Raw genomic sequence first — 57,256 nt, 5'->3', positions numbered from 1 at the left:
ACCGCGTACTGCTCGGGCGCGATGCCCAGGGAGGCGTGTTTGTGGGCGATGCGGGCGAGCATCGCGTCGGGGCGGTCGGCGTGGCGGTCGTCCGCGTGCTGCGCGAGGTGTGTGGCGAAGGCCGCGAAGGAGCCCGCCAGAGCCTGGCGCTGGGTGCCGGCCGCCTGGTTGCCGCGGTTGAAGAGGTCGCGCAGGAGGTCGGGGTGGGCCGTGAACAGGCGGCTGTAGAAGCGCTCCGTGATCGTGTCGAGGCGCGCGGCGACGGCGGGGAGGGTGGCGCGGACGGTGGCTGCGGACCGCTCGGACAGCATCAGGGCTCCTCGGGGCTCGTTCGTCGGGACGCCGCGGCTCGGCGTTCGACTGTCCGGCACGGTAGTTAAACTGGTATCTGAGATGCAAATTAAGCGAGTCGGCGGGCGTGAGGGGGGGTCGGGCATTACGGATGTCGGTCCGAGCAGGCAAGATGGGCGTGAGGGTCGTACGCCGACCGGACGTGAGGCGTTCAGGCCGAGGTCGCCGTGGCGATCATGGTGCGCAACGCGCATGAAATGGTGTTGTGGTGGGATGCTCAGGTGCCCGACCGCCTCCCGAGGTCTGGGACAGGCGGCCTGACCAGCAAGGATGGGGAAGCGGAAGATGGACAAGCAGCAGGAGTTCGTGCTCCGGACATTGGAGGAGCGCGACATCCGGTTCGTACGCCTGTGGTTCACGGACGTGCTGGGCTTCCTCAAGTCCGTCGCCGTGGCCCCGGCCGAACTCGAACAGGCATTCGATGAGGGCATCGGTTTCGACGGCTCCGCGATCGAGGGCTTCGCCCGGGTCTACGAGTCGGACATGATCGCCAAGCCGGACCCCTCCACCTTCCAGGTCCTGCCCTGGCGCGCGGAGGCCCCCGGCACCGCCCGCATGTTCTGCGACATCCTCATGCCGGACGGCTCGCCGTCCTTCGCCGACCCGCGGTACGTGCTGAAGCGCGCCCTCGCCCGCGCCTCCGACCTGGGCTTCACCTTCTACACCCACCCGGAGATCGAGTTCTTCCTCCTGAAGGACAAGCCGGTCGACGGCTCCCGCCCGACCCCCGCCGACAACTCCGGCTACTTCGACCACACCCCGCAGAACGTGGGCATGGACTTCCGCCGCCAGGCGATCACCATGCTGGAGTCGATGGGCATCTCGGTCGAGTTCTCCCACCACGAGGGCGCCCCCGGCCAGCAGGAGATCGACCTGCGGTACGCCGACGCGCTCTCCACGGCCGACAACATCATGACGTTCCGCCTGGTCATGAAGCAGGTCGCGCTGGAGCAGGGCGTCCAGGCGACCTTCATGCCGAAGCCGTTCTCCGAGCACCCGGGCTCCGGCATGCACACGCACCTGTCCCTCTTCGAGGGCGACCGCAACGCGTTCTACGAGTCGGGCTCCGAGTACCAGCTCTCCAAGGTCGGCCGCTCCTTCATCGCGGGCCTGCTGAAGCACGCGGCGGAGATCTCGGCCGTCACCAACCAGTGGGTCAACTCCTACAAGCGCATCTGGGGCGGCTCCGAGCGCACCGCGGGCGCCGGCGGCGAGGCCCCCTCGTACATCTGCTGGGGTCACAACAACCGCTCCGCGCTCGTCCGCGTCCCGATGTACAAGCCCGGCAAGACGGGCTCGGCCCGCATCGAGGTCCGCTCCCTCGACTCCGGCGCGAACCCCTACCTGGCGTACGCGATGCTGCTGGCCGCCGGCCTCAAGGGCGTGGAGGAGGGCTACGAGCTTCCGCCCGGCGCCGAGGACGACGTCTGGGCCCTCTCCGACGCCGAGCGCCGCGCGATGGGCATCGAGCCCCTCCCGCAGAACCTCGGCGAGGCCCTCAGCCTGATGGAACGCAGCGACCTCGTCGCCGAGACCCTCGGCGAGCACGTCTTCGACTTCTTCCTGCGCAACAAGCGCCAGGAGTGGGAGGAGTACCGGAGCGAGGTCACGGCCTTCGAGCTGCGGAAGAACCTGCCGGTGCTGTAGGGGGAGGTCGGGGCGGGTTTCCCGCTGTAACGGCGTGTGGGGCCGACGGTCGTGGACCGTCGGCCCCTCCGCGTGCTCGGCGATCGCCTCAGGGGAAGTACAGAGCCGCCTTCTCCAGGACGTGACGCGTGAACATTCCGCCCCAGGCGACCCCACCCCGGTACATGGTGACCCGGGTGACCCCCGAGGCCGATGTCTCCACCGTGAGGGGGCGGCCGATCAGGGACGTCCCGAGGATCCGGGCGTCCTTGGCGGCCCAGTCCCTCGCGGAGTGCTGGACGCTGCCGCTGACCAGGGCGGGCAGGACCATCACCGCGTTGCGGGCGCCGGGCAGACCGCTGCGGAGGTTCTTCGCGTAGCTCAGGGCCCACCCGGTGAAATCGGCCAGCGAGGCGTTGTCGACCTCGGGGACGGCGGCGGCGAAGACGAACAGCTCCGTCTTGGTGCCGAACCACCGCACCTTGCGGTCCGATCGGCTGCCGATCACCACCGGGCGGTCGCGCCAGCTGGTCGCGGTCACCCTGGTTCCGTCGGCCGTCAGCCGCTCCCGGAGCGCCTCCAGATAGGCGTCGGCCGCCTCGGCGGACGGCGCGCCATCGGTTCGTTGCTGAGTCATGCGTGGATCCTCCACCACCGACGCCGTACGGGGAAGGTCTCCCCAAGTGCGTGCCGGACTACGTGATTTCACGGATGTGCCGTGGCCCGGGGGCGCGTCAAGATCGTTCCGAGGTGTGCGGCGTGAGGGGTGAACGGGAGGGGAGGCGACATGGAATCGGCGGGCAGTGTGCTCGTGGCGATCCGGCACGTTCTGCGCGACGAGTTGAAGGGCGTGGTGGTCACCACCCGCACGATCACCTGGTCCGAGGCCACGGTGCGGATACCGCGCCCGCGGACGGGCAGGCGGACGGTGGAACTGGAGTGCCCCCGTTGTTCGGCCTCCCTGCTGGCGCAGGTGCGGGACGAGCGAGGGGCCCGGCGGGTCGCCGTCGTGTGGTACGCCCTCGCGCTGGTGTGCCTGGTCCTGTTCGTCTGCGCGTTCGCCTACGCCGTCCATGAGGGCGGGAAGACCTTGCCGGAGGGGCAGTCGCTTCCGGTGCTGTTCCCGATCAGCGTCATCGGCGTCTTCGTGACCTTCGTGGCCGGTCCGACGCTCTACGTCCTCGGCAGGCGCTCCAACGGCGTGACCCTGCTCGACGCCCCCAAGCCCCGCCGACAGCACCAGCTCAGGCAGGGCCGGTGAGCGGGTTCTGGCAGGCGGTGGTGTGGCTGGATCGGGGAACCGGCGACACGCTGGGCTGTGGTGACAGAGCGGAGTCGGTTGTGCGTCCCGCAGCGGGCTACTGGTCGGCGGTTCACCGGTCGACGACGTACGCGGGGGAGACGGCCGCCGTGCTGATGCGCCGCGGCTTTCCCGTGCCGTCGGCCGGGATCTCGTACAGGTCCGCGCCGTAGTCGCCGGGGAGGGCGTACACCAGGGTGTGATCGTTCCTCCAGACCGCCTGGTCGTCGACGCTGCGGGATTCGGCGAGAGGGGTCTCGCGCAGGGTGCCGAGGTCCAGGACGTAGAGCTGCCAGGGGGCGTCCTTCGGGAGGCCCTTCACGCGTTTCTTGAAGGCGATCCGCGTGCCGTCCGCGGAGAGGGAGGGGCATTCGACGTTGGTGTGGAGGGTCGTGACCGTGCGGGTGCGCAGGTCGCCGCGGACCAGGTAGGTGCTGCCCTTCGTCGCCAGGGTCGCGTAGAACGTGCGGTCGTCCGGTGCGAACGTGACGCCCCAGAAGTTGACGTCCGGGGCCTTGTAGACGTGGCCGTCCCTGAGGATCTCGAAGGTCTCCAGGGTCGGGGTCAGCCGGCCGGTGCGGGTGTCCACGATCGCCGTACGGGTGGAGAAGTCGGTGCCCGCGTAGGAGTCGCCGCCGACGAACGCCGTCCAGGCGGCGTAGCGGCCGGTGGGGGAGACCCGGGCGCGGGAGGGGATGCCGGGGACGTCGTAGCGGGCCTTCTCCTTCAGGCGGGCGTCGAGGACGAGCGCGCGGTAGGTGTCCGTGACCGCGCCGTGCACCGCCTGGAGGCAGACTCCCGTGCCCGAAGCGGCGTAGAAGCGGAGGCATTTGACGTCCGAGGCGGTGCGTGGGCCTGAGGGGTCCGACGCCGGGACCGTCGTCAGCTCGTCGCGGTGCGGGCCCCAGGCCAGGTTGCGGAACACCATGCGGCCGGTGGTCGTGAGGCTGATCGGCCCCGCCGTGACCTCCGGGCCGCCCGCCTGGGTCTGGTTCCTGCGCTCCGCCCGCGCCTGAGCGTGCAGCACCGACGCCGTCGCCACCGCGGCGAGGACGGCCACGGCCGTGAGAAACACCAGGATGCGGTTGCGCAGGGTCATGAGACGGTCTCCCGGACCGGGCGGAGCGTCAGCGAGAACAGCGCGCCCACCGCGAGCGCCACCGCCGACGCCATGAGCGCCGTACGGTCGCCCCACAGCGTCCAGGCCGCCCCGAAGCCCAGCGAGCAGACGAACCGCGCCGTCGCCTGGCCCGTCTGCACCAGCGCGAGACCGGACGAGCGCAGCTCCCGCGGCACGCTGTCCGAGGCCGCCGCCATCAGCACCCCGTCGGTCGCCGCGTAGAAGCCGCCGTGCAGAAACAGGACGGCGTACGGCAGGACCGTGTACGGCAGGAGTGTCCCGTGCCGGGGTGCGAGGAGGAGGGCGTACACGGTCAGCAGTGCTCCGTGGCCCGCCAGGAAGATCCGCCAGCGGCCCACCCGGTCCGCCAGCCGGCCCAGCGGGACCGCCAGCAGCAGGAACGCCGCCGCCGTGCCCAGCGGGAGCAGGGCGAACCAGCGGTCGGGGACGCCGAGGCGGCGCTGGAGCAGCAGATAGACGAACGAGTCGCTGACCGTGGCCAGGCCCAGCAGCAGGGCGCAGAGCGCGATACGGCGCAGGTCGCGGCGGCGGAGCAGGCCGAGGGCGGCGCGCAGGGAGGTTTTCGCGGTCGGGGTGTGCGTCGTCGTAGGGGCGCGTCCGCCCGGGACGAACAGGACCAGCACCAGCACGCCCAGCACCGCCACGCAGAAGCTCACCGTGAACACCGCGTCGTAGCCGTCCACCGTCTCCCGCAGGATCAGGAACGCCGCCAGCGGGCCGAGCAGCGCGCCCGTCGTGTCCATCGCGCGGTGCACTCCGAAGGCGCGCCCTCGGGTCTCGGGTGTGGCGGACAAGGAGATCAGCGCGTCCCGCGGGGCCGTGCGCAGCCCCTTGCCCGTGCGGTCCGCGGCCAGGACCAGGCCGATGGGCGTCAGCGTGTGCGCGAGGAGAAGCAGGGGCTTGCACAGCGCGGAGAGCGCGTAGCCCGCCCCCGCCACCCACTTGTGCCGGCCCCCGCCCCGGTCGGCGAGATGGCCGCCGGCCAGGCGTACGACCGCCGAGAAACCGTTGTAGACGCCGTCCAGCAGGCCGAAGCCCAGCGGGGACAGGCCGAGGCCCGCCACCAGGTACAGCGGCAGCACCGCGGTCACCATCTCCGACGACACGTCGGTGATCAGGCTGACCGCGCCGAGGGCCAGGACGGTGGGGGCGACCGGGGGGCGGTGGTGCGTGCGGGCGCGGTGCAGGTCGGCTGCTGCCCCGGCCGCGGGCGAGGTGCTCGCGCGGCTGTCGGCTACGTACACGTCAGGACGCCCAGACGCCCGTGATGTCCTTCGCGGTGGCCGCGTTGCCGGCGTGGGTGGTCAGGCCCTGGCCGTCCTCCAGGGTGCGCAGCAGGTCGTAGTGGTTGTACGTGGTCGAGGTGGTCGCGCCCGCCGTCACCTGCTGGCCGTACAGGACCGTCGGGATGCGGTTGCCGCTGAGCCGGTTGTCCTCGTCGAAGGTCACGACGAGGAGGCTGTTGTGGGTCTTGGCCCAGGTCGCGTACGCGCCCAGGTTGTTCTTGAGCCAGGTGTCGCCGGTCGCCACCGAGCAGTCGTGCATGTCGCTGCACAGGTTGGGGACGACGAAGGACACGTGGGGGAGCGTCGCGTAGTCGGTCGGGAACTGTGCGAAGGTCTTCGCCGTCGACGTCGGCACGTTGCTGAAACCGAACCACGGGTTGTGCTTGCGGGCGTAGTCGCCGCTGCTGCACGTCGTCGAGCCCTGGCTGGGCAGCGTCTCGTTGTAGCTGGCCCAGGTGCGGCCGGCCGCGAGCAGCTCCGAGGCGAGGTTGGCCGCGGAGGAGAAGCCGGGCGTGTAGCAGCTGTCGTCGGTGACGCCCTGGGTGGAGCCGGAGAACAGCGCGAAGTAGTTGGGCTGGCTGGGGTGGGTCTCTGCGTAGGACTGGGTGAGGTTGGCGCCGCCGGTCCGCAGCGAGTTGATGTACGGGGCGCTGGAGGAGCTGATGACCTGGCTGTAGGCGTGGTTCTCGAAGACCACGACGACCACGTGGTCCGGCGTCGGCACGCCGGCGGCGGCCCGCGCGGGCGAGGAGCCGCCGAGGCCGGTCCACAGGCCGACGGCGGCCACGGTGAAGGCGAGCGCGGACGCGACGACGGCGCGACTGCGGCGGGACAGGGAGCTGTCGGACACGTCAACCTCCGGTGGGGGAAGGGCGGGGGCGGTGCAGACAGAGCATGCACACGCCAAAATGCCCGCTCCCCACGTCGTCCAACCCGAAGGATGAAGACAGAGTGAACTAATCCCGCTCGCCGGACAGCGCCGCCAGCACCTGGTGCAGCGGCTCGGTCGCCCGGCGGCGGTACTCCTGGATCGCCCAGCCTCCCCCACTCTCGAACTCCGCTCGAGCGGGGGGACCCCCATCGTCCGGGTCCTTGAAGTACATGAACGTCGCGCCGTCCTGCGGGGCGAACTGCACCGGCTCGCTGACCTCCAGCCCGCGCGCGGTCAGCTCCTCGTACGCCGCCTTGGCGTCCGCCCCGCACAGCTGCATGCCGTGGTACGTCCCCGGCCGCGGGGTTCCCGTCGGCACGTGGAGGCCGTCGACCAGGGCGATCGAACAGCCCGAGCCGGGCGGGGTGAGCTGCACGATCCGTACGCCCTCCATCACCTCGCCGTCGAGGTCGACGTGGAAGCCGACCCTGTCCCGGAGAACTCCTTGGCCCGGTCCACGTCGGACACCGGCAGCAGGATCACTTCCAGGGTCATGTCCATGGCTCGGCTCCTGGGCTCGACTCCTTCGTCGCTTCTCCACACAGAACCCGAAACCGGGCCGGAGCGCCACCGATGAACGCGGGTTACGCTCGACTCCGTACGACCTTGATCGGATGCGATCGCCGATCGCCGATCGCACGAGGAGGCCGGGGATGATGGCGCCGGGGCGCAGGAGCAGTACCTTCACACGGCTGCTGCGGCACGGTTTCACCGACCCGTCCGCCGCCGAGCGGCTCCTCGACGGGCCCGAGCTGTCCCAGGTGCGCGACGACCCCTTTCTCCTGGAGGCCCTCGGCGCCACCGCCGACCCCGACCTCGCGCTGCACGGTCTCGTACGGCTGCTGGAGGCGCAGGGCGTCGGGTCCGCCCGCCGGGAGCTGCTCGACACGCTGATAGCGGCCAAGCCCCTGCGCGACCGGCTGCTCGGGGTGCTGGGGGCCTCCGCCGCGCTCGCCGACCATCTCGCCCGGCATCCACGGGACTGGGAGGCGCTGGTCACCTACGAGCCGCGGGATCTGCATCCCGGGGTGGAGGAGTTCGAACGGGGGCTCGCCGAGGCGGCCGATCCCGTGTCGCTGCGCGTCGCCTACCGGCGGTGCCTGCTGTCCATCGCCGCGCGGGACGTGTGCGGCACGACCGACCTCGCCGAGACCGCCGCCGAGCTCGCCGACCTGGCCACCGCCACGCTGCGCGCCGCCCTCGGCATCGCCCGCGCCGCCGCACCCGACGACGCCGCGTCCTGCCGGCTCGCCGTGATCGCCATGGGCAAGTGCGGCGGACACGAGCTGAACTACGTCTCCGACGTCGACGTCATCTTCGTCGGCGAGGCCGTCGGCGAGAACGACGAGGGCAAGGCGCTGCGGGCCGCGACCAAGCTCGCCTCCCACATGATGCGGATCTGCTCCGAGACGACCGTGGAAGGCTCCATCTGGCCCGTCGACGCCAATCTGCGGCCCGAGGGCAGGAACGGCCCCCTCGTACGCACCCTGTCCAGCCATCTCGCCTACTACCAGCGGTGGGCCAAGACCTGGGAGTTCCAGGCGCTGCTCAAGGCCCGGCCGGTGGCGGGCGACCCGGCGCTGGGCGAGGCCTACGTCGCCGCCCTCGAACCCATGGTGTGGAAGGCCGCCGAGCGGGAGAACTTCGTCACCGACGTGCAGAAGATGCGGCGGCGCGTCGTCGAGAACATTCCGGTCGCCGAGGTCGAGCGCGAGCTGAAGCTCGGGCCGGGCGGGTTGCGGGACGTCGAATTCGCCGTGCAGCTGCTTCAGTTGGTGCATGGGCGGGCAGACGCCTCTCTTCGGAGCGGGACCACGCTCGACGCCCTGCAGGCGCTGGCCGCCGGCGGATACGTCGGGCGCGCGGACGCCGTGCAGCTCGACGAGGCCTACCGCTTTCTGCGCTCCATGGAACACCGCATCCAGCTCTATCGGCTGCGCCGCACCCACCTCGTCCCCGAAGGCGAGGCCGAACTGCGCCGCCTCGGCCGCTCCCTCGGGCTGCGCGTCGACCCGGTCGCCGACCTGAGCCGCGAATGGAAACGGCACACCACCGTCGTACGACGGCTGCACGAGAAGCTGTTCTATCGGCCGCTGCTCGACGCCGTCGCCCAACTCGCGCCTGGCGAAACCAGGCTGAGCGCCAAGGCGGCGCGGGAGCGGCTGGTCGCGCTCGGGTACGCCGATCCTGCCGCCGCGCTGCGGCATCTGGAGGCGCTGGCCTCCGGCGTCACCCGCAAGGCCGCGATCCAGCGCACTCTGCTGCCCGTGCTGCTGGGTTGGTTCGCCGACTCCGCCGACCCGGACGCCGGGCTGCTCAACTTCCGCAAGGTGTCCGATGCGTTGGGCAAGACACCCTGGTATCTGCGGCTGCTGAGGGACGAGGGCGCGGTCGCGGAGAACCTCGCGCGGGTGCTGTCCGCCGGGCGGCTCGCGCCCGATCTGCTGATGCGTGCGCCGGAGGCGGTGGCGTTGCTCGGCGGCGACGGCGACGGCGGTGGTGGGGGCGGCGGCGGTGGCGTGGGCAGTGGCGGCGGGCTCGAGCCGCGGGGGCGGGGGCAGTTGGAGCAGGAGATCCTCGCCGCGGTCGGGCGGGCGGAGGGCGCCGTGCAGGGCGTCACCGCCGCTCGTGGCGTCCGGCGGCGGGAGCTCTTTCGGACGACCGCCGCGGACATCGTCCGGTCCTACGGGACCGAGGCGCAGCCGGTCCAGGCCGATCAGGGCGCCCTGGTGGACCTCGTGGGCGGGGCCGTCTCGGATCTGACGGCCGCGACTGTCGCCGGGACCTTGCGTGCCGTCGTCCGTGACGGCTGGGGCGACACCTTGCCCACGCGCTTCGCCGTCATAGGGATGGGGCGCTTCGGCGGGCACGAGCTGGGCTACGGCTCCGACGCGGACGTTCTCTTCGTGCACGAGCCGCGGGACGGGGTCGACGAGCGGGAGGCCGGCGATGCCGCCAACCGGGTCGTCGCCGAGATGCGGCGGCTGTTGCAGCTCCCCAGCGCGGATCCGCCGCTGCTCGTCGACGCCGACCTGCGGCCCGAGGGCAAGTCCGGGCCGCTCGTACGGACGTTGAACTCGTACGAGGCCTACTACCGGCGGTGGTCGCTGGTGTGGGAGTCACAGGCGTTGCTGCGGGCGGAACCGGTCGCCGGGGACGAGGAGTTGGGGCGGCGGTTCATCGAGCTGATCGATCCCCTGCGGTATCCGGCGAGCGGGCTCGGGGAGGACGCCGTACGGGAGATCCGGCGGCTGAAGGCCCGGATGGAGTCCGAGCGGCTGCCTCGCGGGGCGGATCCCAAGCTGCACACCAAGCTGGGGCCCGGGGGGTTGTCCGACGTGGAGTGGACGGTGCAGTTGCTGCAGATGCGGCATGGCTCTGAGCTGCCGGGGCTGCGGACCACTCGGACGCGTGAGGCGCTCTTGGCCGCGTGTGCGGCGGGGCTCATCTCGGGTGAGGACGCGGAGATCCTGGACGAGGCCTGGGTGTTGGCCAGTCGGGTGCGCAACGCGGTGATGTTGGTGCGGGGACGGGCGGGGGACACGTTTCCGTCCGATGCTCGTGAACTTGTCGCTGTGGGGCGGTACTTGGGGTATGGGGCCGGGCGGGTGGGGGACATGCTCGATGACTATCGGCGGACTGGGCGGCGGGCTCGGGGGGTTGTCGAGGAGCTGTTCTACGGGGGGTAGGCGTTCGGTGGTGGGTGGTGGGTGGCTGACGGTCTGTCGTGGGTCGGGGCCGTGGTGCGTCGAGCCCGTCGCGTGTTGGGCGTACTGCTGTCTGCTGCCACAGCGGAACTCGGCTGTGACGGGCTAAGCGACGGGCTGCGACGCACCGCCACGGCCCGCTCCCGTTGTCGGTCGGGTGCCGCCGGCCCCAGCCCCAGCATCGGCGTCGCTCTCCGTCGGTTTCTTGGTCGTGCGGGTCAGGGCCACTGCCAGGAGGACTACCGCCATGCCTGTGAGGACTCTGGGGCCCGTGTGCTCGTTGAGGAACAGGGTGCCCAGGGCTATCGACACCACGGGGAGCAGGTAGCCGACCGTGGCTGCTGTGGTGGGGCCCTCTTCCGCTATCAGGCGGTAGTTGAGGTAGAAGGTGACGCCTGTGCCGAGTATGCCCAGGGCCGTCACCGCCAGGAGGGCGGTCACGTCGGGGTGGAGGGCGGTCGCCGTGGGGAGGGCGAGGGCGGTCCAGGCTGTGGCCGCCAGGAGTTGGGCCGCCGACATGGCCAGCGGGGCGTCCCGGGTCGTCAGGTTGCGGGCCATGTAGGCGAAGGCCACCGCGTAGCTGGCCGCGGCGGCCAGGAGGGCCAGGGCCGGCCAGCTGAGCAGGCCCGAGCGCTGCCAGGGGGCGAAGATCAGCAGCGTGCCGGCGAAGCCGAGGAGGAGGCCGGTCAGGCGTAGGGGGTGCAGTGCGCGTTCCGTGCCCAGCAGGACGCCGATGAGGAGGGACCAGAGGGGGGTGGTGGCGTTGAGGACGCCCGCGATGCCGGAGTCGACGTGCTGCTCTCCGACGGCGAAGAGGGCGAAGGGCAGGGCGTTGCAGAACAGGGCGGCCACGAACAGATGACGCCAGACCGTGCGTGAGCGGGGCAGGCGTTGACCTGCGCGGCGGGCCAGGAGCAGGAGTACGGCCGTGCCGAGGGCGCAGCGGGCGAGGGTGATCTGCGCCGGGGTCAGGCCGTGGGTGAGCGCCAGCTTGATCCAGAGGAAGCCGGAGCCCCAGAGGAGTGCCAGGGCGGCCATGCGGAGGGTCGAGGACAGGGGCAGGGGGCGGGGACGGAGGCGGGGGAGGGGCATGAGGACAACGGTTGCCTCTTCTTTCTGGAAGGACAAGTGAAATGTTCTGCATGTACTGTTAAGCCCAGCTGCATTATGGTGGTTCCATGCTTGATGTGCGGCGGATGCAGGTGTTGCGGGCAGTCGTGGGGAGCGGGTCCGTCACGGGGGCGGCGGCTGTGCTGGGGTACACGCCGTCCGCCGTCAGTCAGCAGGTCGCGGCCCTGGAGCGGGAGGCGGGCGTCGTACTGCTGGAGCGGGTCGGGCGCGGGGTGCGGCCCACCGCCGCCGGACTGCTGCTCACCGGGTACGCGGACGCAATCGGGCGGCAGCTCGCCGAGGCGGAGGCCGCCCTGGGCGACCTGCTCGCGGGGCGTACGGGGCGGCTGTCGGTGCGGTACTTCGCCACGGCGGGGGCCGGGCTCGTCGCCCCTGCGGTGGCGCGGGTGCGGGAGAGTCATCCGGGCGTCCAGATCGAGCTGAAGCTGGTGACCGGGCCCGGGGACGCGCTGCCGGACGTCAAGGAGGGGCGGGCCGATCTGGCCCTGTTGGTGGGGTCGGCGGGGGACGACCGCCATGGCGTACGGAGTGTGTGGTTGCTGGATGATCCCTATCTCGTCGTGCTGCCTCTCGGGCATCGGCTGGCCGGGCGGCCCGATGTGCGGCTGGGGGAGCTGGCCGAGGAGCCGTTCGTCGGGAGCGAGTGGGCCGGGCCCTGTCGTGACGCCCAGGTCGACGCGTGCGCGGCTGCCGGGTTTCGGCCGCGGGTCGTCGTCGAGAGCGAGGACTATGCGACCGCGCAGGGGTTCGTCGCCGCGGGGCTCGGTGTGAGTCTCGTGCCGCGTCTGGGGCTGGGCAGCCGGCATCCGGGGGTGGTCGTCCGCGAGGTGCGCGATCCGGTGCCGGTGCGCACCATCCACGCGGTGGTGAGGGACAGCGCTTCGCCTCAGCAGCCCGCGCTGGCGGCCTTCATCGAGGCCCTGCGGGAGGCTGCGCGGGCCTCGGAGACAACCGCTCCGGCGCCTTCTTCCTCGGCGGCACCGTCCTGGGCAGGTGGTACGGCAGCGCGCCGTACCAGATGCGGGCCACCGTGAAGCCGAAGGTCAGGCAGAGGATGCCGCCCACCGCGTCCAGCCAGAAGTGGTTGGCCGTGGCGACGATGACCAGCAGGGTGGCCGCCGGGTACAGGAGGCCCAGGATCCGTACCCAGGGCACGGAGGCCAGGGCGAAGATCGTCAGGCCGCACCACAGGGACCAGCCGATGTGCATGGACGGCATCGCGGCGTACTGGTTCGACATGTGCTTCAGGTCGCCGGAGGCCATCGAGCCCCAGGTCCGGTGGACCACGACCGTGTCGATGAAGTCGCCGCCCGGCATCAGGCGCGGGGGCGCCAGGGGGTAGAAGTAGTAGCCGATCAGGGCCACGGCGGTGGTGGCGAAGAGGACGAGGCGGGTCGCCGCGTAGCGGCCGGGGTGGCTGCGGTAGAGCCAGACCAGGACGCCCAGGGTGATGACGAAGTGCAGCGTCGCGTAGTAGTAGTTCATGCCGATGATCAGCCAGGTCACCGAGTTCACCGCGTGGTTGACGGACTCCTCCACGGCGATGCTCAGATGGTTCTCGACCGACCAGATCCAGTCCGCGTTGCGCAGCGCGGCGCCGCGCTGCTCCGGGACCGCGTTGCGGATCAGGGAGTACGTCCAGTAGCTCACCGCGATGAGCAGGACCTCGAACCAGAGGCGGGGGCGGCGGGGGGTGCGCAGGCGGTCCATGGGGCGCTGCCGGACCCCGGCCGTGACAGGCTGCGGAAGGGCCTGATCACGGCCTTCCAGTGGCGTCACGGTCGATTCACCCATGGACATAAAGTCTGCCAGAAAAGCCCTGTCGCCCCGATCATCCCGCGGTCGGGTTCGACCCGCATGTTCTACGTCAGGGAGAGTGCGCGGTCTCCTCCGGGCGCAGTGGGTGAAAACCCCGAGTTCTCCGCCTTACGGACGATTCCGGTCCCCGGGGGCCGAAGCGGTCGAACCGCGTACCACCAGCTCCGGCATGAACACGAACTCGCTGTGCGGCGCCGGCGTCCCGCCGATCTCCTCCAGCAGGGTGCGGACCGCGGCCTGGCCCATCGCGGGGACCGGCTTGCGGACGGTCGTCAGGGGCGGGTCGGTGAAGGCGATCAGGGGCGAGTCGTCGAAACCGACCACGGAGACGTCCTGGGGGACCGCGAGGCCGCGTTGCCGGGCCGCTCGTATCGCGCCCAGGGCCATCATGTCGCTGGCGCACACGATCGCCGTACAGCCCCGGTCGATCAGCGCGTTCGTCGCCGCCTGGCCGCCCTCCAGGGTGTAGAGGGAGTGCTGGACCAGCTCCGACTCGATCGTCTGCGCGCTCAGGCCCAGCTGGTCCTGCATCGTGCGGACGAACCCCTCGATCTTGCGCTGCACCGGCACGAAGCGCTTCGGGCCCAGGGCCAGGCCGACCCGGGTGTGGCCGAGCGAGACGAGGTGGGTGACCGCCAGAGTCATCGCGGCGCGGTCGTCGGGGGAGATGAAGGGGGCCTGGACCTTCGGGGAGAAGCCGTCCACCAGGACGAAGGGGACGCCCTGGGCGCGCAGCTGCTCATAGCGCTGGGTGTCGGCCGTGGTGTCCGCGTGCAGGCCGGAGACGTAGATGATGCCGGCGACCCCGCGGTCCACCAGCATCTCGGTCAGCTCGTCCTCCGTGGAGCCGCCCGGGGTCTGGGTGGCGAGGACCGGGGTGTAACCCTGCCGGGTCAGCGCCTGGCCGATGACCTGGGCCAGGGCCGGGAATATCGGGTTCTCCAGCTCGGGCGTGATGAGGCCGACGAGGCCCGCGCTGCGCTGGCGCAGACGGACCGGGCGCTCGTAGCCCAGGACGTCCAGCGCGGCGAGCACGGACTGGCGGGTGGTGGCGGCGACGCCAGGCTTGCCGTTGAGGACGCGGCTGACGGTCGCTTCGCTCACCCCCGCCTGCGCGGCGATGTCGGCAAGCCGTGTGGTCACAGGGGTGGACTGTACCGGCCGGACCTCACCTTGCACACCAATCGGACGCCGTGGGCGACCTGTCGACCGGCTCCGCCCGGACTGCTGCGTCATCGCGCTCCCTCATGAAAGTGATGGCAAGAGCTTGCAGAGTCTTGCACAAGCCGCCCCAACTGCTCGACGGGCGTAAACAAGCGTCTCATGGCGATCGCTTCCAGGTCACGCACGGATAACTTCGAAGGTCTCTTGCACTTTTTTGCTGCAAGACCTTTCGTCGCGCTTACATGGCTGTTACGTTCCCGGTGCTCGGCCGCGGCAAAGGCGCAGTCGGCAAGTCGACAGGGGCGGCGGACGGGGCCGTGACCTGTAGCACTCGAGCCTTCACTCTCAAGGAGAACTCATGCGGCGTGGCATAGCGGCCACCGCGCTGGTGGCGTCCCTCGCCCTGGCGGCGACGGCCTGCGGCGGAGACGACAGCGGCAGCGACGACTCGTCCGGCCCGGTCACCATCACCTGGTGGGACACCTCCAACGCGACCAACGAGGCGCCGACGTACCAGGCCTTGGTCAAGGAGTTCGAGGCCGCCAACAAGGACGTCAAGGTCAAGTACGTCAACGTGCCCTTCGACCAGGCGCAGAACAAGTTCGACACGGCCGCCGGCGCGTCCGGCGCCCCGGACGTGCTGCGCTCCGAGGTCGGCTGGACCCCCGCCTTCGCCAAGAAGGGCTTCTTCCTGCCGCTGGACGGCACCGAGGCCCTCGCCGACCAGGCGAAGTTCAAGTCGAACCTGGTCGAGCAGGCCAAGTACGAGGGCAAGACGTACGGCGTTCCGCTGGTCACCGACACGCTCGCGCTGGTCTACAACAAGCAGCTCTTCGAGAAGGCCGGCATCACCGAGGCCCCGAAGACCTGGGACGACCTGAAGACCGCCGCCGCCACCGTCAAGGCGAAGACCGGCGTCGACGGCTACTGGGGCTCCACCCAGGCCTACTACGCCCAGTCCTTCCTCTACGGCGAGGGCACCGACACCGTCGACGCCGACGCCAAGAAGATCACCGTGAACTCGGCCGCCGCCAAGAAGGCCTACGGCACCTGGCTGGGCCTGTTCGACGGCAAGGGGCTGCACAAGGCCGACACCACCGCCGACGCCTACGCCCACATCCAGGACGCGTTCGTCAACGGCAAGGTCGCCGCGATCGTGCAGGGCCCCTGGGAGATCACGAACTTCTACAAGGGCGCGGCGTTCAAGGACAAGGCCAACCTCGGCATCGCCACCGTCCCGGCCGGCTCCACCGGCAAGGCGGGCGCCCCGACCGGCGGCCACAACCTGTCCGTGTACGCCGGCTCGGACGCGGCGCACCAGAAGGCGGCCCTGAAGTTCGTCAACTTCATGACCTCCGCGAAGTCCCAGGCGACCATCGCGCTGAAGAACTCCACGCTGCCGACGCGCGACGACGCCTACACCACCGCGGTCAAGGCCGACCCGGGCATCGCCGGCTACCAGACGGTCCTGGGCGCCGCCCAGCCGCGCCCGGCGCTGCCGGAGTACAGCTCCCTGTGGGGTCCGCTCGACACCGAACTGCCGAAGATCGCCGGCGGCAAGGAGTCCCTCGACAAGGGCCTGAGCAACGCCGAGCTCGCGATCCAGAAGCTGGTTCCGGACTTCAGCAAGTAGACGCCGAGTGACCGCCGGAGCGCCCACAGCACGGGGGGAGCGATCCGGCGGTCACCGGCTCTTCCCGCACGCCTGGGAGCCGTACACCCTTACGCCGTACACCTTTACGCCGTAGACCCGTTGAGCCGTACACCCCCTTGAACTTCCAGAAGGTGTCGAACCATGACAGTCGCCATCGACCGCGCGACCGGCAAGCGCCGCGGTGAGCGCGCGCCCCGGCCCGGGCCGGCGCAGCGCCTGAAGCAGGGCTACCAGAAGCACTGGTACGCGTACGCGATGATCGCCCCGGTCGTGATCGTCCTCGGCGTCCTCGTGCTCTATCCCCTGGTGTACGGCCTCTATCTGACGCTCACCGACGCCGACAGCCTCAACAGCGCGCGCACGATCGGCGTCAACCACATCGACGCCACCTACAAGTTCATCGGCCTGGACAACTACGCCGACATCCTGTGGGGCCCGACGGCGTACGACCGCTTCTGGTCGCACTTCATCTGGACGATCGTGTGGACGGCCGCCTGCGTCACACTGCACTACACCATCGGCCTCGGCCTCGCGCTGCTGCTCAACCAGAAGCTGCGCGGCCGGACCCTGTACCGGATGATCCTGGTGCTGCCGTGGGCCGTGCCCACCTTCGTCACCGTCTTCGGCTGGCGGTTCATGCTCGCGGACGGCGGCATCCTCAACTCCGCGCTCGACGCACTGCATCTGCCGTCGCCGCTGTGGCTGGAGGACACCTTCTGGCAGCGGTTCGCCGCCATCATGGTCAACACCTGGTGCGGAGTGCCGTTCATGATGATCTCGCTGCTCGGCGGCCTCCAGTCCATCGACGGATCGCTGTACGAGGCTGCCGAGATGGACGGCGCCAGCGCCTGGCAGCGCTTCCGGTACGTCACCCTGCCGGGTCTGCGGTCCGTCAGCTCCACCGTCGTCCTGCTCGGCGTGATCTGGACCTTCAACCAGTTCGCCGTGATCTTCCTGCTGTTCGGCAAGACCGCCCCCGACGCGCAGATCCTCGTCACCTGGGCGTACTTCCTCGGCTTCGGACAGCAGCCACGCGAATTCGCCCAGTCCGCCGCCTACGGCATCCTGCTGCTGGCCATCCTGATCGTCTTCACCTCGTTCTACCGCCGCTGGCTGAACCGCAACGAGCAGCAGCTCGCGATCTGAGGCAGGAGTTCCCATGAGTACGACGACGACTACGACGACCGCGGTCGCCAGTCGGCCCGACCGGCCCCGGCGTCGCGGCGAGAACAGCCTGGCCGGCTCCCTCGTCTCGCACGGCATCCTGATCGTCGCGAGCCTGATCGCGCTCTTCCCGATCGGCTGGCTGGTCTATCTGTCCCTCGGCCCGGACAAGGACGACTACCTGCACCCCGGCGGCATCTGGGACAAGATGACGTTCGACAACTACTCGTTCGTCCTTCAGCACACCAAGTTCTTCGACTGGCTGACGAGTTCGCTCATCGTCACGCTGGGCACCACGGCCATCGGCGTGCTGATCGCCGCCACCACCGGCTACGCGGTCTCCCGCATGCGCTTCCCCGGCTACCGGAAGTTCATGTGGGTGCTGCTGGTCACCCAGATGTTCCCGGTCGCCGTGCTGATGGTGCCGATGTACCAGATCCTCTCGGACCTGAAGCTCATCGACAACTACTTCGGCCTCATCCTGGTCTACTGCACCACGGTCGTGCCGTACAGCGCCTGGCTGCTCAAGGGGTACTTCGACACCATCCCCTTCGAGATCGACGAGGCGGGACGCGTCGACGGGCTCACCCCGTTCGGCACCTTCTTCCGGCTGATCCTCCCGCTCGCCAAGCCCGGCCTCGCGGTAGCCGCCTTCTACAACTTCCTCACCGCCTTCAGCGAGGTCGCCTTCGCCTCGACGTTCATGCTCAGCGACGACAAGTACACGCTCGCCGTCGGCCTGCAGACCTTCGTCAGCGAACACGACTCCCAGCGCAACCTGATGGCCGCCACCGCGGTGCTGATCGCGATACCCGCCGCCGCGTTCTTCTACCTCGTGCAGAAGAACCTGGTGGCCGGCCTCACCGCGGGCGGCACGAAAGGCTGAGCACATCCCATGCCAGCAACCCAGTTACGTTCCGACACGCTCCCACACGTTCCAAGGACGCCATGAGCCAGCAGCACTCCGCAGCCCCGGCCCCCACCACACGGTCCGCAGCGGCCGTCGCCACCGTCGCCAAGCGGCGCGACTGGTGGCGGGACGCGGTGATCTACCAGGTGTACCCGCGCAGCTTCGCCGACAGCAACGGCGACGGCATGGGCGACCTGGAAGGCGTACGCTCCCGCCTCCCGTATCTGCGCGACCTCGGCGTGGACGCCGTGTGGCTCAGCCCCTACTACGCCTCCCCGCAGGCCGACGCCGGCTACGACGTCGCCGACTACCGCGCCGTCGACCCCATGTTCGGCAACCTCCTCGACGCCGACGCGCTGATCCGCGACGCCCGTGACCTCGGGCTGAGGATCATCGTCGACCTGGTCCCGAACCATTCCTCCGACCAACACGAGTGGTTCAAGCGGGCGTTGCGCGAAGGTCCCGGCTCGTCCCTGCGCGACCGCTACCACTTCCGTCCCGGCAAGGGCGCGAGCGGCGAACTCCCGCCCAACGACTGGGAGTCCATCTTCGGCGGCCCGGCCTGGACGCGGGTCACCGAGCCCGACGGCGCCCCGGGCGAGTGGTACCTCCACCTCTTCGCGCCCGAGCAGCCCGACTTCAACTGGGAACACCCGGCCGTCGGCGACGAGTTCCGCTCCATCCTCCGCTTCTGGCTGGACATGGGCGTCGACGGCTTCCGCATCGACGTGGCCCACGGTCTGGTGAAGGCGCACGGCCTGCCCGACCTCGGCTCCCACGACCAGCTCAAGCTGCTGGGCAACGATGTCATGCCGTTCTTCGACCAGGACGGCGTGCACGAGATCTACCGCCAGTGGCGTCTCATCCTCGACGAGTACTCGGGCGAGCGCATCTTCGTCGCCGAGGCGTGGACGCCGACCGTGGAGCGCACCGCGAACTACGTCCGTCCCGACGAGCTGCACCAGGCCTTCAACTTCCAGTACCTGGCCACCGAGTGGGACGCGCGGGAGCTGCGGGAGGTCGTCGACCGCACCCTGGAGGCGATGCGCCCGGTCGGCGCGCCCGCCACCTGGGTCCTGTCCAACCACGACGTCACCCGCCACGCCACCCGCTTCGCCAACCCGCCCGGCCTCGGCACCCAGATCCGCACCGCCGGCGACCGCGAGCTGGGCCTGCGCCGCGCACGAGCGGCCACGCTGCTGATGCTGGCGCTGCCCGGCTCGGCGTACGTCTACCAGGGCGAGGAACTCGGCCTCCCGGACGTCGTCGACCTGCCCGACGAGGTGCGCCAGGACCCGGCGTACTTCCGCGGCGCAGGCCAGGACGGCTTCCGTGACGGCTGCCGGGTCCCGATCCCGTGGACCCGGGCGGGCGCCTCGTACGGCTTCGGCAGCGGCGGCAGCTGGCTGCCCCAGCCGTCGAGCTGGGCGGAGTTGAGCGTCGAGGCGCAGGAAGGCGTCCCCGACTCGACCCTGGAGCTGTACCGCGAGGCGCTCCGCATCCGTCGCGCCCGGCCCGACCTGGGCGCGGGCGACTCGGTGGAGTGGCTGAAGGCCCCGGAGGGCGTACTCGCCTTCCGTCGCGGGGAGTTCGTGTGCGTCGCGAACACCGGCGAGGAGTCGGTGACGACCCCGGCGTACGGGCGGGTGCTGCTCGCGAGCGGAGAGGTGAGCGAGACGGACGGCGGCGAGGCGAAGGTGCCGGCGGACACGACGGTCTGGTTCGCCACCGCCTGACCGGACCCGTCTTGACGGGCCGCCTTGACCGGGCCCGTCTGATCGGACCCTCCTGAAACTTCTTTCATCAACTTCCTCCGGCCCGCTGCCTTTTCAGGCAGCGGGCCTTTAACATCTGCGCAACCGCAAGTTTTCATAAAACTTGCAGCAAGAACCTTCAACGGAGAAGGAACCCCCCCATGGCCAGAACCAGAGCCCTCTCGGGCGCCCTCGCCCTCGCCGCGGCGACCGTCCTCACGGCCCCCGCCACCGCCGCCCACGCCTCCCCGCCGGGCGTCAAGGACGTCACCGCCGTGCTCTTCGAGTGGAACTTCGCCTCGGTCGCCAAGGAGTGCACGAACACCCTCGGCCCGGCCGGCTACGGCTACGTCCAGGTCTCCCCGCCCGCCGAGCACATACAGGGCTCGCAGTGGTGGACGTCGTACCAGCCGGTCAGCTACAAGATCGCCGGGCGGCTGGGGGACCGTACGGCCTTCCGGAGCATGGTGGACACGTGTCACGCGGCCGGAGTGAAGGTCGTCGTCGACACCGTCGTCAACCACATGGCGGCGGGCAGCGGCACCGGCACCGGCGGCTCGTCGTACACGAAGTACGACTACCCGGGCCTGTACTCCTCCTACGACTTCGACGACTGCACCTCCTGGGTCACGAACTACAGCGACCGCTGGAACGTCCAGCACTGCGAACTGGTCGGCCTCGCCGACCTGGACACGAACGAGAGCTACGTCCGCTCCGCGATCGCCGGCTACATGAACGACCTGCTCACCCTCGGCGTCGACGGCTTCCGCATCGACGCGGCCAAGCACATCGACACGGCCGACCTGGCGAACATCAAGTCGCGGCTGACGAGCCCGAGCGCGTACTGGAAGCAGGAGGTCATCTACGGCAGCGGAGAGGCCGTCCAGCCGACCGAGTACACGGGCAACGGCGACGTCCAGGAGTTCCGTTACGCCTATGACCTCAAGCGGGTCTTCAACAACGAGAACCTCGCCTACCTGAAGAACTACGGCGAGGGCTGGGGGTATCTGAGCAGCTCGGTCGCCGGCGTCTTCGTCGACAACCACGACACCGAGCGCAACGGCTCCACGCTCAACTACAAGGACGGCGCGAGCTACACCCTCGCCAACGTCTTCATGCTCGCCCATCCGTACGGCGCACCCGACGTCAACTCCGGTTACGAGTGGTCGGACACGGATGCCGGACCTCCCAACAGCGGTGCCGTGAGCGCTTGTTGGCAGGACGGATGGAAGTGCCAGCACGCCTGGCCGGAGATCAGGTCCATGGTCGCCTTCCGCAACGCCACCCGGGGCGAGTCGATGACGAACTGGTGGGACGACGGGGGCGACGCGATCGCCTTCGGGCGGGGCGCGAAGGGCTTTGTGGCGATCAACCACGAGACCGGCAGCCTGAGCAGGACCTACCAGACCTCCCTGCCCGCCGGGACGTACTGCAACGTGCAGAACAGCACGACGGTGACGGTGAACTCCAGCGGGCAGTTCACCGCCACCTTGGGGGCCGATACGGCGCTGGCGATCTACGCGGGCAAGTCGAGCTGCTGAGCCGCCGCTACTTCCAGGTGTCGGCCGTGACGTAGCCGGAGGAAGTGCCCGTCGTGTACGAGCGGTTCGTGCCCGACTCCCATGTCACGTTTCCGGAGCCGTCCTTCTTGATGAACTTGTACTCGAAGGACGTGCTCCGGGGGACGATGGCGAGCTTGCTCCAGGTCGGGTAGGCGGCCGAGGAGAGCGGGATCGCGTCGGCCGTGTTCCAGGAGCCGAGGGAGGCGAGGGAGCCGACGACGTAGACATCGGTGCCCAGGGTCGTCGTGGCGGTGACGTTGAAGGTGACGTCGGTGGCGCTCGCGCTCGCCACGTTCCAGGAGTTGTTCAGGGTGAGCGCCGAAGTCGTGCTCGTGGCCGACCTGTTGGCGTTGGACTCCCAGGTCACGTTCCCGGCCGAGTCCTTCTTGATGTACTTGTACTCGAACGACGTGTTGATCGGCACGTTCACCGACCCCGACCAGATCGGATAGCCGGCGGACGACAGCTGGACGGCCTTGGACGCGTCCCAGCCGCCCAGCGCCGCGATCGAGCCGACGACGTAGACGTTCGTGCCGCTCGTCGTCGACGCGTACTCGCCGAAGGTCGCGCTCACCGTGGACGTCGACCCGCCGTCGTCGGGCTCGCAGGCCGTGCACGGGGTGAACGCGCCGTCGTAGAAGGCGATCGCGCTCTTCGCCGGGACGGTGAGGGTGGCGTTGCCGCCGGAGACCGTCACGGTCGTCGTGCCGTTGTCGACGACGTTGGCGTACGTGCCGTCGGCCATTCCGGTGGCGAAGGTGTGAGTCGCCGCGGACGAACCGTTGTTGAGGGCGATGTAGCCGCCCGTGCCGCGGCCGAAGCCGATGACGTTCGAGGACTTCGTGGACCAGTTGGTCACCGCCGCCGAGCCGACCGCGTTGTGCCACTTCACCATGCCTGCGATGGCGGTGTCGCGTTGCAGGCAGTACCAGCCGCTGGAGCAGTTCGTGTCCGTCACGAAGCCGCTGGAGTTCGGCGGGGCCTGGTCGGAGGAGGACCACTCGAAGCCCGAGTAGATCGTGGGGGTCGCCCACTTGTAGGCCAGCTCGAAGACGTTGGCGAGCCGGTAGGCGTCGCCGTCCTTGTAGCTCATGTGCAGGCCGTTGCGCTCGGTGTCGTGGTTCGTCACGAAGGACACCGAGTTGGCGGCCGGGAGGATGCCGCTGCTCTCCAGGGAGGACAGATCGCTCACGTTCCCCTGGAACGCCGACTTCAGCCTGCTCGCGTAGGTGAAGTCCAGGACGTCGCCCGAGGCGTAGTAGTCGGAGGCGGCCGGCGTCGAACCCGGGTACACCTCCTGGAAGATGTACGGCGCGGAGCCCGACGTCGTGGTGTTCAGCCTGGCCCAGATCGCGTTGAGGTCCGTGACCGGGATGTGCTTGGCCGCGTCGATGCGGAAGCCGTCGACGCCCAGGGCGATCTGCTTGTTGAGGAAGGCCGCGATGCCCGAGCGGACGTTGTCGTCCTCGGTCTCCAGGTCGGGCAGGCCCAGCAGTTCGCAGTTCTGGATCTCGCTGAGGTTGGACCAGTCGTCGATGATCAGGTCGGAGTCGTTGCACTCCGCGGACGTGTGGTAGTCGCCCGGGTCCCAGTTCGGGGTGTCGTACTTGTTGGTGATCGTCGTGCCGTTGTAGCCGGTGCCGGTCTGGGCGGCGGTGTGGTTGATCACCGCGTCCGTGTAGACCTTGACGCCCGCGGTGTGGCAGGCGGTGACCATCGACGCGAACTGGGCCGCGGTCCCGAAGCGGCCGGTCAGGTCGTAGGAGTACGGCTGGTAGACGTCCCACCAGTAGAAGTTGGACTGCTTGAGGGACTCGGCGGGCGGGGCGACCCAGACCGCGCCGTAGCCGCCCGGTCCGAGCACGTCCGTGCACTCGGAGGCGACCGAGTTCCAGTTGTACTCCCACAGGTTGGCGATCACGTCGCCGGAGGTCGTGGCGTCGGCGTGGGCCGGTGCGGCGGGCAGGGCGATCACGCCTGCCAGGGCCAGTGCGGCGGCGGCCGCGGCGGTCGCGGTGCGCTGGAGAACGCTCGGGGGGCGGGGTCCGATGGTCATGGCGGCTCCGAAAGGAAGGATCTGGATTCAACAACCGGTGAGCGTGGGCCAGTTGGGGAGAGCCGTCAAGGTCCGCCGTGAAAGTTCTTTCCATGAGTTTCAAGACTCTTGCTGTAAACCTTTCGTTAGCGATACGGTCGCGCCGGGTCGGACCCAACTGAGCCGCAATCGCAAGGAGTCCCCGCCTGTGACACCGAGATGGCCGGCGCCCCCGAGTCGCCGCACCGCCCCTGCCGGACGGGTCGCGACCGTCACCGTCGTCGCGCTCGCCGCAGCGCTCGTGCACCCCCTCGCGGCCCGGGCGGACGCCCCGCCCCCGCCCCCCTCCGACGCGAGGCTCGCCGCCGCGCCCGCCCGGCACGACGACACCCGCGAGCAGTTCTACTTCGTCATGCCGGACCGGTTCGCAGACGGCGACACCCGCAACGACGAGGGCGGGCTCACCGGTTCACGGCTCACCACCGGCTACGACCCCACCGACAAGGGCTTCTACCAGGGCGGCGACCTCAAGGGCCTGACCAGGAAGCTCGACTACATCAAGGGGCTCGGCACCACCGCCATCTGGATGGCCCCGATCTTCAAGAACCAGCCCGTGCAGGGGACGGGGAGTGGGGGTACCTCCCAGGCGTTTAGCACGGGGGGAGCCTCCGCCGGCTACCACGGGTACTGGATCACCGACTTCACCCAGGTCGACCCGCACTTCGGCACCAACAAGGACCTCGAGACCCTCATCTCCAAGGCGCACGCCAAGGGGATGAAGGTCTTCTTCGACGTCATCACCAACCACACCGCCGACGTCGTCGACTACGAGGAGAAGTCCTACGACTACCTCGCCAAGGGCGCTTTCCCCTACCTGACCAAGGACGGCGAGCCCTTCGACGACGCCGACTACGCGGAGGGGAAGACGAGGTTCCCCGCCGTCGACGCCGACTCCTTCCCCCGGACGCCGACGGTCGCCGCCGCGAAGAACAACGCCAAGGTCCCGTCCTGGCTCAACGACCCGACGATGTACCACAACCGCGGCGACTCGACGTATGCCGGCGAGTCGACGACGTACGGCGACTTCTCCGGGCTCGACGACCTGTGGACCGAACGTCCCGAGGTCGTCGGCGGGATGGAGAAGATCTACCAGCGGTGGGTGCGGGACTTCGACATCGACGGCTTCCGGATCGACACCGTGAAGCACGTGAACATGGAGTTCTGGACGCAGTGGGCCACCGCCCTCGACGCGTACGCCGAGAAGCAGGGCCGCGACGACTTCTTCATGTTCGGCGAGGTGTACTCCGCCGACACGGGCATCACCTCCCCGTACGTCACCCAGGGCCGCCTCGACGCCACCCTCGACTTCCCCTTCCAGGAGGCGGCCCGCCAGTACGCCTCGCAGGGCGGCAGCGCGCAGCGGCTCGCCTCCGTCTTCGGCGACGACTACAAGTACACGACCGACAAGGCCAACGCCTACGAGCAGGTCACCTTCCTCGGCAACCACGACATGGGCCGCATCGGGTACTTCCTGAACCAGGACAACCCGAAGGCCACCGACGCCGAGCTGCTCGCCAAGGACCGGCTCGCCAACGAGCTGATGTTCCTCAGCCGCGGCAACCCCGTCGTCTACTACGGCGACGAGCAGGGCTTCACCGGCTCCGGCGGCGACAAGGACGCCCGCCAGACGATGTTCGCCTCGAAGGTCGCCGACTACCTCGACGACGACGAGATCGGCACCACCCGCACCCACGCGAGCGACGCCTACGACCCGGCCGCCCCGCTCTACCGCCAGATCGCCGCACTCGCCAAGCTCCGCAAGGCCAACCCCGCCCTCACCGACGGCGTCCAGACCGAGCGCTACGCGGCCGACGGCCCCGGCGTCTACGCGTTCTCCCGCACGGGCGACGGCAGGGTCGACGGCAGGGGCGACACGACGGAGTACGTCGTCGCCTTCAACAACGCCGACACGGCGAGGACGGCGACCTTCGCGACCGGGTCGCCGGACATGGCATACCGGGGGATCTACGGAACGTCGAGCACGGTGACGAGCGACGCCGACAACAAGGTCACCGTCACCGTCCCCGCGGGTTCCGCGGTCGTCCTCAAGGCGTCCGGCGCCCTCGCCAACCCGACGACCCACCCCACGATCGCCCTCGAGGCCCCCGACGCCGGCGCCACCGGCACCGTCGAGCTCAGCGCCGACGTCGCGGGCGGCCGGCTCAACCGGGTCGTCTTCGCCGCCCAGACCGGCAACGGCACATGGCAGACGCTGGGCTCCGCCGACCACGCCCCGTACAAGGTCACGCAGACCATCGGCAAGGACGTACCGGCCGCAACCGCCCTGCGCTACAAGGCGGTGGTGATCGACTCGGCCGGGCACACGGCGAGCGCGACGGCCGCCTCCACCTCCGGCGCCCCGCCCGCCGAAGAGGTCCCCACGGCCTCCTCCCGTGACTACGCGATCGTCCACTACAAGCGCACCGACGGCGACTACGACGACTGGGGCCTGTACGCCTGGGGCGACCTCGCCGACGGAGAGTCGACGACCTGGCCCGCGAGCCACCCGTTCGTCGGCCGGGACGCGTACGGCGCTTTCGCCTACGTCAAGCTGAAGGCCGGCGCCTCGAACGTCGGTTTCCTCGTCATCGACAAGGACGGGAACAAGGACGTCTCCGCCGACCGCTCGATCGACCTCACCAAGACGGGAGAGGTCTGGATCGAGCAGGGCAAGGAGACCGTACAGACGGAACGCCCGGACTACCCGGCGCAGGACACCGCCAAGGCGGTCATCCACTACCACCGCGCCGACGGCGACCACACCGGCTGGGGCCTGCACGTCTGGACGGGAGCCGCGAGTCCCACGGACTGGTCGAGCCCGTTGCAGCCGGTGAGGACCGACGCCTATGGCGCGGTCTTCGAGGTGCCGCTCAACGCCGGTGCGACCAGCCTCAGTTACATCATCCACAAGGGCGACGAGAAGGACCTCGCCGCCGACCAGTCCCTGGACCTCAAGTCCGACGGCTACGAGGTCTGGCTCCTGGACGGCCAGGAGAAGCACCTCCTGCCGCAGCCCGCGGGCAGCGCGGCCGCCCTCGACCTGACCACCTCCAAGGCGGTCTGGATCGACCGGGACACAGTCGCCTGGAACGGCTCCGACGCGGCCGCCTCGACCCAGCTCGTGTACTCCCGAGACGGTTCGATCGCCGTCAAGGACTCCACGCTGACCAGCGACGACGAGCGGTGGCTGCGCCTGTCGAAGACCGCGCTCACGGATGCCCAGAAGGCGAAGTTCCCCTATCTGAAGGACTACACGGCCTGGTCCGTCGACCCACGTGACCGAGATCGCATACGAGAGGCCTTGAACGGGCAGCTGGTCGCTTCCCAACGGGCCGTAAACGGCGCTGTGTCGGCCGCGACCGGAGTCCAGATCGCGGGCGTACTCGACGACGTGTACGACGCGACCAAGGCCGACCTCGGCCCCATCTTCCGCAACGGCCGTCCCACACTGGCCGTGTGGGCCCCGACCGCACAGAGCGTGTCGCTGGATCTCGACGGGTCGCCGAAGAAGATGAGCCGTGACGCCGCCACCGGCGTCTGGTCCGTCACCGGCCCGGCCTCCTGGAAGAACAAGCCGTACCGGTACGTCGTGAAGGTGTGGGCGCCGACCGTACGGAAGATCGTCGCCAACGAGGTCACCGACCCCTACTCGGTCGCCCTCACCGCCGACTCCGAGCGCAGCCTCCTGGTCGACCTCGCCGACAAGTCCCTTGCCCCGAACGGCTGGTCGAGCCTGAAGAAGCCCAAGGCGGTGGCGCTGAAGGACGCGGAGATCCAGGAGCTGCACATCCGGGACTTCTCCGTCGCGGACGACACGGTCCCCACCAAGGACCAGGGCGCCTACCTCGCCTTCACCGACAAGAACAGCGACGGCTCGAAGCATCTGCGCGAGCTGGCCAAGTCCGGTACGTCGTACGTGCATCTGCTGCCCGCCTTCGACATCGCCACCATCCCCGAGAAGACCTCCGGGCAGTCGGCCACCGACTGCGACCTCGCCTCCTACGCGGCCGACTCCGAGAAGCAGCAGGAATGCGTGGCGGCCGTCGCCGCGAAGGACGCCTACAACTGGGGCTACGACCCGTACCACTTCACGGTCCCCGAAGGGTCGTACGCCGGCGACCCGGACGGCGCCGGTCGCACCGTCGAGTTCCGCAAGATGGTCAAGTCGCTGAACGAGGACGGTCTCAGGGTCGTCATGGACGTGGTCTACAACCACACGGCGGCCAGCGGACAGGCGGACCACTCGGTCCTGGACAAGATCGTGCCCGGCTACTACCAGCGGCTTCTCGCCGACGGCAGCGTGGCGACCTCCACATGCTGTGCGAACACGGCGACCGAGAACGCCATGATGGGCAAGCTGGTCGTCGACTCGATCGTCACCTGGGCCAAGGAGTACAAGGTCGACGGCTTCCGCTTCGACCTCATGGGCCACCAGCCGAAGGCCAACATCCTCGCCGTACGCAAGGCGCTGGACGCACTGACCCCGGCGAAGGACGGCGTCGACGGCAAGAAGATCATCATGTACGGCGAGGGCTGGAACTTCGGCGAGGTCGCCGACGACGCCCGCTTCGTGCAGGCCACGCAGAAGAACATGGCCGGCACCGGCATCGCGACCTTCTCCGACCGGGCCCGTGACGCCGTGCGCGGCGGCAGCCCGTTCGACTCCGACCCCGGCGTACAGGGCTTCGCGTCCGGGCTGTACACCGACCCCAACGCGTCCACGGCGAACGGCACTTCGGCCGAGCAGAAGGCCCGCCTCCTGCACTACCAGGACCTCATCAAGGTCGGCCTCTCCGGAAATCTGGCGGGCTACCGTTTCACGGACGTCGACGGCGATTCGGTCACCGGCAGCGAGGTCGACTACAACGGCCAGCCCGCCGGATACGCGGACGCGCCCGGCGACGCCCTCGCCTACGTCGACGCCCACGACAACGAGTCGCTGTTCGACGCGCTGACCTACAAGCTGCCCGCCTCCACGAGCGCGTCCGACCGGGCCCGGATGCAGGTCCTCGCCATGGCCACGGCCGCCCTCTCCCAGGGCCCCGCGCTCTCCCAGGCGGGCTCCGACCTGCTGCGCTCCAAGTCCCTGGACCGCAACTCCTACGACAGCGGCGACTGGTTCAACGCGATCCACTGGAACTGCGCGGACGGCAACGGCTTCGGGCGCGGGCTGCCTCCGGCCGTCGACAACGCCTCCAAGTGGCCCTACGCCAAACCCCTGTTGACGTCCGTCAAGGTCGGATGCCCCCAGATCGAGGACGCCTCCGCCGCCTACCGGGACCTGCTGAGGATCCGTACGACGGAGCAGGCGTTCTCCCTCGGCACGGCCGCACGGGTGCAGTCGGCGCTCTCCTTCCCGCTGTCCGGGACGGACGAGACGCCCGGGGTGATCACCATGGAGCTGGGCGACCTGGTCGTCGTGTTCAACGCGACGCCGACCGCACAGCGGCAGACCGTCGGCGCACTCGCCGGAACCGGCTACCGGCTGCATCCGGTGCAGGCGGCGGGCGCGGACCCGGTGGTGAAGGCGGCACGGTTCGAGCGGGCCTCGGGCGCCTTCACGGCGCCCGCGCGTACGGTCGCGGTGTTCTCGCGCCTGCCCTGACCGGGGGAGCCGGTTAAGGTGAGCGCACCGACCTCGAACAGGAGAGCTCATGCCGCAGATCACCGTCGACTACTCGGCCGCGATGGACCCCGGCTTCGACCGGGCCGCCTTCGCGCGGGCCCTGCACACCTCGGTGGTCGAGATCGCAGCCGCCAAGCCGGAGGCCTGCAAGACCCTGTTCCGCCGGGCCGACGACACCGCGTTCGGCTACGAGGAGGACGGCCACGCCGTCGTCCACGTCACGCTCGGTCTGCTGGCCGGCCGCACGGACGAGACCAAGGTGAAGCTGACCGAGGCCGTCCTGGGGCTGCTGCGTGAGCATGTGGCGGACGGCGGGTTCACGCTGCACGCCTCCGCCGAGGTGCGTGACCTGGACCCGTCGTACCGCAAGTTCGAGGGCTGAGAAGACCGCTCAGGACGCCAGTGCGATGAGCCGGCTGACCAGGTCCCCGAAGGGGCCGTCGGCCGGCTCGCCACCCAGCATGGGGTGCAGCAGCGCGCGCAGCTCGTCGTCGTAGGCCGCCGTCACGGCGGTCAGCGCGGCGAAGTCGTGCACGAGCTTGACCTCCAGCTCCTCGCGCGGGATGCGCCGCCCGTCCAGCCAGATCAGCGCGGTCGACTCGGCGAGCGAGATCCAGGACCGGACGAGCAGCTCCAGGCGCGGGGGCGGATCGGTGATGCCCAGATGCGACAGGATCTGTTCGTAGGCGACCTGGCGCACGGAGTCGATGAGCGCGTTCGTGGCCGAAGAGCCCACGGCCGGGCCGCCGCGCATGAGGGCCGAGAAACCGGGGCCGTGCTGGTCGACGAAGTCGAAGAACCGGCGCATCACCCGCAGCAGCCGGGCCCCCAGCGGCCCCTCGTGCGGTTCGACGAACCGCTGCGCCAGGTCTTCCGACGCCCGCTTCAACGCGGCTTCGTACAGGCTGAGTTTGCCGGGGAAGTAGTGGTAGACGAGGGGGCGGGAGATGCCGGCGGCCGCGGCTATCTCGTCGATGGAGACGTCGTCGGGCGAACGCTGGGCGAACAGTTCGAGGGCGACGCCGATCAACTGCTGCCGACGCTCCTCGACTCCCATTCTGCGACGAACCCCGGTAGTCATACGAACACCCTACCGATCGGATCCGGACGCGAACGGACCGGATCGGCCCAGGTGTTCACCCGACTCACTCACATGTCCAGCACCAGTCGCCCACTTCGCGCACGCGAGACGCAGATCAGCATCGAGTCACCGCGTTCCGCGTCCGTCAGCAGCTCGTCCCGGTGGTCCACCTCGCCCTCCAGCACCCGCTGTCGGCAGGTTCCGCAGAAACCCTGTGCGCAGGAGTAGACGGTGTCCGGCAGCTCGGCGCGTACCGCGGCCAGTACGGACGTGTCGGCGGGGACCGTCAACACCCTTCCGCTGCGCCGCAGTTCCACCTCGAAGGCCTCGCCGCCACGCAGGGCGTGCGCCGCGAACCGCTCCAGCCGAACCCCCGGCGCCCGCTCCTGCACCGCAGCCATGAGCCCCTCCGGCCCACAGCAGTAGACGGCCGATCCCTCGGGCGGATCAGCCAGCGAAGCGTCGAGATCCGGCCGCCCCTCCACCACCGTCACGCGGCCCCCGCCGAGCTTCTCGATCTCCTCGAGGAACGGCATCGAGGCCCGCGTGCGCCCGGCGTACAGCAGCCGCCAGTCGGCGTCGTCGGGCAGGGCCCGCAGCATGGCCAGGATCGGCGTGATGCCGATGCCCCCGGCGACGAAGACGTACGAGGACGCCGTGACGAGCGGGAAGCGGTTGCGCGGCCCCCGCACCTCGACCTCCGTCCCCTCCCGCAGTTGCTCGTGCACCTCGCGCGAACCACCCCGCCCGTCCGGCACCAGCCGGGCGGCGACCGTGTAGGAGGAGGCGTCCGCCGGGTCCCCGCACAGCGAGTACTGGCGCACCAGCCCCGACGGCAGCACCACATCGACATGCGCCCCCGGCTCCCAGCCCGGCAACCGCCCACCCTCCGGCCGCCCACCCTCCGGCCGCACCCCCTCCAGCCGCAGTCGCACGACCCCTTCGGCGACCGTCTCGCGCGAGGTCACCGTCAGCCGCAGCGCCCGCGACCGGGGCCGCCCGGAGACCGGCTCCTCCAGGGCGGGCATCGGCCACAGCGGCGAGGCCTGGATCCGACGTCGCATCGCCCGCCGGGCGAGCAGCGCGGCTCCGGCGAGGGCGGCCAGGGCGAGCGGTTTCGGCAGTTTCGGCAGGTTCGGCAGGTTCGGCATCAGAGCGTGCCCTTCTCCGCGGCGAGCGCGGCCAGCGCGGCGGGGGAGGAGGCGAGATAGGCGACGGCCTGCTCGGTGGAGCCCTCCTGCGAGGGGTGGTAACCGCGGCTCAGATAGCGGGGAACGGACTTCAGCAGAGCGCCGGTGGCGGGCAGCGTGCCGCGTCTGCCGCGGACGTAGAAGGCCCGGAAGGAGGCGCGGCCGTCGACGAGCGTCGGGTCGTTCTCCATGAAGAAGCGCGCCCCGCGCTGCCACAGGAACACCAGGGTCGCGAACGCGGTCGCCCAGGTGCGCACCCGCCGCCGGTAGCCGCCGTCGACGTGCATGAAGAGGTCGAAGGCGACGGACCGGTGCTCCACCTCCTCCGCGCCGTGCCAGCGCAGCAGGTCCAGCATGGTCGGATCCGCGCCCCGCCGGTCCAGGGCGTCGGCGTTGAGGACCCAGTCGCCGAGGAACGCGGTGTAGTGCTCGATGGCCGCTATCAGCGCCACCCGCTCCATCAGCCACCACTTCCGGGCCCGCCCCGGCGGGAGGGTGCGGTCGCCGAGCAGCTTCTCGAAGAGCCAGTCGACCTGCGCGGTGTACGGCGTCGGGTCGAGCCCCTGCTCCTTCAGATGCGGCAGTACCTCGTCATGGGCTTGGGAGTGCATGGCCTCCTGGCCGATGAACCCGATGACGTCCTCGCGCAGCCGCTCGTCCCGTATGTACGGCAGCACCTGCCGGTAGACGTGCACGAACCAGCGTTCGCCGGCCGGCAGCAGCAGGTGCAGCACGTTGACGGTGTGCGTGGTGAAGGGGTCTCCCGGCACCCAGTGCAGGGGAGTGTCCTCCCAGGAGAAGGACACCTTCCGCGCTGTGAGCGGGACGCGCTCGCCCTGCTTGGCAGACCCTGGCTCGCCAGACCCCGGCTTGTTGGACCCCGGCTTGTTAGACATGACGTCAATGTACTGATGGGTAGGGCGAGGGTGAAGCCCCTTGGCCGGATCAGTGCAGCCCGGTGACCGAACGCCCGTTCTTCAGCGTGCCCTTGAGGCCCGCCTGCGCCCCCTGCCGCGTGCGCACCGCCAGCAGACTGCCCTCGGCCGAGCCCTTCACCGCGCCCGTCGTGCGGATCGACCCGGTGTTCTTGTCGCCGGCCGCGAGGAGATACCAGGAACCGCCTTCCGACTTCCACAGCACGCCGGCCAGCACCTGCGGATCGCGCGGCCCGCACGCCGGCACGTCCCCGGCCTTCGCCGCGACCGCCCCGAACAGCCCGCCCGGGGTGTGGAACTGGGCCAGCACCCGGCTCCCGTCGCCCCGCCAGGTCTCGGCCCGCGTGCACACCCACTGCGCCGAGCCGCTCGCGTCGGGCAGCGACTGACGTGCGTACGCCCACGCGTTGACCGTCCGCACACCCTGCCCGCGCACATCGGCCAGGGAGCAGGCGAACGGCGCCCAGGTGCGCAGCGCCGCCGCGCCCGTCGCCTCCTTCGGCGCGGTCGGCCGGCCCGCGGTGAGCCGGGCGGGGACGAGCTCGCCGAGGTCGCTCAGCAGGTGGGCGCCGGAGGCGTCGGTGAGCTGGAGCACGTTCCACGTCGTGCAGGTCCCGGTCCGGGTGGCGGGGCTGGCCAGCGGCGAGGTGATGCCGTCGGTCAGCGTCAGGTCCATCACTCCGGCGCCCGGCTTCGACAGGTCCCGCTCGGCCGCCTCGGTCACCCAGGGGGCCGTCAGATAGCGGACGTTGCCGTCGGCCCGGTTCAGCACCAGCGCGCCGGACTCGGCGCCGCTCGCGCCGTCGACGCGCGCGAAGTCGAGCGCGGCCCCGGCCGTGCCGTCCTTCGGTTCGGCGTACCGGGCGATGCGTAGACCGTCGTAGAGGATCACCACGCGCGCGTTGTCGGCGGCGCCCGCGTAGAGGAGCTGGGGCGGGCCCGCGGGGCCGCCGGAGGGGGTGTCGGGGGTGGCGGAGACCTGGACCCGCTCGCCGGGGCGGGCCCAGACGGCGAGGGCGCGGCGCAGCAGCGCGGTGTCGTGGGTGAGGCCGCCGCGTGCGGGCCAGACGGAGAAGTCGGTGCGCGCGGAGGTCTTCCAGGCGACGGGGGAGACCTTCAGCAGCCGGCCCGGGTCCAGAGCCGCCTCGGCGGCCGGGTTCTTCGCATACGCCGGGGCGGCCGCGCCGTCGGGGCCCCAGCCGCCGCCGGGCAGCGCGACCAGCGCACCGCACACGGCGAGGGCCGCCGCGGCGGCGAGCGCGGCCCGGGCGTGCTGGCGGCGGCGCATCAGATCGGTGGGCCGGGCCTGCAGGGAGCAGGGGTCGAACTCGGGGGAGTCGAGCAGCGCGTACTGCGCGGCGGGCACCTCGTCGGCCTCGCGCAGCGCCTCCTCCACGTCCTCGACGCCCGCCTCGGCCAGCACCTTGCGCACGTCGCCGTCGGGGAGCTTCTCCAGACCGCGCAGGACGTAGCCCGCGCGGGCCGGGCCCGAGAGGGCGGACAGCCGCTGGTCCAGGGCGAGCTCGTCGGCGCCGCCGGAGCGAGGGAACAGCCGCAGCCCCCACACCTGCGGAAGCACCGGCGGCAGCTGGGCGCGCCGGGGCCACGCCCGGCGCCGCAGCGGCAGGCCCGCCTCCAGCGCCGTACGGATCACCTGGAGGCGGACGTAGGCATAGCCGGGGTCGCCGTCGCGGCCGGTGGACTGGGCCGGGATGACGGGGGCCGAGGCGCGGCCGCGGGGCAGGGCGCGCTGGGCGAGGGCGTGGGCGGTCAGGACGCGGCGGCCCCGGCCGAGACCCGGCGGCAGCACCAGGTAGGCGAGCCGGACGAGGCGCGGATAGTGCTCGACGAGCGCGGCCTCGGCCTGCTCGACGTCGACGATCCGGTCGGCGCCGGAACCGGGGGCGGGGCGGGGGGCGACATCCTGTGACTGCACGTCCAGCAGAACGAGCGACACGGTGGATGGTCACCGCCGCCCGGGTGGGCCGAGCCTCCGGGCGCGGGTGAGGTCGCTCCTCCGGGCGCGGAGTGAGGTCAGTCCTCCGGTTCCACCAGGGCGCGCGCGTAGTTGGCCATCGAGCGCTGGTAGCGGGGCAGATGCGGGGCCAGGGCGCCCAGGACGAGGGACAGGCCCTCGCGGTCGCGGCCCAGACTCGACAGACAGAGCGCGAGGCAGGCGCGGACGGCGTCGTCCAACTCGTCGGAGGGGCCGTCCAGTTCCGGCGTCAGCAGCTTGACGCCCTCCTCGGCCCGGCCGGTGTTGCGCAGCGAGCTGGAGAGCTGGATCTTGGCGCGGCGGCCCTTGTAGCCGTCGAGGCCCCGGGCGAGCGCCTCCCGGTACAGCGGGACCGCCCGGTCCGAGTGGCCGGTGGAGTCCCAGGCGCAGGCCTGCTCGAAGGGGCCCAGCGCGCTGTGCTCGGGCAGTTCGGCGACGAGGGCGTCGATCACGGCCCGGAACTCCGCCGCCCTCTCCTCCGGATAGTCGTCGAAGGTGGCCCAGGCGGCCGTCACGCGATCTTCCCAGTCTTGGTTCACCAGCACACTTTCGCACGCCCGTGCCCGGATTTCACCGGTATTTTGAGCGGACCGCACGCGGGAGCCGTATCCAGAACGAGGCTCTTGCAGGGAGGACTGATGAAGGTGACCCGACCGATGCTCGCGGCGGCCGCCGCCGCGGCGGCGCTGATGCTGGCGGGGTGCGGCTCCGGAGGATCCCAGAAGGCCGAGGTGTCCGTCCCGGTGACGGCGACCGGCAGTCTGGAGCACCTGGCCGCCGAGGTGAAGTGCACGCCGAACATGCAGACCGACGCCGACGAACTCCGTCAGGCCATCTGCAAGACGGCCGCGGGCAAGTTCCTTCTGCTGACCTTCGCCACCGACCGCGGCCAGCGCGAGTGGCTCAACGGCGCCAAGGACTACGGCGGCCACTATCTGGTCGGCCGCAAGTGGGTGGTCGTCGGTGAGGAGACCACCACGGTGACGACGCTGCGCAAGACGCTCGGCGGCGACATCGAGGAGGGCACGGACCACTCGGCGCACGCGTCGCACGATCCGTCCGCGAGCGCGTCGCACTCCGCGCACTGACACTCCGCGCACTGACACCTCCGCGGCAACGCGGCAACGCTGAAGGCCGGCGGTGAGGAAATCCTCACCGCCGGCCTTCAGCGTTCGTGCCGGGCGTTCAGGCTGCTACGGGCAGGCCGTCACTGGCACTTCTTGCCGGTGTTGATGCAGTTGACCATCTTGTTCATCAGGTTCGTGGAGAAGAAGTTGATGAAGTCGTTGTGGTCGGTGATCGGCTTGTGCAGGTTCTCCGGGAAGGTGTCGACCGCGTAGGCGTTCTTCACCACACCGTTCTGGATGGTGGGGGTCGGAACGTTGTAGACCAGACGGACCTGGAGCTGCGGGATCGCCTTGAAGCCGTTGGCGCAGGTGCCGTCGGCGGCGGCGAACGCCACGTGCGTGCGGTGGTTGGCGCTGTCGATGTTCTGACCGTCCCAGCAGCTCTGGAAGTTGGTCGTGCGCACCACCTGGCTGCCCTGCGGGCAGATCGGGTACTGGGTCTCCAGCTGCACCTTGTTCTCGAAGCCGGTGCAGCTCCAGTTCACGTTGGCGTTGGCGTTGCCGTTGACGAAGGCCTTGGCGTCACCGGTGATGATGCGCAGGGCGGTCGGCATCGCGACGACGGCGCCCTTCTTGTTGCCGACGAACTTCAGCTGCGCCTGGGCGGGCTGGAGGATCTTGCCGACGTTGCCTTCCTTGCCGCCGCCGTCGTTGTTCTGGTCGAAGTCCTGCGAGCCGTCCTGGACACGCAGCACCGGCCAGAAGTACGAGGACTTGTCGCCCTGGTTCTGGCAGCTGGTCTGGGCCGCCGCCAGTTCCTGGTCGCTCGCGAAGGCGTCGTTGCTCTGGTTGCCGACGTAGTCGTGCAGGTGGTGCGCGCCGTTGGTGACACCGGGGGCCACGATCACGTTGTCCGTGTTGTGGTTGTCGTTGCCGTTGGTGCCGCACTTCGTGGTGAAGCTGCCCTTGGAACCGGTGTTGCCGTTCGCGGGGAGGCCGTTCGCGCCCACGCCGAGCTGGGCGTTGGCCTGGACCTTGGTGATGTCCACGAAGTCCGCCGCGGTCGGGCCGTTGCCGCCCTGGCCGTTGGCGCCGGCCTGCGCAGCACCGCCGTTGTTCTGCTGGCCGCCGTTGTTGTTCTGGCCATTGTTGTTCTGGCCGTTGTTCTGCTGACCGTTGCCCGCCTGGCCGGCGTTGGTGTTGGCATTGGCCGCCTGCGTGGTGCAGGCCGCGAGAGAACTCAGCGCCGTGTTGAACTGACCGCCGACGCGCTGGATGTCGATCCGGATTCGGTCGATCGTGGCGGCGCGCTTCTCCTTGAGAGGGCCGACGATCGCGTTCTGGACGAACCCGGCGTCGTTGGTCTGAGCCTGGCGGGTCGAGGCGAGGCGGGTGTAGGCCTCGGTGATCTGCTTGTCGAGGTTCGCCAGCTCGGTGGCCACGCCCTGACGTGCCTTCTCGGGCACGTTCGTCAGCTTCTGCCCCACGTCCGGGCAGGAGATGGTGGTGACCTGCGCAGCCGCGGTGGCGGCCTTGGTCGAGTTCTGACCCGAGCTGGTCGATTCGTGCGCCGAAGCGTAGAAGTTCGCCCAGATCAGCCCGCCCCCACCGAGCGCTAGGGCCGCCGATGCGGCTATGGCCTTGTTGGCCATCGACGAGCGGCGTTTACGTATGTTGCGTCCCATGGAACTCCTCTGACTTCCTTGCGGGGCAGCATCGAGGCGCCCGACAGGAGTGAAGCTGCCCCCTCCTTTACGCACGCCGTACCGGGGGTGTTCAGCGGTCTCAGAAATTCATGAGAGGGCCATAGGGACAATTCAGCCTCAACGCTCGCACAAGGCACGGGAGTTACGGTGGTCACCGGTCCCGGTCCAGATAGGCCAGCACCGCCAGTACCCTGCGGTTGTCGTCGTCGGAGACCTCCAAACCCAGCTTCACGAAAATATTCGCGGTGTGCTTGGCGACGGCCCGCTCGGTGACGACCAGTTTTGCGGCGATCGCCGCGTTCGACCGGCCCTGCGCCATCTGCTCCATCACCTCCAGCTCCCGGGGCGTGAGCCGGGCCAGCGGCCCCTGGTCGTCGCCCGAGCGCCGGGCCAGCAGCTGCTGGATCACCTGCGGGTCCATCGCCGTGCCGCCCGCCGCGACCCGTCGTACGGCGTCCACGAACTGCTCCGCGTCGAAGACCCGGTCCTTCAGCAGATAGCCGACCCCGCCGCTGCCGTCGGCGAGCAGCTCGCGCGCGTACAGCTGCTCCACGTGCTGGGAGAGGACCAGCACCGGCAGCCCCGGCTTCCTTCGGCGGGCCTCCAGGGCGCACTGCAACCCCTCGTCCGTGTGCGTGGGCGGCAGGCGTACGTCGACCACGGCGACGTCCGGATCCAGCTCGGCGAGCGCCCGCTCCAGCTCGGGCCCGCTCTCGACGGCGGCGGCGATCTCGAAGTCGTAGGCCTCGAGGAGTCGTACGAGCCCGTCCCGCAGCAGGAAGAGGTCTTCGGCTAGGACAACACGCAAGGGATCTCCATGGTCACCATGGTGGGGCCGCCCGCGGGGGAGCTGACGGCCAGGACGCCGTCGAATGTACCCAGCCGCCGCTCGAGCCCGGCCAGCCCCGAGCCGGCCCCGATCGCCGCGCCGCCCCTGCCGTGGTCGGTGACGGAGATCCGCAGACAGCCGTCCGCGTGGTGCAGGTCGACCCAGATCCGGTCGGCGCCGGAGTGCTTGACCGCGTTGGTCAGCGCCTCGCTCACCGCGAAGTACGCGGCCGACTCCACGGGCGCGTCCGCACGGCCCGTGCCGAGCTCGACGTTCACCTCGGTGGCGACCGGCATCCGCAGCGCCAACGCCCTTACGGCGTCGCCCAGTCCACGCTCGGCCAGCACCGGCGGGTGGATGCCGCGCACCAGGTCGCGCAGTTCGGAGAGCGCCTCGGCGGAGGACCGGCGGGCCTGCGCGAGGATTTCCCTGGCTTTCTCCGGGTCCTTGTCGAGCAGCGTCTCGACCGTGCCGAGGTCCATGCCCATCGCCACCAGCCGGGCCTGCGCCCCGTCGTGCAGATCCCGTTCGATGCGCCGCAGTTCGGCGGCGGAGGTGTCCACGGCATCCCGTCGGGTCCGGGTCAACACCCGCACCCGTTCCGCCAGTTCGGCCTGGCTGGGAGCGAGTACGGCCCGGGTGAGCCGGAAGTGGGCGTCGAGCGCGGGAACGGCGAAGCGGCGGGCGACGAGGAGCAGAGCGGCTCCGATGACGCCGGCGCCGGCCGCGGCGCCCTGGTCGTCGACCGGCAGGAAGCCGTACCAGTACGCCTCGCCCGCCCCCTCCTCGACGACCCGCCACAGCCCCGCCGCCAGCGAGAGCCCCAGCAGCGGGTAGAGGACGAGGACCGGCGGAAGCAGCGCGGTCACGAACCCCGCCGTCATGTCCACCTGCAGCCAGCGCAGATCCCGCCAGGTCGCCGGATCCCGCAGCAGCGCGTAGGTGAGCTTCCAGGGGTTGGCGGTCTCGGGCAGCGGCCGGTACGCCGACGGGATGCGCACCCCGCCCCACGCGGCGGCGAGCCTCCGCCGCCGGTCGGCGTAGGCGCGCACCCCCTTCACCACATAGGGCGTGGTGAAGGCCCCGGCCCCGATCGGGATCAACGCCATGGAGACGAGGGAGAGGACGAAGCCCACGACGGCCAGCGGCAGCGACACCACGGCCAGCGCCAACCCCCGCCAGGCGGCGGACAGCGTCCCCCGCGTCCTCGAACCGCCGTCGTCGCTCTTCGTTGTGGTGTTCATGGCGTCAGTCTGGCCGAGGGCGGAGCGGGGGTCACTGGCCCGAAGCCCCCGGTCAGGAGGTGGTGCCAGATACACCCCCGGTCGTATTTCCGGCGGTCGCGAGCACCTTCGCCTCCACCTCCGGATCGAGGCCCAGCGGCGGCCTGTCCGGGCGGCGCGGGGCCGTGCCGCCGATGTCCCGCAGCCAGGCCCAGGTGTCGGCGACGGTCTCCCCGACCGGACGGCAGGACAGCCCGGTCGCGACCGCCCGTGAGACGTCGGCGCTGTGCAGCGCGTCGTGCATGTCGGTGCCCGGGGGCACCCACACGGGCAGCTGCGTCCACGGCTGGACGCCCGCGTCGAGGATGATCTCGGGCTCGGTCCAACGGAGTTCGGCGGACGGTCCGGCGACCTGGACGCACGCCTCCAGCAACTCGCCCATGGTCGCGTGCCCTTGCGGGCTCAGCAGGTTGTACGGCCCGCTCAGCTCCCGCTCCACGGCCCCGAGGATCCACTCGGCGAGGTCGCGGACGTCGACGTACTGCAGGGGCAGCTCGCGCGGGCCGGGGGCGAGGACCGGGCCGCCGCGGGCCATCCGGCCCAGCCACCAGGGGAGTCGGCCGACGTTCTCGTACGGGCCGAGGATCAGTCCGGCCCGTACGAGAACGGACGTCTGCGCGCCGAAGGCGTCCACGGCGGCCAGCTCGCCGCCGCGCTTGTCCCGGGCGTAGTCGGTCTGCCCGGCGTCCGGTTCGGCGCCCTGGACGACGGGCGCGTCCTCGGCGTATCCGGCGGGCGGGGCCCAGTCGTACACCGAGCAGCTCGACACGTACACATACCGGCGGGCGCGGCCCCGCAGCAGCCGCGCCGCCTCGTGCACCGCGCGGGGCGCCGCCGACCAGGTGTCGACGACGGCGTCCCACTCGCCCCGGTCCTCGGCCAGGGCGGCGAGCCCGGCGGGCGCGGTGCGGTCGCCGGTCAGCGAGCGGGTCCCGGGGACGGGACCGTGCCGCCCCCGGTTGAGGACCGTCACATCCCAGCCGCGCCCGAGGGCCGCCTCGACGACGGCCCGTCCCGCGAACTCCGTACCGCCCAGCACCAGAAGTCTCATACCGGTGACTCTGCCCGGTCCGCCCACGGCAGGGAACCGCGCTATGCCGTGGGCAGAGGGACAGCTGAGCGGACGGCTCAGCGGCTGGTCGGCGGGGTGAACTTGTAGCCGACGCGGCGCACCGTCTGGATCGACTGGCGGTGCTGTGCGCCCAGCTTGCGGCGCAGCCGGGCGATGTGGACGTCGACCGTGCGGCCGTCGCCCACATGGCCGTAGCCCCACACCGTGGTGACCAGCTGGTCGCGCGTGTGCACCCGGTTCGGGTACGCGACGAGATGCGCGAGCAGCTCGAACTCCAGGTAGGTGAGGTCGAGTTCCTGCCCGTCCACCTGGGCGGTGCGCTGCACGGAGTCGATCCGCACGAGCGGCCGGCCGGCGCCCGTCTCCGGGGAGAGGGGGGCCGGGGAGACGGGGGCCGGCTGGTCCGGCACCGCCACCGGCAGGAACGGCGGCTGCTGGTCGGCCGGGACGAGCACCAGGTAGCCGATCATCGGCGGCTGACCCGGCAGCGTGGGCAGGGTGTGCTGGGGAGCGGGCAGCCAGGTCGCGCCCGGCGGCAGGAAGTCCGCTACGTCGACCACCTCGTCCCGGTCCACGGCACGCAGACGATGCCGGGCCGGGCTAGACGGGGCGGTACGGGTGGGGGCGGTGGAGAGAGAACGAGTGGTCGCCATGAGAGGTCAGCTCTTTCGCGCGAGGAGTTCGTCGGAAGGGACGTACGTCGTGCGCGCTGGCCGAAGGCCGGGGTGTACGGCTTTAGAGGGCCGGCGCGTTCATCGCGCGACAACACACCCGGTCGAAGTCGTGGTGCTGACGGGTAGGCCAGAACGGCTCGAGGTCATGGCGACCCGTCGCGGTGTACTTCTGGAAGCTGGCCATGACCTCATTGAAGCAGACACACGCCCGCAACAGCAGCCTTCTCTCACAGCTTGGACGCTTCCTTGCCTTGAAGCCTGCCTTGAAGCCTGCCTTGAAGCCCGCCATGAAGCCTGACGTGAAGCCCGACTTGAAGGACGTCGGCCGCATGCGGAAGGGGCGCCCACCGTGACGGTGGGCGCCCCTCCGGAGAAGAACCTCAGCGAAGAACCGGGATCAGACCTGGCCGGCCTTCTCCAGCGCGGAGCAGCAGGTGTCCACGATCAGGCGGGTCACCAGGTACGGGTCCACGTTGGCGTTGGGACGGCGGTCCTCGATGTAGCCCTTGCCGTCCTTCTCGACCTGCCACGGGATACGGACCGACGCGCCGCGGTTGGAGACGCCGTAGGAGTACTCGTTCCACGGGGCGGTCTCGTGCAGACCGGTCAGACGGTCGTCGATGCCGGCGCCGTAGTGCTTGACGTGGTCGAGGGGCTTGGAGCCCTCGCCGAGCGACTCGCACGCGGTGATGATCGCGTCGTAGCCCTCGCGCATCGCCTTGGTGGAGAAGTTGGTGTGCGCGCCCGCGCCGTTCCAGTCGCCCTTGACCGGCTTGGGGTCGAGGGTGGCGGAGACGCCGAAGTCCTCGGCGGTGCGGTAGAGCAGCCAGCGGGCCACCCACAGGTGGTCGGAGACCTCGAGCGGGGAGACCGGGCCGACCTGGAACTCCCACTGACCGGGCATGACCTCGGCGTTGATGCCGGAGATCGCGAGGCCGGCGGCCAGACAGTTCTCCAGGTGCGCCTCGACGACCTCACGGCCGAAGATCTCGTCGGCGCCGACACCGCAGTAGTAGCCGCCCTGGGGGGCCGGGAAGCCGCCCTTGGGGAAGCCGAGCGGGTAGCCGTCCTGGAAGAACGTGTACTCCTGCTCGATGCCGAAGATCGGCTCCTGGCCCGCGAACTTCTCGGCGACCTCGGTGAGCGCGGCACGCGTGTTGGACTCGTGCGGCGTCATGTCGATGTTGAGGACCTCGCACAGGACGAGGATGTCGTCGCCGCCGCGGATCGGGTCGGGGCAGGTGAAGACCGGCTTGAGGACACGGTCCGAGGAGTGCCCCTCGGCCTGGTTCGTGGAGGACCCGTCGAAGCCCCAGATCCCCAGCTCCTCGCCCTTGGCGTCGTCCGCCAGGATCTTCGTCTTGGAACGGAGCTTGGCCGTCGGCTGGGTGCCGTCGATCCAGATGTACTCAGCCTTGAAGGTCACGGGCCACTTCCTTCGGGGGTGTGTCTAGACGCACTTGCGGGTGCTGCGGCGCTGCGGCACTGGGGCGCCGCCTGTTTGCCCGAAAGCTTGTCAACAGGCGATTTCCCGATCATTGCTCGAATGTGAACCCCGTGTTACCTGGTGGTTCTGTGGTGCGGCTCACGGTGTGAGGACGCCGGCCCGGCCGGAAGTTGCCGTTCGCGGTCGCAGACGGGGGCGCGGGCGGGGGCGGACGGCGTCTCGTATGCGATGGGAATGCGGGGGGCCGCGAGGGGTACGCCCGCCTCGGCCGGCGTCGAGCCGTCGCCGGGCCCGAGCGCTCGCCGTTGCGGTTCGCGAACTGAGGGAGGGGAGGGGAGGGGAGGGGAGGGGAGGGGGCTGCGGTCCCTGGATGTCCCGGCCCTGAACATGTCCCGGCCCTGAGCACGGGCGGCCATGAACATGGGTCGGCCCTGAACATGCGTCGGTCCTGCCGCTCGTGGCCGCGAGCAGCAGGACCTTTGACACATGACACGTACACGGTGGCGGCCGACGCGGGCCGCCGCCTCACAGAGCGCCTCGGCGGTCGAGCCTCACCCCACCTTCTCGATCACTGCCCGGCGGATCAGGAACTTGCCGGGCTCACGCACCTGCTCGAAAGCCGCGTTGTTGAGCAGCGCACAGCTGCCGGAGACCGAGGTGACCACCACGGTCGTGGACTTGTTGTTGTCCAGGTTGGTCACCTTCAGCTTGGTGCCCGCCGGGAACTGGTTGCTCGACGCGGCCGGGGCGCCGGCCTCGCCGGAGAGGGTGACCGTCGAGCCCTTGCAGACCTGCTGGCCGGAGGCGGCGCCGCCGTTTCCGGTGCTACCGGTGTTTCCGGCCGGCGCCGAGGCTGCCGGCGCGGAAGCGGCCGGGGTGGAAGCGGCCTGCGAGGGCTGCGTCGACTGGGAGTCCTGAGCCGACTCCCCAACGACGCATCCCGACGCCTTCTGCTGCACCTTGATCTGCGCGATGACGGCCTCGCGGTTGGCGATCCGGGCCTCGGACTGCGCGTCCGGGGCGGCCCGTTGGCCGTCGATGAACTTCTGGTTGTTGCCGAGGGCGGTCGCCAGGCCCTGGCAGACCGTCGAGTTCGCGGCGGACAACGTCTGAGGGTTCCCGGACGTCTGGGCGGCGTTCGAACTGTTCGCCATCACGAAGGCGCCGCCGCCCGCGACCGCCGCCGCGCTGACGAGCAGCGCGAGCTTCTTCTTCGTACCGACTGTTCTTCTGCGCGACATGCGCGCCTCCTGAGAGGTAGGGAAGCGTACGTCGCTAGGTACGAGATATCGAACGCGGTTACTCAGGCGTCACGAGAGTCTGTGGATGTGATGCGCGTCACGGCATCACGTACGGCCTCCTCCGTGCGACCCACCACGGCCGTACCGTCGTCCGCGGTGATGATCGGGCGTTGGATGAGCCTCGGGTGCTCGGCGAGCGCGGTGACCCAGCGCCCGCGCGAACCGGCGTCCCGCGCCCACTCCTTGAGGCCGAGTTCCTTGGCGACGTCCTCCTGGGTGCGGGTGATGTCCCAGGGCTCCAGGCCGAGGCGGTCGAGTACGTCCCTGATCTCGTCCTCGCTCGGCACGTCCTCCAGATAGCGGCGGACGGTGTAGTCGGCGCCCTCGGCGTCGAGCAGGCTGATCGCGCTGCGGCACTTGGAACAGGCGGGGTTGATCCAGATCTCCATGAGGGTCACGGTAGCCGGAGGTTCGGACGGGCCCGGAAACCCGTTCTCCCCGTGCGTCACTGGGACCCCGAAAGCCCCTGTGACCAGGGGCAATTGTCAGTGGGGGACGGTAGAATAGAAGCAGTGTTCGAGGGTTCCACCGGAGGTTTCCGGACCGGGCCCTGACCGCGACAGGAGGATGCCCGTGCCCGCTGCCGCACTCCAGCAGAAGCCGTTGCCGACCCAGTCCACCGCGAAGCGATCCGTCCAACTCGACCTGCCGTACGTGCCCGTGGCGAAGCGGCCGTTGCCGCCCGGGCGTCCGCGTGAGTGGTACGCCACGCACAACCGGCGTCTCAAGGCCATGCGCCTCGCCATCGCCCTGCTCGACCTGGGCGTCTACATGCCGAACCAGGCCCAGAACGAGAAGATCCGCAGCACGGCGGAGCTGATCGGCGTCCATCCGCCGTCGGACACGACGTGCCACATGGTGCGGGCGTTCATGAGGTACAACCGCTGAGACGCGCCGAGACGCGCCGAGACGCGCCGAGTCGCGCTGAGAACGGTTGAGACACGCTGAGATCCAGTTCCCCGGCGTCCCTCGGTGGGCGCCGGGGCTTCTCAGGCCTCAGGACGACAGCTCCCGCTCCACCGGCGTCCGGAATCTGGGCGTCACCCGCGTGGCCCCCACCCAGGCCGCGCACCGCTCCGCCGCCGCCGTGATCGCCGCCTCCGCCTCCCGCCCCACGCCTGTCCCGTCCAGGATCCGCCAGACGATCTCCCCGTCGGCGCGCTGGGCCCAGCCGCCCACCACCCGGCCGTCCCACCACACCGTCGGCCCTATGTTCCCGCTCCGGTCGAACAGGGCGGGCCGGGACTCCGGCGCCAGATACCAGTCCCGGCCCTGCCACCCCATCGCCGTGGGGTCGAGGGCCGGCAGCAGAGCCGCCCACGGCTCCTCGGGGCCGGCCACGGGATCGACGTCGCCCTCGACGACGTACCCCGTGCCCTCGTCCAGCGACACCGCCCGCGCCCCGATCGCAGCCAGCGCCCGCCGGACGTCCGTCACCCGCCACCCCGTCCACCACTTCAGGTCCGCCTCCGTGGCCGGCCCGCAGGCCGTCAGCCAGCGGCGCAGCAGCTCCGCCTGGGCGTCCGCCGCGGCCAGTTCGGGATGCTCGGGGGCGAGTGCCCAGCGGAACTGGCTCGACGTCCACGAGCCCAGCGGGCGGCCCCGGACCACCTTCCCCTCGACCCCGAGCACCTTCAGCAGCCGCGTCGAGACGGTGTGGACGCCCTCGTAGCTCTTCCCGGCCGCGTACACGAACCGCTCCCGCAGCCGGGGCTCCTCCTGGGCCAGCTCCGCCGCTGTCGCCTGGCCCAGCCGCGCCAGCACGGCCAGCGTCGACTCCTCGACCTCCTTCAGCCAGGCCGCGTCCGGCGCGCCCGCCTTCGCCATGCCCTTGACCAGCGAGGCCCGCTCCCGGGCGGCCACGTCAAGGCTCGTCGAGGCGTGTACGACCGCGGTCAGCGAGGCCGGGAACACGAAGACGGTGTGCCGCATGCCGTGCATCCGGACCAGCGTCCTGTCGCTCCGGTCACTTCCGTCGCTCTGGTCACTTCTATGGCTCCGGTCGCTCCCGTCGCCGTACAGCGCCCGGTCGGTCTCCGACACGGTCGCCCGGGAGTCGGCCAGCCGCGCGCCGACCGCCAGATACACGGACGCCGGGTCCGAGCCGTGCAGGGCGACGAGCGCCTCGGCCACCTCCTCGGGCGTCCCGGCCCGCGCCGCCGGGGCCAGCCGGTGCCGCAGGGCCAGCCGGGCCCGCCGCTCCGCCGTTCCCACATACCGCAGCCCGTCACCCATCCGCGCCTCCGCCCACCCGCACCGGTCCCTGTACGCATCCTCCCCGACGCCACTGACAATCGGCCGCCGTCGCCCGGCATCACCCCCGTCACCCGTCACCCGTCCGCCGTGCCCGGCATGCGCATGTCCGCCGCCCGGCCTTCACTGCGAACAGGAGGCCGGGCGGTGGCCGGTGACGTGGGCAGGGAGGCGAGGCGAGGGTGAGCGTGAGCGTGATGCAGAGACGGCGGCGCAGATGACCACCCCCGCCGACCGCGCCCGGCGCGGCCGGGACGCCCGCCGACGCGTCCCCCGCTCCGCCCACGGCGGCTGGCTCGCGCCCGTCGACCGGCCCGACCCCGTCGCCGTACTGGAACGCCAGGGGCGGGACCGGCTGCCCGAGCTGCTGCCGATCCGGTACGGGCGGATGGCCGCCTCGCCGTTCGCCTTCCTGCGCGGGGCGGCCGCCGTGATGGCCGCCGACCTGGCGTCGCAGCCGCACACCGGGCTGACCGTGCAGCTGTGCGGCGACGCCCATCTGCTCAACTTCGGGCTGTACGCCTCCCCGGAGCGGGCGCTGCTCTTCGACCTGAACGACTTCGACGAGACGTTCCCCGGGCCCTTCGAATGGGACGTCAAACGGCTCGCCGCCTCCGTCGCCCTGGCCGCCCGCGAGAACGGCCACCCCGACCCCAAGGCGTACCGGGCCGCCCTGGAGGCGGTCGCCGCCTACCGCACCGCCATGCGGCGGCTGTCCGGGCTCGGGGAGCTCGCCGTCTGGTACGAGCGCTTCGACGCCGACCGGCTCGCACCCCTGCTGCGCTCCGCCCGCCACCGCAAGCGGGCCGAGGCGAGCCTCACCCGGGCCCGCCGCCGCACCAGCCTCCAGGTCCTCGGCAAGCTGACGGAGGTCGTCGACGGACGCCACCGCATCATCCAGGACCCACCGCTGCTCGAACCCGCCGGAGCCTCCGACGCCGCCGCCCTGCGCAAGATCTTCAGCGACTACCGCTCCACCCTCGGCGAGGAGCGCCGCCTGCTGCTCGACCGCTACCGCTTCGTCGACGCCGCCCGCAAGGTCGTCGGCGTCGGCAGCGTCGGCACCCGCTGCTTCATCGTGCTGCTCGCCGGGCGCGACGCCGACGACCCGCTGTTCCTGCAGATCAAGGAGGCGCGCAGGTCGGTCCTCGAAGAGCACCTGCCGAGCGGACCGTACGTCCACCCCGGCCGCCGGGTCGTCGCCGGGCAGCGGCTGCTGCAGGCGGCCGGCGACATCTTCCTGGGCTGGATGACCGGTCCGCAGGGCCGCGCCTTCTACTGGCGTCAGCTGCGCGACATGAAGGGCTCCGCCGACGTCGCCGGAATGTCCCCGGCCGACCTCCAGGCGTACGCCCGCCTGTGCGGCACCGTCCTGGCCCGCGCCCACGCCCGCTCCGGCGACCGCATCGCCATCGCCGGCTACCTCGGCGGCGCGGACACCTTCGAACGCGCCGTCGCCGACTTCGCCCTGGCCTACGCCGACCAGAGCGCCGCCGACCACGCGGTCCTGGACGCGGCGGTCACCGCGGGCGTGGTGTCCGCCACGCCCGGCGTCTGACGCCTCCTCGGATCTGCTACTGGTCAGGTCCGTTCAGCAGGGCTGTCACGAACTCCCGCCGGTCGTCGGCGTGGTCGCGCAGCCACAGGCCCAACCAGTGGTCGGCGTCCGGCAGTTCGAGCCGCGCGTACCGGGCGTGCACGGCGAGCGAGTCCTGGACCGCCTCGGTCACCTCCGGCGGGATCACCGTGTCCGTGCCCGGCACGACGAGCACCGCCCGGCCCTCGTACGCCCGCAGCGCGTCGAGCGCGGGGGCCTTGCGCCAGCTGTCCGGGGTGCGGATGATCTCACTGAACCGTCCGTCCCCCTCGCCGAACGGCACGTCCCAGGCCTCGGCCGCGTACACCGCGGGCGCGCACAGCCCCAGGGCGACCGCCCGCTCCCCGTAGTGCGCGGCGAGGTCCGCCACCGTCTGCCCGCTCATGCTGAACCCGACCAGGATCAGCGGACCGTCGGCCGGCGTGTGCGCGTCGATCACGGCGACCGCCTGCTCGAAGCGTCGGCGCAGGCTCAACTCGCCCAGCGCGCCGCTGCTTTCGCCGTGCCCGGAGAAGTCGAAGGCGAGCGCGCGGCAGCCCCGGGCGGTGAACTCGCCGAGCAGCGGCAGCAGTCGCTCCTTGCTGCCGTTGCCCGCGCCGTGCAGCACGACGGCCGTGACGGCCCCCGGCCTGTCGTCGCCGGCACCGCCGTACACCCCGCTGAGGCGCTCGCCGTCGTACTCGTACGTGAAAGGAGACAGGTCGCTCATGCCCCCATTCACTCACGGCTCGCTCGACGGGCCGTCCGGGAAAAGGAGATGCACGGTGAGTGACGGTGTCCGTACTGTGGACGACATCCCCAGGAAGGAGGCACCCCATGGGCACCGTCGTACTCTCCGGCACCGCCGTTCTGGTGGTCCTGGGATTCGGAGACCACGCCTACTGGCTCGCGGCCGTCGCCGTCCTCTTCCTGTACGTGCGCTACGGGCGAGGCTCGTCGTCCGGGTCCACGCCCGGTCCCGCCGGGACAGGCCCCGCGCCGACCGCCGCGCCGACCACGTACAAGGCGTACCGCGAGCGCCGGGACACCCAGGCCAAGTGGGAGCGCCGTTACCGCCGTGAGCGCGGCCTGTAGCGACCGGTGACCGATCGGTGCGCTACAGGCCGGGGGCTCCCCATACCGGGAACCAGCGGCTGAGGTCCGGCTCGATCCGCAGGTCGTTCGCGAGGACCGCCTTGACCTGGAGTTCCAGTGCGTTGTCGCGCCGCTGCCCCGAACCGGGCAGCGGCGCGAACGGGTAGTACGAACCACGCTTGTAGAGGTACACGAGTGCCAGCCGCCGTCCGCCGCCCCCGGAACCCTCGGGTCTCTGTTCCTCGAACCCGGCCAGGGAGCACAGCAGTTGCGGCCCGAAGCCGTTGACCTCCATCGCGCTGTTCACCGCGTGCAGATCGTTGACCAGGAGCGGCAGCTGGTCGGGGGCGCGGCGGGAGAGCAGCCAGGAGTAGCCGTAGTCGTCCCGCAGCAGCTGCACCGGGTCGCCGGTGCGCTCGGTGTCCGCGTCGAGGAGCGCCTGGACCTCGCGGTGCGTCTGCTCGAAGGCCCCGCCCTCGACCGTGGCGAAGCACACCGCGCCGTGCCCGGTGGGCACGAACCCTGCCGCCGCCTCCAGCGTCACCGCCGCCGAGGGCAGCGCGAACAGCTGGTCGAGGTCGGGTGTGACCGGTTTCGTCCGGCCCAGCAGGATGTCCAGCAGCCCCATCGTCAGCCTTTCGTCCCGGGCGTGGCCGCTTCGCCCAGCTCGGCGGAGATCCGCCCCAGCTGGTCGAGCCGCTGCTCCAGGCTCGGGTGGGTCGAGAAGAGATTGGCGACACCGGGCTCGGAGCCCAGCGCCGGGGTGAAGTAGAAGGCGTTGAAGGCCTGCGCGGTCCGCAGGTCCTTGGTCGGGATCCGGGCGATGTCGCCCGAGACCTTCGTCAGCGCGGAGGCGAGCGCCGAGGGCCGGCCGGTGAGGTGCGCCGCCGCCCGGTCCGCCGCCAGCTCCCGGTACCGGGACAGGGCCCGGATGAGCAGGAAGCTGATCGCGTACACGGTCGCGGAGATCCCCATCACGGCCGCGAAGACGAGCGCCGTGTTCTGGTCCCTGCGCCCGCCGCCGAACAGCTGTGAGTAGAACGCGAACCGCACGATCAGTCCCGCGATCACCCCGAGGAAGGACGCGACCGTGATCACGGCGACGTCCTTGTGCGCCACGTGCGACAGCTCGTGCGCCAGCACGCCCTCCAGCTCCGCGGGCTCCAGCCGCCGTAGCAGCCCGGTCGTCACGCAGACCACGGCGTTGTCGGGGTTGCGGCCGGTCGCGAACGCGTTCGGCATGTCCAGCTCCGACACGGCGACCACCGGTTTGGGCATGTCCGCGATCGCGCACAGCCGGTCGATCACCGCGTGCAGCTCGGGATACTCCTCGCGCTCCACGACCCGCCCGCGCATCGCGAACAGCGCGATCCGGTCGGAGAACCAGTACTGCGCGCCGAGCATCCCCGCCGCGACGACCACGACCAGCACCCACGACTTCAACAACACGATCAACGCGGCGACGAACGCCACGTACAGGAGTCCGAGCAGGAACAAGGTGACCGTCATCCGCACGGTCAGCTGCCGGTCGCTCCGGAAACGGCTCTGCATCTGCATCACCCCGCAGTCAGGCACTCGTCCCACTGCAAGTGTGCACCGCTCCCGCCCGCACCCGTCCCATGAACGGGTCCGTAACGGCCCTAGGCGGAGCAAAAGGTCCCTGTGGCGGCCCCGGCTACGGCCGTCGGCGCGGCCCCGGCACGGCGACCCGAGCCGCCCGCTCCCGCACCAGCGGATCCGGATCGTCCCGCAGCACGACCGCCGCCTGCTCCAGCACGCTCCCGCCCTGCTCCAGCGCCAGCCGGAAGGCGGCGACCCGCACATGCCGCGGCCGCTCGGCGCGGAGCCGCTCGGCCAGCCACTCCCACCGCGCCAGCGCCGGGGACGGCAGAACCGCCAGGAGCACCTCCCGCACCACCCCCGGCGCCGGATCGTCGAGCAGCGGCCACAGCCGTCGTGCGTCCGCCGTGTCCAGCACCCGCAGCCCGGCCACGGCCTGGGCCCGCACCCGGGGGACGGGGTGCGCCAGCAGCGCCCACAAGGCCTCGGCGTCGGCACGCCCGCCGCACTCCGCCAGCCCGACCGCCGCGCCCGGCGGCAGCGCCGGGTCGCCCGGGTCCGCGCACCGCTCCCGGTACCAGGGCAGCGGATCGATCCCGCGCTGCCGTACGGCATACCGTGCGCAGGCCCGCACCAGGCCCGACCGGTCGGCCAGGAACCCCACCGCCTCCGCCGCCCGCCCGGCCCGCCGCAGCGCGGTCACCCCGACGGACCGCACGCGGGGGCTGCGCGCGCCGAGCAGCGGTTCGAGCACACCGTCGTACGGGTCGCCCTCTGTGATGGCCGCCACGGCGGCCTCGGCGCACAGGGTCTGGACGACGGCGTCCTCCTCCCGTGCGGCCACACGGGCCAGCTCGACGGGGGAGAGGAGCCCCCGCTCGACGGCGAGCCGGTGGGCGAAGCGGCGGACGACGCGGTCGGGGTCGGTGTACAGCGGTGTCAGGACGTCACGCGGTGCTTCACGCAGCAGTCCGTCGGCCAGCTCGGTGACGAAGCCGGCCCGCCGACGGCGTTCGATGCGCAGGATCAGCGGCAGCAGGGCGACCGCCCGACCGGCGTCGAGCAGTTCGCTCAGCTGCCCGCGCGCCCGCCGCCGTACCGGCTCCGCCCAGTCGGCGCACCGCAGCACCAGCAGCGGCAGCAGATCGGGGCGGTCCGCGACCCGTCCGAGCACGGCCCCCCGGATCCGGCCGTCGCGATGGCACAGGGCGAGGGCCAGCTGCGACTCGGTGAGCGGCTCGCCGGAGCGGAGGGCGGCGGCCAGCGCCTGTCCCCCCTCGCTCTGCTCCCAGGCAGTGGGGACATGGAGCGAGTAGGACCACTCGCTGGACCGCACCCCCTCGTCGAGCTCCAGCCACGAGGCGGGTGCGCCGACGTCGACCACGTCCCGCAGCACCGTGCCCTCGGCCAGCCGCCGAGCGGCCGCGGCCCCCCGGCCGAGGTCCACCCGCACCCGTACCCCCGGCACCACTAGTACGGCGCCTGGAACCGTGCGTACCCCAGCAGCAGGATCACCGCCGCCACACACCCCAGCACGATCGTCGTCGACACCCACGACGACCGGCGCGGGGCCACCGGCCTCGGGTCGCCCCGGAAGGGCACCGGCTCCGGAGGGCTCTCCTTCCAGCGGGCGGCCAGCATCCGCGCCCGCGCCGAGGGCTCCTTGTGCGCGGCCCCGTCCGCCCACTTGAGGTCGAACTCCCGCTCCTGGTCGTTCTGTTCGGACATCCCCGTATCTCCCCGTTACCTCTGTCTGCCTCTGGCTGCCTCTGCCAAGACCATCACTGTCGAACAGCAGTGCCAGAAACCATACGACGACGCCCCCGCCCCGAGAAACGGGGGCGGGGGCGCAGTCGAAGAGGCTCGACGGGCTCTTCACGGGCTCTTGGCGAGCCGCGGTTCGATCACACGTCGAAGTACAGCTCGAACTCGTGCGGGTGCGGACGCAGCTGGAGCGGGGCGATCTCGTTCGTGCGCTTGAAGTCGATCCACGTCTCGATCAGGTCGGACGTGAAGACGTCGCCCGCGAGCAGGAACTCGTGGTCGGCCTCGAGGCGGTCGAGGACGGCCGGGAGGGAGGTCGGGACCTGGGCGACGCCCGCGTGCTCCTCGGGGGCCAGCTCGTAGAGGTCCTTGTCGATCGGCTCGGCCGGCTCGATCTTGTTCTTGATGCCGTCGAGGCCCGCGAGGAGCAGGGCCGAGAAGGCGAGGTACGGGTTGCCGGAGGAGTCGGGCGCGCGGAACTCGACGCGCTTGGCCTTCGGGTTGGAGCCCGTGATCGGGATGCGCATGGCGGCGGAGCGGTTGCGCTGCGAGTACACCAGGTTGACCGGGGCCTCGAAGCCCGGCACCAGACGGTGGTAGGAGTTCACCGTCGGGTTGGTGAAGGCCAGCAGCGACGGGGCGTGCTTGAGGATGCCGCCGATGTAGTAGCGGGCCATGTCCGACAGGCCCGCGTAGCCGGCCTCGTCGTAGAAGAGCGGCTGGCCGCCGGTCCACAGGGACTGGTGGACGTGCATGCCCGAGCCGTTGTCGCCGAAGATCGGCTTCGGCATGAAGGTCGCGGTCTTGCCGTTGCGCCAGGCGACGTTCTTCACGATGTACTTGAAGAGCTGGAGGTCGTCGGCCGCGGCGAGCAGCGTGTTGAACTTGTAGTTGATCTCGGCCTGGCCGGCGGTGCCCACCTCGTGGTGCTGGCGCTCGACCTGGAGGCCGGACGCGGCCAGCTCCAGGGAGATCTCCGCACGCAGGTCGGCGAAGTGGTCGACCGGCGGGGTCGGGAAGTAGCCGCCCTTGTAGCGGACCTTGTAACCGCGGTTGTTGTCGACCGCACCGGTGTTCCAGGCGCCGGCCTCGGAGTCGATGTGGTAGAAGGACTCGTTCGCGGAGGTCTGGAAGCGCACGCTGTCGAACACGTAGAACTCGGCCTCGGGACCGAAGTACGCGGTGTCCGCGATCCCGGTCGACGCCAGGTACGCCTCGGCCTTCTTGGCCACGTTGCGCGGGTCACGGGAGTACTGCTCGCCCGTGATCGGGTCGTGGATGAAGAAGTTGATGTTCACCGTCTTGTCGCGGCGGAACGGGTCCACGCGCGCCGTCGACAGGTCGGCGCGCAGCGCCATGTCGGACTCGTGGATCGCCTGGAAGCCGCGGATCGACGAACCGTCGAAGGCGAGCTCCTCGTCCGGGTCGAACGCCTCGACGGGCAGCGTGAAGTGCTGCATGACGCCCGGCAGGTCGCAGAAGCGGACGTCGACGAACTTGACGTCCTCGTCCGCGATGAACTTCTTGGCCTCGTCGGCGTTCTGGAACATCCAGCTCCTCCTACTCCCGACCGTCGAGCCGGGGTGGTAGTTCGTTCGTGCGGCCAGTGCGGTGGCACACGCTGCTTCCGACACTAGGGACGCGTGATTTCTCGTGCGTGACCCATTTGTTTCGCACAAGTTAACCGGATGCGGTCCGGTACACCCCTCGTGTCCGTATCGCGAAACGCTCGCAGTACGGTGGTCGGGTGGACAAGAGGGATGCAATCGGTTCGTGGCTCTCGGGCCCCCGTGCGGCCGCCGAGGAAGCCGGTGTCGACTTCGGATACCGCGGCGAGCAGCTCGGCCTGCCGGAGGAGGGGCCGGGCTCGATCGCCCGCCCGGGGCGACGGCTCGGCGCACTGGCCGTGGACTGGGGTGTGTGCCTGTTGATCGCATACAGCTTGATCACGGACGGCTACACCCCCGCCACCAGCAACTGGACCCTGCTCGTGTTCCTCGCCGTGAGCCTCCTCACGGTGAGCACGCTCGGCTTCACGCCGGGCAAGCGCCTCTTCGGCCTGCGGGTCGTCTCCGCCGAGACGGGCACCGTGCGCCCCTTGGGCGCGCTGGTCCGCACGGTCCTGCTCTGCCTGGCGATCCCGGCCCTGGTCTGGGACCGCGACGGCCGCGGCCTGCACGACCGACTGGCCCGCACGGTCGAGGTCCGGATCTAGACCGATCCAGGCCGGCTTCCGATACGACGAACCGGCTTCCGGCGCGACGGACCGGCTTCCGGCGCGACGGACCGGCTTCCGGCGCGACGGACCGGCCTTTGATACGACGATGGGGGCGCCCGGAGATCTCCGGGCGCCCCCATCGTCGTATCAAGAGGACTCAGTAGCCGTACAAGGGAATTAGCGGGCCTTGCCGCCGCCGCCCTTGGGGAGGCGCATGCCCTTCGGCATCGGGCCCTTGGGCAGGGGCATGTTGCTCATCAGGTCGCCCATCGCGCGCAGCCGGTCGTTGGTGGCGGTCACCTGGGGGCCGGTGAGGACGCGGGGGAGCTTCAGCATGGTCGTGCGCAGCTTCTTCAGCGCGACCTGGTCCTCGCCCGTGCCGACGATCACGTCGTGCACCGGGACGTCCGCGACGATGCGGTTCATCTTCTTCTTCTCGGCGGCCAGCAGGCTCTTCACCCGGTTCGGGTTGCCCTCGGCGACCAGGACGATGCCGGCCTTGCCGACTGCCCGGTGCACCACGTCCTGGCTGCGGTTCATCGCCACCGCGGGGGTGGTCGACCAGCCCCGGCCGATGTTGTCGAGCACGGCGGCGGCAGCGCCCGGCTGCCCTTCCATCTGGCCGAAGGCGGCCCGCTCGGCCCGGCGCCCGAACACGATCGCCGTCCCGAGGAAGGCGAGCAGGAAGCCCAGAATGCCGAGATAGACCGGATGGCCGATCAGGAAACCGATCGCGAGAAAGACGCCGAAGGTGAGGAGGAAGACACCCGCGAGTACCAGACCGATCGTCTTGTCGGCCTTGCGGGTCATCTTGTACGTCAGGGCGATCTGCTTCAGTCGCCCGGGGTTAGCGGCGTCCGCCGCGCTGTCACTTCTCGCCATGTCACGAAGTCTACGTGGCCTCGGAAGCGCCTACGACGGCAGGAGGGCGGTCAGGAGGGGCGGTCAGGGAGGGAGCGGTCAGGGACGGGCGGAGGCGACCGACTCGATGACGCGCTGCGCCTCGACCCGGTCCTTGGCGCGACGGCGGTCCTCCAGGACGGAGGTCCAGGCGTTGCGGCGGGCGGTGCGCTGGCCGCTGCTCATGAGCAGCGACTCGACGGCGCGCAGTGCGGTGCTGAAGGTCGGGATCGCGGTGGCGCGAACGGGCGCGGCCTGCATGGTGGGTGTCCCCCTCGGACGGCTTGGGATACGGGGTTGCCTGGTGCACGTGATGTGACACCAGCGTCACTGATTGGTGTTACCAGGGCGTGACCGACCGGTCAAACACGAATGAAGCCTTGATGCGGTGGGCCGAAACGCTGACGCGGCCCTGACGGACGCCCTCATCAGCGAGGACGGTCAGGACCGCGTCATATCGGTCACTACTGGCAAGTAGTAACTTGTGCGCGAATTCACACAGTCGGCTTGCGACCGTACGGCGCAAGGGAGGTGACGCCGCGTCAGACGGCCTGCGAGGCGACGTACGCGCCGCGCTTCTCGACAGCCATCTGGTACAGGCGTCCGGCGCGGTAGGAGGACCGTACCAGCGGGCCCGACATCACGCCCGAGAAGCCGATCTGCTCGGCCTCCTCCTTGAGCTCCACGAACTCGTGCGGCTTGACCCAGCGCTCCACGGGGTGGTGGCGCAGGGAGGGCCGCAGGTACTGCGTGATGGTGACCAGCTCGCACCCGGCGTCGTGCAGCTGCCGCAGCGCCTCGCTGACCTCCTCGCGGGTCTCGCCCATGCCGAGGATGAGGTTCGACTTGGTGACGAGCCCGAAGTCGCGGGCGGCCGTGATGACCTGGAGGGAACGCTCGTAACGGAAGCCGGGCCGGATCCGCTTGAAGATCCGCGGCACGGTCTCGACGTTGTGCGCGAAGACCTCGGGCCGCGAGGAGAAGACCTCGGCCAGCTGCTCGGGAACGGCGTTGAAGTCGGGGGCGAGCAGCTCCACCTTCGTCCGCCCGGACTCCCGCTCGGCCGTCTGGGCGTGGATCTGCCGGACCGTCTCGGCGTACAGCCAGGCCCCGCCGTCCTCCAGGTCGTCGCGGGCGACGCCGGTGATGGTGGCGTAGTTCAGGTCCATCGTGACCACGGACTCGCCGACCCGACGCGGCTCGTCGCGGTCCAGCGCCTCGGGCTTGCCGGTGTCGATCTGGCAGAAGTCGCAGCGCCGGGTGCACTGGTCGCCGCCGATGAGGAAGGTCGCCTCGCGGTCCTCCCAGCACTCATAGATGTTGGGGCAGCCGGCTTCCTGGCATACGGTGTGCAGCCCCTCGCTCTTCACCAGGTTCTGCATCTTCGTGTACTCGGGGCCCATTTTCGCCCGGGTCTTGATCCACTCGGGCTTGCGCTCGATGGGGGTCTGGGCGTTACGGACCTCCAGGCGCAGCATCTTGCGTCCGTCGGGTGCGACTGCGGACACGACCGGCTCCCTAGCGATTGATTCTTCGGCGTGCTCAAGGGTACGCCCGTGGATTTGAAAGCCCGCTGCCTGTCTCAGGCTGCCGGTGTCTTCTCGATCACCTTCGGCGCGGTCGCGCTCGGCCCGGCTGCGCTCGGCTCGGTGACCTTGGCCTCGATCTCGCGCGGCTTCAGCTCCGCGTTCTCCAGGACGTCCCGCAGATGCCGCTCGACGACCGGCAGCACCTCGGCGATCGTGACGTCCCGGCCGAGCTCGTCGGCGAGCGAGGCGACGCCCGCGTCCCGGATCCCGCACGGGATGATCCGGTCGAACCAGGCGTTGTCCGGGTTCACGTTCAGCGCGAAGCCGTGCATCGTGACGCCCTTGGCGACGCGGATGCCGATCTGTGCGAGCTTGCGGTCCTCGCGGCGCTGGCCGGCGTTGGAGGGGGCGTACTCCGGGCCGTTGAGGCGCGGGTCGAACATCTCGTCCTGCAGCCGGGGGTCGAAGTCCAGCGACAGGCCGCCGAGCGAGGGCCGCTGCTCGACCGGGTCGCCCAGCACCCACACCCCGCTGCGGCCCTCGACCCGGCTGGTCTCCAG

General features: G+C 70.6%; 49 protein-coding genes and 2 pseudogenes (2 of these 51 cut by a window edge). 16 read left to right on the top strand and 35 right to left on the bottom strand.

The window, feature by feature from the left end; genetic code table 11:
- Positions 1-311, bottom strand: the beginning of a protein-coding gene (locus tag OG562_RS10885) for a globin domain-containing protein (RefSeq protein ID WP_266396198.1). 910 nt of this gene lie to the left of the window's left edge; the window shows 311 of its 1,221 coding nt (coding positions 1-311); its start codon is at positions 309-311; its stop codon lies off the left edge, out of view.
- A 325-nt stretch (positions 312-636) separates the two neighbouring features.
- On the opposite strand from OG562_RS10885, the gene glnA (OG562_RS10880) reads away from it, so the two are divergent.
- Positions 637-1,998 carry a type I glutamate--ammonia ligase gene (gene glnA, locus OG562_RS10880; protein ID WP_266396197.1) on the top strand — a complete coding sequence of 454 codons (1,362 nt, stop codon included), beginning with the start codon at positions 637-639 and terminating at the stop codon, positions 1,996-1,998.
- Between the two features lie 88 nt (positions 1,999-2,086).
- Here the strand turns inward: glnA (OG562_RS10880) and OG562_RS10875 are convergent, their stop codons facing one another.
- Entirely contained in the window at positions 2,087-2,614 is a 528-nt protein-coding gene (locus tag OG562_RS10875) for a hypothetical protein (RefSeq protein ID WP_266396196.1), read from the bottom strand.
- A 150-nt stretch (positions 2,615-2,764) separates the two neighbouring features.
- On the opposite strand from OG562_RS10875, the gene OG562_RS10870 reads away from it, so the two are divergent.
- Positions 2,765-3,238 carry a hypothetical protein gene (locus OG562_RS10870; RefSeq protein ID WP_266396195.1) on the top strand — a complete coding sequence of 158 codons (474 nt, stop codon included), beginning with the start codon at positions 2,765-2,767 and terminating at the stop codon, positions 3,236-3,238.
- Positions 3,239-3,350: 112 nt separating this feature from the next.
- Here OG562_RS10870 and OG562_RS10865 read toward each other — a convergent pair whose 3' ends face one another.
- The 4 genes and pseudogenes from OG562_RS10865 to OG562_RS10850 all read right to left on the bottom strand — a co-directional run bounded on the left by OG562_RS10865 (position 3,351) and on the right by OG562_RS10850 (position 7,136).
- Positions 3,351-4,376 (bottom strand): TolB-like translocation protein, encoded by a 1,026-nt coding sequence (locus tag OG562_RS10865; protein ID WP_266396194.1) that lies wholly within the window; start codon positions 4,374-4,376, stop codon positions 3,351-3,353.
- Positions 4,373-5,662, bottom strand: coding sequence for an MFS transporter (locus OG562_RS10860; RefSeq protein WP_266396193.1), 1,290 nt, complete (start codon positions 5,660-5,662; stop codon positions 4,373-4,375). Before OG562_RS10860 ends, OG562_RS10865 begins: the two co-directional genes overlap by 4 nt.
- A gap of 1 nt (position 5,663) precedes the next feature.
- Complete coding sequence (locus OG562_RS10855; RefSeq protein ID WP_266396191.1) at positions 5,664-6,554, bottom strand: alkaline phosphatase family protein; 891 nt, start codon at positions 6,552-6,554, stop codon at positions 5,664-5,666.
- A 106-nt stretch (positions 6,555-6,660) separates the two neighbouring features.
- A pseudogene (locus OG562_RS10850) lies at positions 6,661-7,136 on the bottom strand (VOC family protein).
- 152 nt (positions 7,137-7,288) lie between these two features.
- On the opposite strand from OG562_RS10850, the gene OG562_RS10845 reads away from it, so the two are divergent.
- Complete coding sequence (locus OG562_RS10845) at positions 7,289-10,324, top strand: bifunctional [glutamine synthetase] adenylyltransferase/[glutamine synthetase]-adenylyl-L-tyrosine phosphorylase (protein ID WP_266396190.1); 3,036 nt, start codon at positions 7,289-7,291, stop codon at positions 10,322-10,324.
- 123 nt (positions 10,325-10,447) lie between these two features.
- Here OG562_RS10845 and OG562_RS10840 read toward each other — a convergent pair whose 3' ends face one another.
- A complete protein-coding gene (locus OG562_RS10840; RefSeq protein ID WP_266409177.1) occupies positions 10,448-11,380 on the bottom strand; it encodes a DMT family transporter in 933 nt (310 codons plus the stop codon).
- Positions 11,381-11,520: 140 nt separating this feature from the next.
- Here OG562_RS10840 and OG562_RS10835 point away from each other — a divergent pair.
- Positions 11,521-12,408, top strand: a pseudogene (locus OG562_RS10835) (LysR family transcriptional regulator); the annotation flags it as partial.
- On the opposite strand, the gene OG562_RS10830 reads toward OG562_RS10835, so the two are convergent.
- Together OG562_RS10830 and OG562_RS10825 are read right to left on the bottom strand one after the other, a co-directional pair.
- Positions 12,383-13,267: a phosphatase PAP2 family protein gene (locus OG562_RS10830; RefSeq protein WP_323187499.1), complete on the bottom strand. Its 885-nt coding sequence runs from the start codon at positions 13,265-13,267 to the stop codon at positions 12,383-12,385. The pseudogene OG562_RS10835 and the gene OG562_RS10830 sit on opposite strands and share 26 nt — an antisense overlap.
- Positions 13,268-13,399: 132 nt before the next feature.
- Complete coding sequence (locus tag OG562_RS10825) at positions 13,400-14,434, bottom strand: LacI family DNA-binding transcriptional regulator (RefSeq protein ID WP_266396188.1); 1,035 nt, start codon at positions 14,432-14,434, stop codon at positions 13,400-13,402.
- A 379-nt stretch (positions 14,435-14,813) separates the two neighbouring features.
- Here OG562_RS10825 and OG562_RS10820 point away from each other — a divergent pair, with 379 nt between their 5' ends.
- From OG562_RS10820 to OG562_RS10800, 5 genes are all read left to right on the top strand, one after another.
- Positions 14,814-16,088, top strand: a complete 1,275-nt coding sequence (locus OG562_RS10820; RefSeq protein ID WP_266396187.1) for an extracellular solute-binding protein — start codon at positions 14,814-14,816, stop codon at positions 16,086-16,088.
- Between the two features lie 162 nt (positions 16,089-16,250).
- Positions 16,251-17,255: a carbohydrate ABC transporter permease gene (locus tag OG562_RS10815; RefSeq protein ID WP_266396185.1), complete on the top strand. Its 1,005-nt coding sequence runs from the start codon at positions 16,251-16,253 to the stop codon at positions 17,253-17,255.
- Between the two features lie 13 nt (positions 17,256-17,268).
- Positions 17,269-18,159 (top strand): sugar ABC transporter permease, encoded by an 891-nt coding sequence (locus tag OG562_RS10810; protein ID WP_266396184.1) that lies wholly within the window; start codon positions 17,269-17,271, stop codon positions 18,157-18,159.
- 62 nt (positions 18,160-18,221) lie between these two features.
- Positions 18,222-19,919 carry a glycoside hydrolase family 13 protein gene (locus OG562_RS10805; protein WP_266396183.1) on the top strand — a complete coding sequence of 566 codons (1,698 nt, stop codon included), beginning with the start codon at positions 18,222-18,224 and terminating at the stop codon, positions 19,917-19,919.
- 179 nt (positions 19,920-20,098) lie between these two features.
- Positions 20,099-21,478 carry an alpha-amylase family protein gene (locus OG562_RS10800; protein ID WP_266396182.1) on the top strand — a complete coding sequence of 460 codons (1,380 nt, stop codon included), beginning with the start codon at positions 20,099-20,101 and terminating at the stop codon, positions 21,476-21,478.
- Positions 21,479-21,485: 7 nt separating this feature from the next.
- Here the strand turns inward: OG562_RS10800 and OG562_RS10795 are convergent, their stop codons facing one another.
- On the bottom strand, positions 21,486-23,555 hold the full coding sequence (locus OG562_RS10795) for a carbohydrate-binding module family 20 domain-containing protein (protein WP_266396180.1): 2,070 nt from the start codon (positions 23,553-23,555) through the stop codon (positions 21,486-21,488).
- 187 nt (positions 23,556-23,742) lie between these two features.
- Here OG562_RS10795 and pulA point away from each other — a divergent pair, with 187 nt between their 5' ends.
- Together pulA and OG562_RS10785 are read left to right on the top strand one after the other, a co-directional pair.
- Positions 23,743-29,199 carry a pullulanase-type alpha-1,6-glucosidase gene (gene pulA, locus OG562_RS10790; protein ID WP_266396179.1) on the top strand — a complete coding sequence of 1,819 codons (5,457 nt, stop codon included), beginning with the start codon at positions 23,743-23,745 and terminating at the stop codon, positions 29,197-29,199.
- A gap of 49 nt (positions 29,200-29,248) precedes the next feature.
- A complete protein-coding gene (locus tag OG562_RS10785; RefSeq protein ID WP_266396177.1) occupies positions 29,249-29,602 on the top strand; it encodes a 5-carboxymethyl-2-hydroxymuconate Delta-isomerase in 354 nt (117 codons plus the stop codon).
- Between the two features lie 9 nt (positions 29,603-29,611).
- On the opposite strand, the gene OG562_RS10780 is transcribed toward OG562_RS10785, so the two are convergent.
- From OG562_RS10780 to OG562_RS10760, 5 genes are all read right to left on the bottom strand, one after another.
- Positions 29,612-30,301 carry a TetR/AcrR family transcriptional regulator gene (locus tag OG562_RS10780; protein WP_266396176.1) on the bottom strand — a complete coding sequence of 230 codons (690 nt, stop codon included), beginning with the start codon at positions 30,299-30,301 and terminating at the stop codon, positions 29,612-29,614.
- Between the two features lie 68 nt (positions 30,302-30,369).
- Complete coding sequence (locus tag OG562_RS10775; RefSeq protein WP_266396174.1) at positions 30,370-31,452, bottom strand: PDR/VanB family oxidoreductase; 1,083 nt, start codon at positions 31,450-31,452, stop codon at positions 30,370-30,372.
- Positions 31,452-32,387: a metal-dependent hydrolase gene (locus tag OG562_RS10770; RefSeq protein WP_266396173.1), complete on the bottom strand. Its 936-nt coding sequence runs from the start codon at positions 32,385-32,387 to the stop codon at positions 31,452-31,454. Before OG562_RS10770 ends, OG562_RS10775 begins: the two co-directional genes overlap by 1 nt.
- A 49-nt stretch (positions 32,388-32,436) precedes the next feature.
- The gene (locus tag OG562_RS10765) at positions 32,437-34,362 is read right to left on the bottom strand and encodes a hypothetical protein (RefSeq protein WP_266409175.1); all 1,926 of its coding nucleotides are present in this window, start codon (positions 34,360-34,362) and stop codon (positions 32,437-32,439) included.
- 98 nt (positions 34,363-34,460) lie between these two features.
- Positions 34,461-34,961, bottom strand: coding sequence for a tetratricopeptide repeat protein (locus OG562_RS10760; RefSeq protein ID WP_266396172.1), 501 nt, complete (start codon positions 34,959-34,961; stop codon positions 34,461-34,463).
- A gap of 99 nt (positions 34,962-35,060) precedes the next feature.
- Here OG562_RS10760 and OG562_RS10755 point away from each other — a divergent pair, with 99 nt between their 5' ends.
- The gene (locus tag OG562_RS10755) at positions 35,061-35,510 is read left to right on the top strand and encodes a hypothetical protein (protein WP_266396170.1); all 450 of its coding nucleotides are present in this window, start codon (positions 35,061-35,063) and stop codon (positions 35,508-35,510) included.
- Positions 35,511-35,629: 119 nt separating this feature from the next.
- On the opposite strand, the gene OG562_RS10750 is transcribed toward OG562_RS10755, so the two are convergent.
- From OG562_RS10750 to OG562_RS10710, 9 genes are all read right to left on the bottom strand, one after another.
- Positions 35,630-37,174: a DUF1996 domain-containing protein gene (locus tag OG562_RS10750; RefSeq protein WP_266396168.1), complete on the bottom strand. Its 1,545-nt coding sequence runs from the start codon at positions 37,172-37,174 to the stop codon at positions 35,630-35,632.
- Positions 37,175-37,346: 172 nt separating this feature from the next.
- Complete coding sequence (locus OG562_RS10745; RefSeq protein ID WP_266396166.1) at positions 37,347-38,003, bottom strand: response regulator transcription factor; 657 nt, start codon at positions 38,001-38,003, stop codon at positions 37,347-37,349.
- Positions 37,988-39,268: a histidine kinase gene (locus tag OG562_RS10740; protein ID WP_266396165.1), complete on the bottom strand. Its 1,281-nt coding sequence runs from the start codon at positions 39,266-39,268 to the stop codon at positions 37,988-37,990. Before OG562_RS10740 ends, OG562_RS10745 begins: the two co-directional genes overlap by 16 nt.
- 52 nt (positions 39,269-39,320) lie before the next feature.
- The gene (locus tag OG562_RS10735) at positions 39,321-40,358 is read right to left on the bottom strand and encodes an NAD-dependent epimerase/dehydratase family protein (RefSeq protein ID WP_266396163.1); all 1,038 of its coding nucleotides are present in this window, start codon (positions 40,356-40,358) and stop codon (positions 39,321-39,323) included.
- 77 nt (positions 40,359-40,435) lie between these two features.
- Positions 40,436-41,032: a winged helix-turn-helix domain-containing protein gene (locus OG562_RS10730; protein WP_266396162.1), complete on the bottom strand. Its 597-nt coding sequence runs from the start codon at positions 41,030-41,032 to the stop codon at positions 40,436-40,438.
- A gap of 82 nt (positions 41,033-41,114) precedes the next feature.
- Positions 41,115-41,342, bottom strand: a complete 228-nt coding sequence (locus tag OG562_RS10725; RefSeq protein ID WP_266396161.1) for a hypothetical protein — start codon at positions 41,340-41,342, stop codon at positions 41,115-41,117.
- 108 nt (positions 41,343-41,450) lie between these two features.
- Positions 41,451-42,479: a glutamine synthetase gene (gene glnII, locus OG562_RS10720; protein ID WP_266396160.1), complete on the bottom strand. Its 1,029-nt coding sequence runs from the start codon at positions 42,477-42,479 to the stop codon at positions 41,451-41,453.
- A gap of 572 nt (positions 42,480-43,051) precedes the next feature.
- Positions 43,052-43,741 (bottom strand): hypothetical protein, encoded by a 690-nt coding sequence (locus tag OG562_RS10715; protein WP_266396159.1) that lies wholly within the window; start codon positions 43,739-43,741, stop codon positions 43,052-43,054.
- 62 nt (positions 43,742-43,803) lie between these two features.
- Positions 43,804-44,190 (bottom strand): arsenate reductase family protein, encoded by a 387-nt coding sequence (locus tag OG562_RS10710; RefSeq protein WP_266396158.1) that lies wholly within the window; start codon positions 44,188-44,190, stop codon positions 43,804-43,806.
- 184 nt (positions 44,191-44,374) lie between these two features.
- On the opposite strand from OG562_RS10710, the gene OG562_RS10705 reads away from it, so the two are divergent.
- A complete protein-coding gene (locus tag OG562_RS10705) occupies positions 44,375-44,689 on the top strand; it encodes a hypothetical protein (protein ID WP_266396157.1) in 315 nt (104 codons plus the stop codon).
- Positions 44,690-44,797: 108 nt separating this feature from the next.
- Here the strand turns inward: OG562_RS10705 and OG562_RS10700 are convergent, their stop codons facing one another.
- Positions 44,798-46,036: a winged helix DNA-binding domain-containing protein gene (locus OG562_RS10700; protein WP_266396156.1), complete on the bottom strand. Its 1,239-nt coding sequence runs from the start codon at positions 46,034-46,036 to the stop codon at positions 44,798-44,800.
- A gap of 235 nt (positions 46,037-46,271) precedes the next feature.
- On the opposite strand from OG562_RS10700, the gene OG562_RS10695 reads away from it, so the two are divergent.
- On the top strand, positions 46,272-47,612 hold the full coding sequence (locus OG562_RS10695) for a DUF2252 domain-containing protein (protein ID WP_266396154.1): 1,341 nt from the start codon (positions 46,272-46,274) through the stop codon (positions 47,610-47,612).
- A gap of 16 nt (positions 47,613-47,628) precedes the next feature.
- Here the strand turns inward: OG562_RS10695 and OG562_RS10690 are convergent, their stop codons facing one another.
- Positions 47,629-48,360 carry an alpha/beta hydrolase gene (locus OG562_RS10690; protein WP_266396152.1) on the bottom strand — a complete coding sequence of 244 codons (732 nt, stop codon included), beginning with the start codon at positions 48,358-48,360 and terminating at the stop codon, positions 47,629-47,631.
- A gap of 107 nt (positions 48,361-48,467) precedes the next feature.
- Between OG562_RS10690 and OG562_RS10685 the strand changes: the two genes are divergently transcribed.
- On the top strand, positions 48,468-48,725 hold the full coding sequence (locus tag OG562_RS10685; RefSeq protein WP_266396150.1) for a hypothetical protein: 258 nt from the start codon (positions 48,468-48,470) through the stop codon (positions 48,723-48,725).
- Positions 48,726-48,747: 22 nt separating this feature from the next.
- Here the strand turns inward: OG562_RS10685 and OG562_RS10680 are convergent, their stop codons facing one another.
- From OG562_RS10680 to glnA (OG562_RS10660), 5 genes are all read right to left on the bottom strand, one after another.
- Positions 48,748-49,353 carry a hypothetical protein gene (locus tag OG562_RS10680; RefSeq protein ID WP_266396149.1) on the bottom strand — a complete coding sequence of 202 codons (606 nt, stop codon included), beginning with the start codon at positions 49,351-49,353 and terminating at the stop codon, positions 48,748-48,750.
- A 2-nt stretch (positions 49,354-49,355) separates the two neighbouring features.
- Positions 49,356-50,276 (bottom strand): zinc metalloprotease HtpX, encoded by a 921-nt coding sequence (gene htpX / locus OG562_RS10675; RefSeq protein ID WP_266396148.1) that lies wholly within the window; start codon positions 50,274-50,276, stop codon positions 49,356-49,358.
- A gap of 124 nt (positions 50,277-50,400) precedes the next feature.
- Positions 50,401-51,753 (bottom strand): hypothetical protein, encoded by a 1,353-nt coding sequence (locus OG562_RS10670; RefSeq protein WP_266396147.1) that lies wholly within the window; start codon positions 51,751-51,753, stop codon positions 50,401-50,403.
- Positions 51,754-51,755: 2 nt separating this feature from the next.
- The gene (locus OG562_RS10665; RefSeq protein WP_266396146.1) at positions 51,756-52,013 is read right to left on the bottom strand and encodes a hypothetical protein; all 258 of its coding nucleotides are present in this window, start codon (positions 52,011-52,013) and stop codon (positions 51,756-51,758) included.
- A 176-nt stretch (positions 52,014-52,189) separates the two neighbouring features.
- Positions 52,190-53,599, bottom strand: coding sequence for a type I glutamate--ammonia ligase (gene glnA / locus OG562_RS10660; RefSeq protein WP_266396144.1), 1,410 nt, complete (start codon positions 53,597-53,599; stop codon positions 52,190-52,192).
- Positions 53,600-53,796: 197 nt separating this feature from the next.
- On the opposite strand from glnA (OG562_RS10660), the gene OG562_RS10655 reads away from it, so the two are divergent.
- On the top strand, positions 53,797-54,264 hold the full coding sequence (locus OG562_RS10655) for an RDD family protein (RefSeq protein WP_266396143.1): 468 nt from the start codon (positions 53,797-53,799) through the stop codon (positions 54,262-54,264).
- 180 nt (positions 54,265-54,444) lie between these two features.
- Here the strand turns inward: OG562_RS10655 and OG562_RS10650 are convergent, their stop codons facing one another.
- From OG562_RS10650 to lipB, 4 genes are all read right to left on the bottom strand, one after another.
- Complete coding sequence (locus OG562_RS10650; RefSeq protein ID WP_266396142.1) at positions 54,445-55,149, bottom strand: DUF4191 domain-containing protein; 705 nt, start codon at positions 55,147-55,149, stop codon at positions 54,445-54,447.
- A 78-nt stretch (positions 55,150-55,227) separates the two neighbouring features.
- Positions 55,228-55,428 (bottom strand): hypothetical protein, encoded by a 201-nt coding sequence (locus tag OG562_RS10645; RefSeq protein WP_266396141.1) that lies wholly within the window; start codon positions 55,426-55,428, stop codon positions 55,228-55,230.
- 281 nt (positions 55,429-55,709) lie between these two features.
- Positions 55,710-56,675, bottom strand: coding sequence for a lipoyl synthase (lipA, locus tag OG562_RS10640; protein ID WP_266396139.1), 966 nt, complete (start codon positions 56,673-56,675; stop codon positions 55,710-55,712).
- A 74-nt stretch (positions 56,676-56,749) separates the two neighbouring features.
- Positions 56,750-57,256: the 3' portion of a lipoyl(octanoyl) transferase LipB gene (gene lipB, locus OG562_RS10635; RefSeq protein WP_266396138.1), read on the bottom strand. It continues 354 nt past the right edge of the window; 507 of the gene's 861 nt are visible here — the last part of the coding sequence; its start codon lies beyond the right edge, outside the window; it ends in the stop codon at positions 56,750-56,752.

Source organism: Streptomyces sp. NBC_01275 (genome assembly GCF_026340655.1).
Lineage (GTDB): Bacteria > Actinomycetota > Actinomycetes > Streptomycetales > Streptomycetaceae > Streptomyces.
The sequence above is the reverse complement of the archived record's forward strand: the minus strand, read 5'-3'. Positions and strand labels throughout refer to the sequence as shown.

Coding starts and splice junctions, on each gene's coding strand:
- OG562_RS10690 (WP_266396152.1), bottom strand. CDS start 48,360: ATGAGCGACCTGTCTCCTTTCACGTACGAGTACGACGGCGAGCGCCTC.
- glnA (WP_266396197.1), top strand. CDS start 637: ATGGACAAGCAGCAGGAGTTCGTGCTCCGGACATTGGAGGAGCGCGAC.
- OG562_RS10740 (WP_266396165.1), bottom strand. CDS start 39,268: ATGAACACCACAACGAAGAGCGACGACGGCGGTTCGAGGACGCGGGGG.
- OG562_RS10650 (WP_266396142.1), bottom strand. CDS start 55,149: ATGGCGAGAAGTGACAGCGCGGCGGACGCCGCTAACCCCGGGCGACTG.
- OG562_RS10750 (WP_266396168.1), bottom strand. CDS start 37,174: ATGGGACGCAACATACGTAAACGCCGCTCGTCGATGGCCAACAAGGCC.
- OG562_RS10725 (WP_266396161.1), bottom strand. CDS start 41,342: ATGGCGGGCTTCAAGGCAGGCTTCAAGGCAGGCTTCAAGGCAAGGAAG.
- OG562_RS10665 (WP_266396146.1), bottom strand. CDS start 52,013: ATGTCCGAACAGAACGACCAGGAGCGGGAGTTCGACCTCAAGTGGGCG.
- OG562_RS10730 (WP_266396162.1), bottom strand. CDS start 41,032: ATGGCGACCACTCGTTCTCTCTCCACCGCCCCCACCCGTACCGCCCCG.
- OG562_RS10815 (WP_266396185.1), top strand. CDS start 16,251: ATGACAGTCGCCATCGACCGCGCGACCGGCAAGCGCCGCGGTGAGCGC.
- OG562_RS10865 (WP_266396194.1), bottom strand. CDS start 4,376: ATGACCCTGCGCAACCGCATCCTGGTGTTTCTCACGGCCGTGGCCGTC.
- OG562_RS10810 (WP_266396184.1), top strand. CDS start 17,269: ATGAGTACGACGACGACTACGACGACCGCGGTCGCCAGTCGGCCCGAC.
- OG562_RS10700 (WP_266396156.1), bottom strand. CDS start 46,036: ATGGGTGACGGGCTGCGGTATGTGGGAACGGCGGAGCGGCGGGCCCGG.
- OG562_RS10695 (WP_266396154.1), top strand. CDS start 46,272: ATGACCACCCCCGCCGACCGCGCCCGGCGCGGCCGGGACGCCCGCCGA.
- OG562_RS10755 (WP_266396170.1), top strand. CDS start 35,061: ATGAAGGTGACCCGACCGATGCTCGCGGCGGCCGCCGCCGCGGCGGCG.
- OG562_RS10840 (WP_266409177.1), bottom strand. CDS start 11,380: ATGGCCGCCCTGGCACTCCTCTGGGGCTCCGGCTTCCTCTGGATCAAG.
- OG562_RS10805 (WP_266396183.1), top strand. CDS start 18,222: ATGAGCCAGCAGCACTCCGCAGCCCCGGCCCCCACCACACGGTCCGCA.
- OG562_RS10785 (WP_266396177.1), top strand. CDS start 29,249: ATGCCGCAGATCACCGTCGACTACTCGGCCGCGATGGACCCCGGCTTC.
- OG562_RS10870 (WP_266396195.1), top strand. CDS start 2,765: ATGGAATCGGCGGGCAGTGTGCTCGTGGCGATCCGGCACGTTCTGCGC.
- OG562_RS10795 (WP_266396180.1), bottom strand. CDS start 23,555: ATGACCATCGGACCCCGCCCCCCGAGCGTTCTCCAGCGCACCGCGACC.
- OG562_RS10830 (WP_323187499.1), bottom strand. CDS start 13,267: ATGGGTGAATCGACCGTGACGCCACTGGAAGGCCGTGATCAGGCCCTT.
- OG562_RS10800 (WP_266396182.1), top strand. CDS start 20,099: ATGGCCAGAACCAGAGCCCTCTCGGGCGCCCTCGCCCTCGCCGCGGCG.
- OG562_RS10875 (WP_266396196.1), bottom strand. CDS start 2,614: ATGACTCAGCAACGAACCGATGGCGCGCCGTCCGCCGAGGCGGCCGAC.
- OG562_RS10680 (WP_266396149.1), bottom strand. CDS start 49,353: ATGGGGCTGCTGGACATCCTGCTGGGCCGGACGAAACCGGTCACACCC.
- OG562_RS10735 (WP_266396163.1), bottom strand. CDS start 40,358: ATGAGACTTCTGGTGCTGGGCGGTACGGAGTTCGCGGGACGGGCCGTC.
- OG562_RS10685 (WP_266396150.1), top strand. CDS start 48,468: ATGGGCACCGTCGTACTCTCCGGCACCGCCGTTCTGGTGGTCCTGGGA.
- OG562_RS10715 (WP_266396159.1), bottom strand. CDS start 43,741: ATGTCGCGCAGAAGAACAGTCGGTACGAAGAAGAAGCTCGCGCTGCTC.
- OG562_RS10845 (WP_266396190.1), top strand. CDS start 7,289: ATGATGGCGCCGGGGCGCAGGAGCAGTACCTTCACACGGCTGCTGCGG.
- OG562_RS10770 (WP_266396173.1), bottom strand. CDS start 32,387: ATGTCTAACAAGCCGGGGTCCAACAAGCCGGGGTCTGGCGAGCCAGGG.
- OG562_RS10710 (WP_266396158.1), bottom strand. CDS start 44,190: ATGGAGATCTGGATCAACCCCGCCTGTTCCAAGTGCCGCAGCGCGATC.
- OG562_RS10780 (WP_266396176.1), bottom strand. CDS start 30,301: ATGACTACCGGGGTTCGTCGCAGAATGGGAGTCGAGGAGCGTCGGCAG.
- glnA (WP_266396144.1), bottom strand. CDS start 53,599: ATGTTCCAGAACGCCGACGAGGCCAAGAAGTTCATCGCGGACGAGGAC.
- OG562_RS10775 (WP_266396174.1), bottom strand. CDS start 31,452: ATGCCGAACCTGCCGAACCTGCCGAAACTGCCGAAACCGCTCGCCCTG.
- OG562_RS10645 (WP_266396141.1), bottom strand. CDS start 55,428: ATGCAGGCCGCGCCCGTTCGCGCCACCGCGATCCCGACCTTCAGCACC.
- OG562_RS10820 (WP_266396187.1), top strand. CDS start 14,814: ATGCGGCGTGGCATAGCGGCCACCGCGCTGGTGGCGTCCCTCGCCCTG.
- htpX (WP_266396148.1), bottom strand. CDS start 50,276: ATGCAGAGCCGTTTCCGGAGCGACCGGCAGCTGACCGTGCGGATGACG.